Annotated in this window: 58 protein-coding genes, 1 tRNA gene and 1 pseudogene (2 of these 60 only partly in view); 16 read left to right on the plus strand and 44 right to left on the minus strand. The window is 53.9% G+C overall.

What is annotated here, in order from left to right; translation table 11 throughout:
* Positions 1-171, minus strand: partial view of a helix-turn-helix domain-containing protein gene (locus M8T91_RS18980; protein ID WP_367317724.1) — the 5' portion only. 129 nt of this gene lie to the left of the window's left edge; only the first 171 of its 300 coding nucleotides appear in the window; it begins with the start codon at positions 169-171; its stop codon lies beyond the left edge, outside the window.
* A gap of 192 nt (positions 172-363) precedes the next feature.
* Here M8T91_RS18980 and M8T91_RS14565 point away from each other — a divergent pair, with 192 nt between their 5' ends.
* The 3 genes from M8T91_RS14565 (at position 364) to M8T91_RS14575 (ending at position 1,683) form a co-directional block, all read left to right on the plus strand.
* Entirely contained in the window at positions 364-678 is a 315-nt protein-coding gene (locus M8T91_RS14565; protein ID WP_301414889.1) for a hypothetical protein, read from the plus strand.
* 360 nt (positions 679-1,038) lie between these two features.
* A complete protein-coding gene (locus M8T91_RS14570) occupies positions 1,039-1,161 on the plus strand; it encodes a hypothetical protein (RefSeq protein WP_301414890.1) in 123 nt (40 codons plus the stop codon).
* Positions 1,162-1,389: 228 nt separating this feature from the next.
* On the plus strand, positions 1,390-1,683 hold the full coding sequence (locus M8T91_RS14575; protein WP_301414891.1) for a pyocin activator PrtN family protein: 294 nt from the start codon (positions 1,390-1,392) through the stop codon (positions 1,681-1,683).
* Here M8T91_RS14575 and M8T91_RS14580 read toward each other — a convergent pair.
* A complete protein-coding gene (locus M8T91_RS14580; RefSeq protein ID WP_301414892.1) occupies positions 1,649-2,626 on the minus strand; it encodes a tyrosine-type recombinase/integrase in 978 nt (325 codons plus the stop codon). The genes M8T91_RS14575 and M8T91_RS14580 overlap by 35 nt on opposite strands.
* A 266-nt stretch (positions 2,627-2,892) precedes the next feature.
* Here M8T91_RS14580 and dusA point away from each other — a divergent pair, with 266 nt between their 5' ends.
* From dusA to M8T91_RS14595, 3 genes are read left to right on the plus strand one after another with little or no spacing between them, the layout of a single operon-like run.
* Positions 2,893-3,870, plus strand: a complete 978-nt coding sequence (dusA, locus tag M8T91_RS14585; protein WP_301414893.1) for a tRNA dihydrouridine(20/20a) synthase DusA — start codon at positions 2,893-2,895, stop codon at positions 3,868-3,870.
* A gap of 60 nt (positions 3,871-3,930) precedes the next feature.
* Positions 3,931-4,926, plus strand: coding sequence for a transaldolase (gene tal, locus M8T91_RS14590; RefSeq protein ID WP_301414894.1), 996 nt, complete (start codon positions 3,931-3,933; stop codon positions 4,924-4,926).
* Entirely contained in the window at positions 4,907-5,365 is a 459-nt protein-coding gene (locus M8T91_RS14595; RefSeq protein ID WP_301414895.1) for a tellurite resistance TerB family protein, read from the plus strand. Before tal ends, M8T91_RS14595 begins: the two co-directional genes overlap by 20 nt.
* 42 nt (positions 5,366-5,407) lie before the next feature.
* Here the strand turns inward: M8T91_RS14595 and M8T91_RS14600 are convergent, their stop codons facing one another.
* From M8T91_RS14600 to hrpA, 8 genes are all read right to left on the minus strand, one after another.
* Positions 5,408-5,926, minus strand: coding sequence for an STAS domain-containing protein (locus tag M8T91_RS14600; RefSeq protein WP_301414896.1), 519 nt, complete (start codon positions 5,924-5,926; stop codon positions 5,408-5,410).
* Between the two features lie 208 nt (positions 5,927-6,134).
* Positions 6,135-7,313, minus strand: coding sequence for a PP2C family protein-serine/threonine phosphatase (locus M8T91_RS14605; RefSeq protein WP_301414897.1), 1,179 nt, complete (start codon positions 7,311-7,313; stop codon positions 6,135-6,137).
* Between the two features lie 38 nt (positions 7,314-7,351).
* Positions 7,352-8,272, minus strand: a complete 921-nt coding sequence (locus M8T91_RS14610) for an MlaA family lipoprotein (RefSeq protein ID WP_301414898.1) — start codon at positions 8,270-8,272, stop codon at positions 7,352-7,354.
* Between the two features lie 123 nt (positions 8,273-8,395).
* Positions 8,396-9,166: an HvfC family RiPP maturation protein gene (locus M8T91_RS14615; protein ID WP_301414899.1), complete on the minus strand. Its 771-nt coding sequence runs from the start codon at positions 9,164-9,166 to the stop codon at positions 8,396-8,398.
* Entirely contained in the window at positions 9,147-9,992 is an 846-nt protein-coding gene (locus tag M8T91_RS14620) for an HvfB family MNIO-type RiPP peptide maturase (RefSeq protein WP_436970305.1), read from the minus strand. The genes M8T91_RS14615 and M8T91_RS14620 overlap by 20 nt, the downstream gene beginning before the upstream one ends.
* Before the next feature lie 30 nt (positions 9,993-10,022).
* Positions 10,023-10,154 carry a hypothetical protein gene (locus M8T91_RS14625; protein WP_301414900.1) on the minus strand — a complete coding sequence of 44 codons (132 nt, stop codon included), beginning with the start codon at positions 10,152-10,154 and terminating at the stop codon, positions 10,023-10,025.
* A gap of 90 nt (positions 10,155-10,244) precedes the next feature.
* Positions 10,245-10,589: an HvfA family oxazolone/thioamide-modified RiPP metallophore gene (locus tag M8T91_RS14630; protein WP_299947050.1), complete on the minus strand. Its 345-nt coding sequence runs from the start codon at positions 10,587-10,589 to the stop codon at positions 10,245-10,247.
* 236 nt (positions 10,590-10,825) lie between these two features.
* Positions 10,826-14,740, minus strand: a complete 3,915-nt coding sequence (gene hrpA, locus M8T91_RS14635; RefSeq protein ID WP_301414901.1) for an ATP-dependent RNA helicase HrpA — start codon at positions 14,738-14,740, stop codon at positions 10,826-10,828.
* A 150-nt stretch (positions 14,741-14,890) separates the two neighbouring features.
* On the opposite strand from hrpA, the gene M8T91_RS14640 reads away from it, so the two are divergent.
* Positions 14,891-16,378 carry a peptide MFS transporter gene (locus M8T91_RS14640; protein WP_301414902.1) on the plus strand — a complete coding sequence of 496 codons (1,488 nt, stop codon included), beginning with the start codon at positions 14,891-14,893 and terminating at the stop codon, positions 16,376-16,378.
* Between the two features lie 18 nt (positions 16,379-16,396).
* On the opposite strand, the gene M8T91_RS14645 is transcribed toward M8T91_RS14640, so the two are convergent.
* From M8T91_RS14645 to dnaX, 11 genes are all read right to left on the minus strand, one after another.
* On the minus strand, positions 16,397-17,578 hold the full coding sequence (locus M8T91_RS14645) for a vWA domain-containing protein (RefSeq protein ID WP_301414903.1): 1,182 nt from the start codon (positions 17,576-17,578) through the stop codon (positions 16,397-16,399).
* Between the two features lie 106 nt (positions 17,579-17,684).
* Entirely contained in the window at positions 17,685-18,530 is an 846-nt protein-coding gene (locus tag M8T91_RS14650; RefSeq protein ID WP_301414904.1) for an AAA family ATPase, read from the minus strand.
* A gap of 144 nt (positions 18,531-18,674) precedes the next feature.
* The gene (locus M8T91_RS14655) at positions 18,675-19,355 is read right to left on the minus strand and encodes a YEATS-associated helix-containing protein (RefSeq protein WP_301414905.1); all 681 of its coding nucleotides are present in this window, start codon (positions 19,353-19,355) and stop codon (positions 18,675-18,677) included.
* A 447-nt stretch (positions 19,356-19,802) separates the two neighbouring features.
* Positions 19,803-20,183, minus strand: coding sequence for a hypothetical protein (locus tag M8T91_RS14660; protein WP_301414906.1), 381 nt, complete (start codon positions 20,181-20,183; stop codon positions 19,803-19,805).
* A 49-nt stretch (positions 20,184-20,232) separates the two neighbouring features.
* Entirely contained in the window at positions 20,233-20,646 is a 414-nt protein-coding gene (locus tag M8T91_RS14665; protein ID WP_301414907.1) for a YcgN family cysteine cluster protein, read from the minus strand.
* 50 nt (positions 20,647-20,696) lie between these two features.
* Positions 20,697-20,984 (minus strand): YcgL domain-containing protein, encoded by a 288-nt coding sequence (locus tag M8T91_RS14670; protein WP_301414908.1) that lies wholly within the window; start codon positions 20,982-20,984, stop codon positions 20,697-20,699.
* On the minus strand, positions 20,981-22,117 hold the full coding sequence (gene rnd / locus M8T91_RS14675; RefSeq protein ID WP_301414909.1) for a ribonuclease D: 1,137 nt from the start codon (positions 22,115-22,117) through the stop codon (positions 20,981-20,983). The genes M8T91_RS14670 and rnd overlap by 4 nt, the downstream gene beginning before the upstream one ends.
* On the minus strand, positions 22,117-22,725 hold the full coding sequence (recR, locus tag M8T91_RS14680; RefSeq protein ID WP_301414910.1) for a recombination mediator RecR: 609 nt from the start codon (positions 22,723-22,725) through the stop codon (positions 22,117-22,119). Before recR ends, rnd begins: the two co-directional genes overlap by 1 nt.
* 29 nt (positions 22,726-22,754) lie before the next feature.
* On the minus strand, positions 22,755-23,099 hold the full coding sequence (locus tag M8T91_RS14685; protein WP_301414911.1) for a YbaB/EbfC family nucleoid-associated protein: 345 nt from the start codon (positions 23,097-23,099) through the stop codon (positions 22,755-22,757).
* A gap of 149 nt (positions 23,100-23,248) precedes the next feature.
* A complete protein-coding gene (locus M8T91_RS14690) occupies positions 23,249-23,608 on the minus strand; it encodes a DNA polymerase III subunit gamma/tau C-terminal domain-containing protein (RefSeq protein WP_301414912.1) in 360 nt (119 codons plus the stop codon).
* On the minus strand, positions 23,520-25,205 hold the full coding sequence (gene dnaX / locus M8T91_RS14695; RefSeq protein WP_301414913.1) for a DNA polymerase III subunit gamma/tau: 1,686 nt from the start codon (positions 25,203-25,205) through the stop codon (positions 23,520-23,522). Before dnaX ends, M8T91_RS14690 begins: the two co-directional genes overlap by 89 nt.
* 236 nt (positions 25,206-25,441) lie before the next feature.
* On the opposite strand from dnaX, the gene M8T91_RS14700 reads away from it, so the two are divergent.
* From M8T91_RS14700 to M8T91_RS14715, 4 genes are all read left to right on the plus strand, one after another.
* Complete coding sequence (locus M8T91_RS14700) at positions 25,442-25,972, plus strand: RNA polymerase sigma factor (RefSeq protein ID WP_301414914.1); 531 nt, start codon at positions 25,442-25,444, stop codon at positions 25,970-25,972.
* Positions 25,973-26,418: 446 nt separating this feature from the next.
* The gene (locus M8T91_RS14705) at positions 26,419-27,483 is read left to right on the plus strand and encodes a FecR family protein (protein WP_301414915.1); all 1,065 of its coding nucleotides are present in this window, start codon (positions 26,419-26,421) and stop codon (positions 27,481-27,483) included.
* A gap of 111 nt (positions 27,484-27,594) precedes the next feature.
* Positions 27,595-30,501 (plus strand): TonB-dependent receptor plug domain-containing protein, encoded by a 2,907-nt coding sequence (locus M8T91_RS14710; protein WP_301414916.1) that lies wholly within the window; start codon positions 27,595-27,597, stop codon positions 30,499-30,501.
* A gap of 459 nt (positions 30,502-30,960) precedes the next feature.
* A complete protein-coding gene (locus M8T91_RS14715; protein WP_301414917.1) occupies positions 30,961-31,434 on the plus strand; it encodes a CsgE family curli-type amyloid fiber assembly protein in 474 nt (157 codons plus the stop codon).
* 49 nt (positions 31,435-31,483) lie between these two features.
* Here the strand turns inward: M8T91_RS14715 and M8T91_RS14720 are convergent, their stop codons facing one another.
* The 6 genes from M8T91_RS14720 to M8T91_RS14745 form a co-directional block, all read right to left on the minus strand.
* Entirely contained in the window at positions 31,484-31,774 is a 291-nt protein-coding gene (locus M8T91_RS14720; RefSeq protein ID WP_301414918.1) for a hypothetical protein, read from the minus strand.
* A 388-nt stretch (positions 31,775-32,162) separates the two neighbouring features.
* Positions 32,163-32,432 (minus strand): hypothetical protein, encoded by a 270-nt coding sequence (locus tag M8T91_RS14725; RefSeq protein WP_301414919.1) that lies wholly within the window; start codon positions 32,430-32,432, stop codon positions 32,163-32,165.
* Positions 32,433-32,985: 553 nt separating this feature from the next.
* Positions 32,986-34,041, minus strand: a complete 1,056-nt coding sequence (gene nadA, locus M8T91_RS14730; protein WP_301414920.1) for a quinolinate synthase NadA — start codon at positions 34,039-34,041, stop codon at positions 32,986-32,988.
* A gap of 459 nt (positions 34,042-34,500) precedes the next feature.
* Positions 34,501-34,716, minus strand: a complete 216-nt coding sequence (locus M8T91_RS14735) for a hypothetical protein (protein WP_301414921.1) — start codon at positions 34,714-34,716, stop codon at positions 34,501-34,503.
* 922 nt (positions 34,717-35,638) lie between these two features.
* Positions 35,639-37,177: a lytic polysaccharide monooxygenase gene (locus tag M8T91_RS14740; protein ID WP_301414922.1), complete on the minus strand. Its 1,539-nt coding sequence runs from the start codon at positions 37,175-37,177 to the stop codon at positions 35,639-35,641.
* A gap of 649 nt (positions 37,178-37,826) precedes the next feature.
* Positions 37,827-38,705 (minus strand): LysR substrate-binding domain-containing protein, encoded by an 879-nt coding sequence (locus tag M8T91_RS14745; protein ID WP_301414923.1) that lies wholly within the window; start codon positions 38,703-38,705, stop codon positions 37,827-37,829.
* Between the two features lie 121 nt (positions 38,706-38,826).
* Between M8T91_RS14745 and M8T91_RS14750 the strand changes: the two genes are divergently transcribed.
* Positions 38,827-39,519, plus strand: coding sequence for an FMN-dependent NADH-azoreductase (locus M8T91_RS14750; protein ID WP_301414924.1), 693 nt, complete (start codon positions 38,827-38,829; stop codon positions 39,517-39,519).
* A gap of 218 nt (positions 39,520-39,737) precedes the next feature.
* Here M8T91_RS14750 and M8T91_RS14755 read toward each other — a convergent pair.
* Positions 39,738-40,796, minus strand: a pseudogene (locus tag M8T91_RS14755) (IS3 family transposase).
* 655 nt (positions 40,797-41,451) lie between these two features.
* Between M8T91_RS14755 and M8T91_RS14760 the strand changes: the two are divergent.
* Positions 41,452-42,870, plus strand: coding sequence for a hypothetical protein (locus tag M8T91_RS14760; protein WP_301414925.1), 1,419 nt, complete (start codon positions 41,452-41,454; stop codon positions 42,868-42,870).
* 420 nt (positions 42,871-43,290) lie between these two features.
* Positions 43,291-43,821 carry a hypothetical protein gene (locus tag M8T91_RS14765; RefSeq protein ID WP_301414926.1) on the plus strand — a complete coding sequence of 177 codons (531 nt, stop codon included), beginning with the start codon at positions 43,291-43,293 and terminating at the stop codon, positions 43,819-43,821.
* Positions 43,822-43,886: 65 nt separating this feature from the next.
* Here the strand turns inward: M8T91_RS14765 and M8T91_RS14770 are convergent.
* From M8T91_RS14770 to M8T91_RS14845, 16 genes are all read right to left on the minus strand, one after another.
* Positions 43,887-43,962, minus strand: a tRNA-Lys gene (locus M8T91_RS14770).
* Positions 43,963-44,091: 129 nt separating this feature from the next.
* The gene (queC, locus tag M8T91_RS14775) at positions 44,092-44,769 is read right to left on the minus strand and encodes a 7-cyano-7-deazaguanine synthase QueC (protein WP_301414927.1); all 678 of its coding nucleotides are present in this window, start codon (positions 44,767-44,769) and stop codon (positions 44,092-44,094) included.
* 52 nt (positions 44,770-44,821) lie between these two features.
* A complete protein-coding gene (gene queE / locus M8T91_RS14780) occupies positions 44,822-45,481 on the minus strand; it encodes a 7-carboxy-7-deazaguanine synthase QueE (RefSeq protein WP_301414928.1) in 660 nt (219 codons plus the stop codon).
* A 103-nt stretch (positions 45,482-45,584) separates the two neighbouring features.
* Complete coding sequence (gene ybgF / locus M8T91_RS14785) at positions 45,585-46,400, minus strand: tol-pal system protein YbgF (RefSeq protein ID WP_301414929.1); 816 nt, start codon at positions 46,398-46,400, stop codon at positions 45,585-45,587.
* Positions 46,401-46,418: 18 nt separating this feature from the next.
* Positions 46,419-46,910, minus strand: a complete 492-nt coding sequence (locus M8T91_RS14790) for an OmpA family protein (RefSeq protein WP_301414930.1) — start codon at positions 46,908-46,910, stop codon at positions 46,419-46,421.
* Positions 46,911-47,004: 94 nt separating this feature from the next.
* The gene (tolB, locus tag M8T91_RS14795; protein ID WP_301414931.1) at positions 47,005-48,300 is read right to left on the minus strand and encodes a Tol-Pal system beta propeller repeat protein TolB; all 1,296 of its coding nucleotides are present in this window, start codon (positions 48,298-48,300) and stop codon (positions 47,005-47,007) included.
* Positions 48,297-49,085, minus strand: a complete 789-nt coding sequence (gene tolA, locus M8T91_RS14800; protein ID WP_301414932.1) for a cell envelope integrity protein TolA — start codon at positions 49,083-49,085, stop codon at positions 48,297-48,299. Before tolA ends, tolB begins: the two co-directional genes overlap by 4 nt.
* Positions 49,086-49,091: 6 nt before the next feature.
* Complete coding sequence (tolR, locus tag M8T91_RS14805) at positions 49,092-49,523, minus strand: protein TolR (protein ID WP_301414933.1); 432 nt, start codon at positions 49,521-49,523, stop codon at positions 49,092-49,094.
* 20 nt (positions 49,524-49,543) lie between these two features.
* Positions 49,544-50,233 (minus strand): protein TolQ, encoded by a 690-nt coding sequence (tolQ, locus tag M8T91_RS14810; protein WP_301414934.1) that lies wholly within the window; start codon positions 50,231-50,233, stop codon positions 49,544-49,546.
* A 4-nt stretch (positions 50,234-50,237) separates the two neighbouring features.
* Complete coding sequence (gene ybgC, locus M8T91_RS14815; RefSeq protein WP_301414935.1) at positions 50,238-50,642, minus strand: tol-pal system-associated acyl-CoA thioesterase; 405 nt, start codon at positions 50,640-50,642, stop codon at positions 50,238-50,240.
* Positions 50,643-50,659: 17 nt separating this feature from the next.
* A complete protein-coding gene (gene ruvB, locus M8T91_RS14820; RefSeq protein ID WP_301414936.1) occupies positions 50,660-51,676 on the minus strand; it encodes a Holliday junction branch migration DNA helicase RuvB in 1,017 nt (338 codons plus the stop codon).
* A gap of 15 nt (positions 51,677-51,691) precedes the next feature.
* The gene (ruvA, locus tag M8T91_RS14825) at positions 51,692-52,303 is read right to left on the minus strand and encodes a Holliday junction branch migration protein RuvA (RefSeq protein WP_301414937.1); all 612 of its coding nucleotides are present in this window, start codon (positions 52,301-52,303) and stop codon (positions 51,692-51,694) included.
* A gap of 60 nt (positions 52,304-52,363) precedes the next feature.
* Positions 52,364-52,891, minus strand: coding sequence for a crossover junction endodeoxyribonuclease RuvC (gene ruvC / locus M8T91_RS14830; protein ID WP_301414938.1), 528 nt, complete (start codon positions 52,889-52,891; stop codon positions 52,364-52,366).
* 139 nt (positions 52,892-53,030) lie between these two features.
* The gene (locus tag M8T91_RS14835) at positions 53,031-53,774 is read right to left on the minus strand and encodes a YebC/PmpR family DNA-binding transcriptional regulator (RefSeq protein ID WP_301414939.1); all 744 of its coding nucleotides are present in this window, start codon (positions 53,772-53,774) and stop codon (positions 53,031-53,033) included.
* Between the two features lie 100 nt (positions 53,775-53,874).
* Positions 53,875-55,653 carry an aspartate--tRNA ligase gene (aspS, locus tag M8T91_RS14840; RefSeq protein WP_301414940.1) on the minus strand — a complete coding sequence of 593 codons (1,779 nt, stop codon included), beginning with the start codon at positions 55,651-55,653 and terminating at the stop codon, positions 53,875-53,877.
* Positions 55,654-55,710: 57 nt separating this feature from the next.
* Positions 55,711-55,968 carry an FmdB family zinc ribbon protein gene (locus M8T91_RS14845; protein ID WP_301414941.1) on the minus strand — a complete coding sequence of 86 codons (258 nt, stop codon included), beginning with the start codon at positions 55,966-55,968 and terminating at the stop codon, positions 55,711-55,713.
* Positions 55,969-56,255: 287 nt separating this feature from the next.
* Between M8T91_RS14845 and M8T91_RS14850 the strand changes: the two genes are divergently transcribed.
* Together M8T91_RS14850 and M8T91_RS14855 are read left to right on the plus strand one after the other, a co-directional pair.
* A complete protein-coding gene (locus M8T91_RS14850; protein ID WP_301414942.1) occupies positions 56,256-56,654 on the plus strand; it encodes an HU family DNA-binding protein in 399 nt (132 codons plus the stop codon).
* A gap of 207 nt (positions 56,655-56,861) precedes the next feature.
* On the plus strand, positions 56,862-57,671 hold the 5' end (the start) of the coding sequence (locus M8T91_RS14855) for a proline--tRNA ligase (RefSeq protein WP_301414943.1). Its footprint extends 918 nt past the window's final position; 810 of the gene's 1,728 nt are visible here — the first part of the coding sequence; it begins with the start codon at positions 56,862-56,864; its stop codon lies beyond the right edge, outside the window.

Below are 57,671 nucleotides of genomic sequence, written 5' to 3' on the forward strand. Positions count from 1 at the left end.
GACACGCAGTATCAGGCCAGAGGCTTCCAACTGATCCATCGCTGAAATAACCGTCTTTCGATTCAGTCCGGTCACCCCCACGATATACTTAATCGAAGGATTACATTGGCCACTCGCCTCGTTATGACAGCTGGCAAGCGATAGCAATACCAGCTTGTGTGTTGACTTCACATCCTGCTACCATTCCCAAAAGATTGCTTCTGCACTCACATATCACCTCTGCTTCTGCGGCTGCCTGGTGGTCTTAATGGTTCCGGTAGATCAAAAAGCTGCTGAACTCTCCCGGCTGTCACACCACTGGGCAGGTGTCGCCATTCCCGGTATGCCGAAAGCTCCCAAACCAACAGCTAACAAGGAAGAACTATGAAAGACATCAAGAGGATCGAATTTGACCTCCCAAAACTAACCCCCTCTGAAAATGTAAAACTTCAGGCTGCTCATGTCGCCCTGACCTCTTTAATCTTCAAACTCTGCAAAATCGAAACGCTGACTCAAGAAAATATCGACGAGAGTATTAGCCTGGCTATGAGTCGCGTGGATGAGCACAAGCACGACAAGCAAGTGCAAAGGTACCTTGAAGCCATCGACGCTTTTCTTTCCCCAGCAGAGGTAGCACCACAAAAAGCACCAAAAGGTGAGGTCATCAACTTCCCTAGTCCAGCTTCTAAGAATCCATGAAGCACTTCGGTGGCCAGATAGGCTTTCGGCCATCACCTCCCTCCCCTCCTCCGATTTGAGGAGTTCCGCGACCTCATCCTGTATGCTTTGCCTGTCCATCGTTTTCTCCTGTATGAATGACCATGGCTGGCTATTGATTAACCAGCTCTTGCCTTGCCTCCATACCGTTGTTGGTGGCAGATCTACGGCCTACCCCCAAAGGTGTGGATATTCAGAAGCAAGGTCCACCTGCGCACCACTCGCATAAGCAACAAGTCTTGCGAGATTCAGGTTTGGCAGCAGGTCATGGAGGAAGGGTCCTTTCCCGTTCATACGATTGCCGTGAGTCTTCGCTCAACTAACCCATACAAGGGTTCCTGTATGTCGCTCTACCCGGTTATGCGCGACCGTGCTGAACAACATGATGCAGAAAATGGCGAGCGCTCCATGGCCAAAACCGTTACCGCATTCAATGCCCTACACGGAATCGAGCTCACCGAATAACAGGGATGGCTGTTTATGGTGCTACTGAAGCAATCCCGTGCAAGCTGCGGAGTATTTGTAGCAGACGACTACGAAGACTGCGCAGCGTACTTTGCCCTGGCCGGTGAAGCCGCAGCAAAAAACAGGAGATAAAGAATTTCCACCGCGCCCATGGCGCATTCAGTCAGTTGTACCCCCACGATTTGTGCCGCAGGTACTGGACCCTTTTTTTAAAATCCGGAGAATCTAATGAAAAGATACGCATTTTTTTGCGGTGCATACAACTTACAAATGGGCGGAATAAAAAGCTGTCGCGAATCACTCGAAACAAGGGAGGCAGCAAAGGAATGCTGTGAGAAATATTTCGGAATGTTGCCACGCAAAGCAATGGAACGCGCACGTTTACACCAACTCCCCGTGCCCGCTTATCGTGGAGGATCGCAGAAAAGTGAATGGTTGATCAGTGCTAATGATTTAGCACAACATATTGATGGTTGCCGCAAGCGAGCTATGAATGACTGGCAGCGTTTAAACAATTCTTGAGAGTGGGCCGATATCTCCAGCCAGCGTACTTATCCACCTCCCCAAAATCGTAGAGGTGCGTATAACGCTGCAATGTAGACCAGGAACGATGGCCAGTGATCTGTGCCACCCGCTGGATCGGCCAGCCGCGTTCAAACCAGTAGCTCGCTGCCTCGTGACGCAAACCGTGAAAGCGCAAATCTTTGATTCCCAGCACTTTGTTAATTACCCCAAACCGACCGCCAATTGATTTCGATAGATAAGGGAATATATGTCTATCAACACGTGGTTGGCGCTGAATCACGGCCAGAGCTTCATCCGGCAAATGTGCCCAGAGTGACACCGGGCGCACAGGATCTTTGGCATCCCGCACCGGGATCTGCCGACGTTCATCATCCAGGTCATCCCAGAGCAGCTCAGTAATCTCTTCCATTCTTCGCGCAGAGAAAATAGCAAACAGTACCAGCTCATCTATGGGAATTGTTAATTTCCGGCTGGCAAGGCAGTAATCAATTATCGTCTCCAATTCTGCCAGCGTCGGCCTACGGTCGCGCTTCTCTGCGCGAGTCACCATGCGTGTACGCACAGCCACATCAAATGCAGTCGCTATCTCATCAGCAGCAATAGGCCACTCCCGACTTGCGACGATGGTGCGAAAAGCTACCGACAACCACATAATGTCATTTTTAACCGTTTGGGGTTTGGCCTCTTTTAATCGCCTGCGCAAATACTCCAAAACATCTTTACGACGTAAATGTATGGCATCCAGGTCGGCAATATCCGGGCGCCGTATCAGCATTTTTATCGTGGCCAATTTGCTGCGCCGGAAGCTACCAACATCAATAAAGTCATTCAGGTAGGCTTGCAGCACATGGCCTACTGTAATGCTGCGCTGCTGCTGTTTGTGCCACTGGTCCGGGTCGCTTAGCTCCAGTTCCCGCTTCTCAACCCACGCCTTCGCCAACGCCTTTTTGCCGAATGTCTCTGCCTCTGTGTAGACTACCTTGGAATTCTTGAAAATCCGGATTTGCGCCGTATAACGTACCTCTCCATTCGCATTCTTGCGTGCCCGAATCGTGGCCTTTGATTTCTCACTGGTACAAGCTTTTTCTTGTACCAGTTTGTACCGCAATGGGTGTAAAAACAGGTTAAAATGGGGTTTTTGGGCGCCTCTTGCAACCTTATTACACAGGCTTAGATTTTAAAGAAACCATTTAAAATCATGCAGTTATGACTGAATTCAACTCACACCGATTCTGTACTGCGCCACTTTTGGAGTGGAGTGACCGCCATTGCCGGTATCTGTGGCGCCTGCTCAGCAAACGCGCGCGTCTCTACACCGAAATGGTCACCACCGGCGCAATACTGCACGGTGACCGGGAGCGGCATCTACAGTTTGATATTGCTGAACAACCCCTGGCCCTGCAACTTGGCGGCAGCGACCCCCGAGAACTGGCGGAGTGTGCCCGTATCGCCGAGGGGTGGGGTTATTCCGAAATCAATCTCAATTGTGGCTGCCCCAGTGACCGGGTCCAGTCCGGCAGGTTTGGCGCCTGCCTCATGGCAGAGCCGGGTGCAGTGGCGACCGGGCTCGCCGCTATGCGCGCAGCCGTCTCTATTCCCGTGACAGTAAAGCACCGTATCGGGATAGACGATATGGAAGACTACGTTGGCCTGGCCCGCTTTGTGGAAGCCCAGGCGGTGGTGGGTATCAACACCTTTATCGTGCATGCCCGCAAAGCCTGGCTGCGTGGTCTGAGCCCCAAGGAGAACCGGGAGATACCCCCACTGAATTACGATTTAGTCTATCAACTGAAAAAGGACTACCCGGATTTGCAGGTTATCATCAACGGTGGTATCCAGTCCCTGGAAGCATGCCAGCACCATTTACAATACGTAGATGGTGTGATGCTGGGACGCGCCGCCTACCAAAATCCCACTTTATTGGCGCGAGTAGACATGCAACTGTTCGGGGAAAAAGCGGGGCCGGATGCAACCCAAGTCGTCGAGCAGATTCTGCCCTATATCGAGCGGGAACTGGGCCGCGGCCAGCGACTCAATTATATTACCCGCCATATGCTCGGACTCTTTCAGGGCCTGCCAGGCGCAAAACGTTTTCGGCGGCACCTCAGCGAAAATGCCCACAGGAAGGGAGCTGGAACGGAAATCGTGTCCGAGGCTTTGGCACTGGTCGCCCATGCCATATAGTCTTTGCGGCCAACAGTTGGCCCTGTTGCAAGAGGCTGATCAACAAACAAGGGAAATGCGATGAATAAACTGGAACAGCTCAAAAAACGCAGTCAGGTTGTGGCCGATACCGGCGACATTGAGGCCATTCGCCGATATCGGCCCCAAGATGCCACCACCAACCCTTCCCTGCTGTACAAGGCTGCCCAGCTTCCACAATACAAAGGGCTTATCGGTGATTCTCTGAACTGGGTGCAACGTCACCAGGGACACAAAAACCCGGCTGAAACCGCACGGCTGGCCGCCATTAAGCTGGCCGTGGATATCGGAGCAGAGATCTTACAGCTGGTTCCGGGCGTGATTTCCACAGAGGTGGATGCGCGCCTCTCCTTTGATACCCGTGCTACCATCGACTATGCGCGCCACCTGGCCACTCTCTACGAGCGTGTGGGGGTACCACGAGAGCGGGTTTTGATAAAAATCGCCGCCACCTGGGAAGGTATAGCTGCGGCGGAAATACTGGAACGCGAGGATATCCGCTGCAACCTGACTTTGCTGTTTAGTCTGTGCCAGGCTATCGCCTGCGCCGAGGCGAATACCAGTTTGATATCTCCCTTTGTGGGCCGCATACTGGACTGGCATCTGGCCAACGGGGAACGCAAGGCATACCCTGGGGAAGAGGACCCCGGAGTTGTCTCGGTGCGCAACATTTACCACTACTACAAGTCCCGCGACTACGATACCATCGTGATGGGCGCGAGCTTTCGCAACAGCGGAGAGATTGAAGCCCTGGCCGGTTGCGACCGCTTGACCATCAGTCCTCAATTGCTGCAGGCATTGGAGGAGAATACAGGGAAACTTGAAAGCGGACTGCCCACCAATATCCAGCCTCAGCCACGCCCCACCCGAAAACTGAGCGAGGCGGAATTCCGCTACCAGCTAAACAATGACGCCATGGCGACAGAAAAACTCGCCCAAGGTATCCGCAATTTTGCCAAAGATCAGCAGCGCCTTGAAATGCTGTTACAGAGCCAAGTAATAGGACACCAGAAAACCGATGCTGCAACAAATCCGTAAGTTGTTTAAACAGATTGGCAGCAGTGCCGATGTAGAAACGCACAGTGCAGTAGACATGCGCATGATCAGTGCCGCACTTCTGGTTGAGGTGGCCACTGTTGATCAGGAGCTGGAACAGCGCGAGCGCGACACCCTTACCCAGCTGTTGCGCCAGCATTACGCGCTGGATGCCGACAGTGCTAACGTCATTATCGATGAAGCCATAGCGAAGAGGGATCAGTCCACCTCGCTATTTGAATTTACCCAGGCGGTAAACGATCAGTTCAGCGAGCGGGACAAGTACCTGCTGGTGCTTCAGATGTGGCAGGTGGCCTTTTCCGACAATGTCATCGAAGCCTTCGAGGAGTACCTGATTCGCCGGGTTTCCGAGCTGATCTACCTGCCCCATGGGCTGTTTACCAAAGCGCGGGCCGAAGCGCGGGATATGAGGAAAGACTGACTGAATTGTGGGCCCGGCAGGATCCAGCCGGCTTTTGCAAGATCACTGCGGATGTGTGGAGGTGTTGTCGAGCTGTTCACACTCCTGCTCCAGGGTATGTACCAGGTCGTGAAATGTCTCCGCGTTACGTTCATTCATGCTCATCAATACGCGGTGGGCCTCCAATACCTTCTCCCGCGCCGCATGCTCACTCGGGATCCTGCACTCCAGAGGAGTGGTTTGCGCGGCGAGTTCATACTGCTCATCGCTGATTTCCACCAGCGCATCGAAACCCATTGCATCAAGCAGGTGCCGGATGCCCTGGTCCGAACAAAACACCAGGGGTTTTTGACACCCCCGTTCCAGAGTGCGGATTGCAATCTTGGCGATCAAACCCAGGGTGGTGCTGTCGATTCCGTGCGCTTCGTGTAAATCAAAAGCCACTCCGGCAAAATCATCCTGCCCGATCATATCTTCGGTAAAGCTATCGAAAGTGGTACAGAGGTCGAGCCGAACATCGCCGATCAGCTTGATAATGTAAACACCCTCGTGGGTTCCAACCATAATTTGCCCGGACTGCATAACAACCCCCGGCTCACCCGTAAGCACAGTAAAGTCGATGTGCTGGCGGATAGCAAAATTCACTGGCAGAGAACACAATCGCCCTCGGCGGTTCTGCCACTTCACACCAATTTGTGTAGAAAGTGAGCGGAGCTTACTCCCCACCGCCCGGACTGACAAGGGGGTCACGGCAAGAAATTTGACTTACTGGTCACATCAAATACTGTTCCTATTTGTGCCCCAGTGTGAGGATAGTAATATCGTCTGGGAGGGCGCCAAAAGTATCCACTTTCAGACTTTTGCGCAATTGTTCCAGTTCGCCCTCACTCTCTTCGATCAGCTGCAAGAGTTGCGCCTCTTTTTCCAGCAGATTTCCCTGAAGCAGCTCCAGCACTCCGTCGGAACAGGCCACCAGTTGCCAGCGGGACGGGAGTTCAACGCACATAACCTGCCAGTCACCCCGTTCGAAGATTCCCAAAGGCCGCCCCTTGCCAGCCAGCCATTCGGCATCACCGGCACTGACAAGAACTGGCATGGGGATTTGGCCTGCTACCGAATAGAGTAACTGATTCTCCGCTGTATCGATCACGCCGACAAACATGCTGGCATGCTTGCCCATGGGTGTGGATAAAAGCTCACGATTTATCAGCTCGAGCATTTCAAGCAAATCTGCGTTGAGGAATTCGGGATGGGTAAACAGCGGCCGCTCGCGCAGGCAATGCATAATGCTGTGCTTGACCAGCGAGGTGACCAGTGCCGAAGAAACACCATGCCCGGACACATCCACCAGATAGAAGGCCACAAAGCGCTCACCGAAAAGACCGTAATCAACAAAGTCGCCACTGAGATACAGAGAGGGGATCAGAAAATAGGCAGCCTCAACACCACCGGGGTAACGATAGGGCGTGCGCGGCAGCAGGTGTTGCTGCAACAGGCGGCCCGCTTCCTGGTCGCGTCTGAGCAACTCCAAATGATCAGATAACTCCCGATTGCGACACTCCAGCGCCTGTCGGTACTCACGGTTCTGCTGGGCGAGGTTTTCTGCCTCGGAAATGCGGCAGATAGCCCGGTCCATCAGGGTTTCCTGCTCAATGGGTTTGCGGAAGTAATCGCAGGCGCCCAGGCGAATGGTCTGCAGTACGTCGTCCATTTCTACGCTGTCGGAAATTATGATCACCGCCGTTTCCGGCGATAATCGCTTGACCTTACGCAAAACCTCCAGCCCGCTGATATCCGCCAACTGGAGATCCACCACGACCAGTTGAAAGAGGCCCGGGGAAAACTGCTCCATACCCCCTTGCCCGGTAGAGGCCAGGATCACCTGAAAACCATGCTTGGAGAGCACCCCGCGCAAAAAATCGCGGGCCTGCTCGTCTTCAGTCATTAACAGACTATTCGGGCTGGCCATCAGTGGCCCTGGGGGGATCGGGTGTAACTACGGGGTGATCAGTAGTCACTGGACTCCTCAACTTCAGCCTGGTCAATCGCTTCGGCAGCTTCGACCTCACTGTCCACGTCGACCTCGCCATCCACGATCAGGAAATCCCGGCGCTGTAGGTAGGCGTCGCGCAGCAAGACATAGCGATCGCCCTGTAACAGGGATTCCGCTTCCAGCAGACTGGCTCGGTCCTGGATGATATCAGTCGCCCTGAGTGTGTAACGGGTGGGGTCGTGGTCCACGTAGGTAATTGGGTTGGTATAGTAATCCACCACCTTTGCCGGTGTATCCCTCACCGTGGAGGGCCCCAGTAATGGCAAGACCAGGTAGGGTCCCGAGGGTACGCCCCACACTGCCAGTGTCTGGCCGAAGTCTTCACCATCGCCCTCTTCCAGCCCCATATACTGTGCTACGTCCAGAATACCAACAATACCCACCGTGCTGTTAATCAAGAAGCGACCGGCATCATTACCCGCCTGGCCCAACTTGCCCTGAAGCAAACTGTTAAAAGTATTGCTCACCTCTCTCAGATTACTGAAGAAATTGCTGATCCCGTGTTGCATAAATATCGGGGTTATCTGTCGATAACTTACCGCAGCGGGTTTCAACACATAGCGATCAGCCCCATCGTTAAAAACAAATATGGCACGGTTGAAGCCCTCCCAGGGATCGCGCAGGGAAAAGTCCGCACCGTCCGCATCACCATACTCGTCCGCGGGGTCAAAACCGTATTCTTCTTCCAGCGATCCACTGTTGTCGACGGCATTATTCGTCTGCCCGGTGGAATCCGGCTGTCCACTGATACCGGTTTCGATGGCAGTATCCGCCGACACAGCCCCGAATGGGTCATTTTGTGCCAAAACGGCCACTGGAAAAATCGACAGGATTGCAGCGATCAACCCGGGCGAAAATGCTGTACGTCCCAGCAAAACCTCGCTCCTCTTCTATCAAACACGCAGGCCAAGGATTCTAATGGCCCCGCGTAGCATAAGCCACCCCCCGCTGGCACAGCTGCTGGGATTCATCAACGATACCCCAGTTTCAGGCAAGCGCTAGGCTTTCAAGCCGGCGATAACGCCATTGTCCAGCAGTTTCTGCAATAGCGTGACACCAAATGTGCGCAGGGAACCACTGTCCACTTGGGGCAATTCCCCGGCAATCTGTGCCAGCAGTTGCGCGCCTGTGGCTTGCTCCTCGGAGGCCAGCTGCAACAGGCGAGCAGTGACAGCATTGATCTCCATAAAATGGACCTTGTCATCTCTCCCGCGGTACACCAGCAAAAAGGTGGGGGTTTCCGGGGGCTCCTGGGGCTTGAAGGCCGGCCCGATACGGTGCACGGGATATCGATAGCTGAGACTCCACACCAGCGGCGACACCACCGGCACAGATTCGAGCAGATCGCCCGCTTGGCGCAAGCCGGGCGGTATTTCTGCAACATTGATATCAAGTGCCAATTCCACCCATTCGTAGTGGGCCAGCTCCGACAAAAAAGGCGGATCTTCTTCCCGCTGGCCGCGCTCATGTTGCAGGTAGGAGAGGAATTCTTCACTAATCTGCAAAAAGTAAGGACTGGTTGACGCATGCTGGCGAATAAAATCGCGCACCATGTTGTGCCAGCGTTCCTCACTGTACAAACTGCGCAGTACCGGGAAACCACTTGCAATAAAGGATTCGATATTGTTGTAAATCAGGTCCCGGTAAATTGCCAGTCTGCGCGCCTCAATGTTCGCGGGCGGGGCATTGATATCCGGGGCGCGCAAATGAGCGGCAAAATCCCTCTGCAGGCTCTGAAATCCGCAGGGCTTATCGGCTACTGAGGACATAGTGTTCTTCTATCAGATGAGCGGCCTGAATCGTCTTGATCTGCCCCACTTCTTCAAGCAATTGCGGCAGGGGCGGAATATTGAAATCGCGCTCCAGCAGGGTCGGTAGCACACCGTGGATCTCATAGGCCTTGTCCAGCAGTTGCCACACGGGGTCAATCACCGGAGCGCCGTGCGTATCCACTTTCAGGTCATCCGCTTCATCATAGTGACCGGCAACATGGATATAACGCACTCTTTTTGTGGGAAGTTCCCGCAGAAATTCGAGGGGATCGTAACGGTGGTTGATGGCATTCACATAGATATTGTTCACGTCCAGCAAAAGATCGCAGTCTGCCTCCGCCAGTACCGCCTTGAGAAAAGCCAGTTCGCTCATCTCCTGACCCGGGGCTGCATAATAGGAAACGTTTTCCATTGCAATCCGCTCCCCCAGCACGTCCTGCACGATACGAATGCGCTCGGCGACGTGCATCACCGCTTCTGAGGTAAAGGGTATCGGCAACAGGTCGTAAAGGTGGCCCCGATCTGAACAGTAGCTGAGATGTTCGCTGTAACAACGGATACCGTGTTCACGAATAAATTGCTTGATGGATCCAACCAGCTCCATATCCAGAGGCTCAGCTGCACCAATCGACAGAGACAAGCCATGCAGCATAAATGGAAAGCGTTCGGTGTAATCGCGAAACCACCGCCCGTAGCGACCACCCACACCAATCCAGTTTTCCGGAGCCACTTCGAGGAAGTCCACTGCACCGGATTGCAATACCTCGCCCATCATCGAGCGACGCAATCCGAGCCCGGCTCCTTCAACTGGATACTTGCGCACCACTTCTTGCCTCGCACTGTTGTTTGCTTGTTAACCCAGCCACCAGATGTGCTGCCGGGTCAATAGGGCACAGCGTGGTGCCGCCATTGGCCTGGCAGCGGCGATGAACTCCTGAAACACACACAGCACCTGTATTTCAGGACCGGCAATGAAATAGGGCATAGGAGACCGCTTTGACTGCCGTATTAAGAGAGAATGAGTGCCGGGACAAAACACAAACGCGGTTCTACCCCGGACGAGCGGGCAGCCTAATTAGCCGCCACACTTACCCTCACCACATTTCCCTTCTTTCTTCTTTTTACCTTCGCCACACTTGCCTTCGCCGCACTTACCTTCTTTCTTTTTTCCCTCGCCGCACTTGCCTTCGCCGCACTTACCTTCCTTCTTTTTTCCCTCGCCGCACTTGCCTTCGCCGCACTTACCTTCCTTCTTTTTATCGCCGTGTTCATCGGCAAGTGCCAGGTTGTAACCGGAAGTCAGATCCTGGGCGGCAAACGGGTTGGCAGTACTGTTGGCAGCAGAGACACTCATCGCTGCCGAGGCAATAAACGCCGCGCCAACGGCAGCCGCTACCGGGGAAAGATGCTTCTTGTTCATAACGAATCTCCTAGCTAATACCATAAGTAATAAAAAAGCACTCAAGACTCTCTTTTCTCCCGCGTTAGTATAGTGCCGTGGAGAAAAAAGTTAGGTGACAAGACCAGCCCGAAAACGGCGAAATTGACCCCGCCCTGTCAGGCACTTAGCCTGTTTTCTATGTTTTTGTCGGGCTGGCGGACAGAATATTACACGATACGCCATTTTTTTTCGTGACCGCCTGCCGATAGTCGGCATCAACCAGGCAATTCTTTTCGTTCAATTTCCACCCAGACCCTGTGGAGACGCTTTACAGACACGGGCATCAACGTTTTCAGGCTCTGGGCAAACAGGGAAACCCGAAACTCCTCCAGCATCCAGCGGTATTCCACCAATGGGGCCACAGCTGCCAACGCCCTTCTCGAATACCTTTCCTCCTGACTGCTATAGGGCTCGGCAGCCGTGTGGTACTCCGCCTGCAATTTGCGGTCGCGATTGGGGTCCCGTTCGGCCTTCTCCAGGCGCAGAGACACCGCTTTCAGGTAGCGGCCATACTGGCGCAGCCAGGTCAGGGGGGTATCGAACAGGAAACCGCGATAGAACAGCCCCGCCAGTTGCTGCTGGATATCACCCACCGCCATGGCTACTGCCAGGTTTTTCTGTTGCTTGATCTGCTTGCGCAGCGGTATCAGCAGTGCCAGGGCCCTGACCAGCAGGTCCCCGATTTCCCGGGCCACCCCTACGAATTCGCTATCCTCCTGCAGGGCGGACAGGAATTCCGCTTCAGTACGCGGCCACTGCTCTTTGGGCCAAAAAACCTCGCGCACGGCAGCCATGAGGATATCGTCCGCCACTTCCTCGCGCCTGCCCAGGTCTGCGGCCGAAAGCCCCAACTCCTGGCCGCGCAGCAGCTCCTTACGCAGGTATTTCACCTTTTCGGGCAGGTGCAACAGGGCCAGACGGCAGATACCCGCGCGGCTCACCCGCTGTGCTTCATCGGGGTTATCCAGCAGCTTCAGGGACACACTGTCTCCCGCCTCCACCAGGGCCGGATAGGCCCGCACTTTAAGGCCACCCTGATTGAGGGTATGGGTTTCCGGCAGTTCGTCGAAATCCCAGCGGGTGATGCCGGTGCGTTCAAAACGATCACCTGCATTCGCCAGCCCCTGCTGTACCCGGTCGCGATAACGGGCCTGCAGCACCGGGAGATCGCGGCCCTGATCGAGCAGCTTGCCCGCCTCATCCAGAACCTGGATATTGAAGCGGTAATAGTCCTCCAGGGCGCGTTCGGCGGATTCCCAGGCACTCTCGGGCAGTTGCTGGGCGGTCTGCCGCTGCAGTGCCAGCGCCAGCGCCTGCCACAGGGGCGTGTTATCCGCACGCAGTGCCGGCAACGCCTTGTCTACCGCCGCCGGTACCGGCACAAAAGACTTGCGCCACTGTTTGGGCAGTGCCTTCACCAGGGCGATGCATTTGTCGCGCAGGATACCCGGCACCAGCCAGGACAGGCGCGCCGTTGGTACCTGGTGCAAAGCGGACACCGGCACCTGAATACTGACGCCGTCATCCACACTGCCCGGCTCAAAGTGATAGCTGAGCGGATAGACAATACCGCCAGCCTGCAACTCATCGGGGAATTGCGCCTCGCCCACATGGTCTGCACTCTGCTGCATCAAGAGATCACGGGGAATCAACAGCAACTGTGGATCACTGGATTCGGCCTTCTTGCGCCAGTGCTCAAATCCGGCCAGGTTGACAATAGCTGCTGGTATACGCTCGTCGAAAAAGTGGTAGATCACTGCATCATCCACCAAAATATCGCGGCGGCGGGACTTGGCTTCCAACCCCTCCAGTGTTTGCAACAGATCTGTGTAGTGCTTGTAGAAGCGGCCCTTGCCGCGATAGCGCTGCTCCACCAATGCCTGGCGAATGAATACTGCACGGGCAGTTTTTGGATCCAGCTTACCGTAGGGGATACGGCGCTTTTCCACCAGGACCAAACCGTACAGGGAGACCTTTTCAAAGGCCATCACCTGACCGGAGCGGACATCGTAGTGGGGTTCGAAATAGGTGCGCTTTACCAGGTGCTGGGCTGCGGCCAGCGCCCAATCCGGCTCTATTTTTGCCACCGTATGGGCAAACAGGCGACTGGTTTCCAGCAACTGGGCAGCCACTATCCACGGCGGTGGCTTTTTGAATTGTCCGGAGCCGGGGAAAATATGGTAGCGGCGATTGCGGCAACCATTGAATTCTTTGTTTTCATCCCGCGCGCCAATATTGCCGACGAGACCCGTCACTATGGCCCGGTGCACCGCCTCATACTCCGCCGGCTCTTTATTTTCTTTCACTTCCAGTTCTCGACAGGCCACCCGCAACTGATGGTGGATATCTCTCCATTCGCGCATGCGCAGCCAGGACAGAAAATTCCTCTGGCACCACTTGCGCAACTGATTCTGGCTGAGTGCCTGGCGCTGGGCCTCGAAGGTATCCCACAGTTGCACAAAAGAGAGAAAGTCTGATTGCGCGTGCTGCCACTGACGGTGCTTCTCATCCGCGGCCTGGCGCTTCTCCGCCGGGCGTTCGCGCGGGTCCTGCACGGCCAGGGCGGCGACAATAATCAGTACTTCACGCGCGCTGTCATTTTCCGCCCCAGCCAACAGTATGCGACCCAGGCGCGGGTCCAGTGGCAATTGCGACAGGGCGCGGCCCAGCTTGGTCACCCTGCCCTCGGCATCCACCGCCTGCAACTCCTGCAGCAACTTATAGCCATCATTGATCAGGCGTGGGTCCGGTGGATCGATAAAGGGAAATTCGCGGATATCCCCGATACGCAGCTGCAGCATCTGCAGGATTACCGCGGCCAGGTTGGTGCGCAGGATTTCCGCATCGGTAAATTGCGGGCGCTGCTCCAAATCGCACGCTTTATATAAACGCACGCAGACACCGGCGCTCACACGGCCACAGCGACCGGCGCGCTGGTTGGCACTGGCCTGGGAAACCGGCTCCACCGGCAGGCGCTGGATCTTACTGCGATAGCTATAGCGACTGATGCGGGCGGTACCCGGGTCGATCACATAGCGAATGCCCGGCACAGTAATGGACGTCTCCGCCACATTGGTGGCAAGCACTACCCGGCGACCTTTATGCCCGTGAAACACCCTGGCCTGCTCAGCCAAGCTCAGGCGGGCGTACAGGGGCAGAACCTCCAGCTGTGCGATCCGAGCATCCCGCAGGGCCTTGGCACACTCGCGGATTTCCCGCTCACCGCTCATAAAGACCAGAATGTCACCACCGCGCCGGAGGCTGGACTTCTCTTCGTGCAGCAGCGCCTCCACCGCAGCAACCACTTGCCCGTTAAGCTCCAGGTCACTGTCGGTCGCGGGGCGATAGTGAATGTCCACCGGATAGGTACGGCCGGAAACCTCAATGATCGGTGCACCACCAAAATGCCGGGAGAATTTTTCCAGATCGATGGTGGCGGAGGTGATAATCAGTTTGAGGTCGGGGCGTTTGGGCAGAATGGTTTTCAAATAACCCAGCAGGAAATCGATATTCAGACTGCGCTCATGGGCCTCATCAATAATCAACGTATCGTATTGGTTCAGCAAGGGGTCGCGCTGGATTTCCGCCAGTAAAATACCGTCGGTCATCAGCTTCACATGGGTATGCTCAGTGCTGTGATCGGTAAAACGCACCTGGTAGCCAACAGACTCCCCCAGTGGTTGCTGCAGTTCCTCGGCAATACGATGGGCAACGGTGCGCGCAGCAATCCTGCGCGGTTGGGTATGGCCAATCTGTCCGTAGATACCGCGCCCGAGGGACAGACAGATTTTTGGCAACTGGGTGGTTTTACCGGAACCTGTCTCACCGGCGACCACCACGACCGGATGCTTTTCGATCAACTCGGCAATTTCCTCGCGTCGCGCCACCACCGGCAATGTCTCCGGCCACTGCACCTCGGGCAGCTTGCGCCGGCGCGCCTCCACCAACACCTCAGATGCCTGCAACTGCTGCTCCAGTTGGAGCAGCATGCGGTCCACCGGCTTGCCCTCTCCCAGGCGCCGGCGCACATGCTTAACCGTCCGCCGCAGTGGGTAGCGGTCCCTCCCCATACAGGCGGAGATACGGGCCCGCAGTGCCCACAGTGTTTTTTCCGCTTCGCTGTGACTCATGATTCGTACTGCATTGGCAAACACGGGATTATACCCCCAGTAGGAAGCAGGGTTAAAAAACCCCCTGGTGACGCTTAACTATACTGGAGCGGATAGCGACATTTACAAAGCCACCATCGCACCTGCGGGTCACACCTTGCGAGCGGTAGTATGCAAGAGATCAAACCCAAGCCCCCCGCCGGTGCCGGCAAGCTGTTTGGCCATCCTAAAGGCCTGTTCCTGCTGTTTGGCACCGAAATGTGGGAACGACTCAGCTACTACGGCATGCGCGGTATTTTCGTCTTCTACCTGACCTCCACCGCCACCGCTGCAGTATTCGGCTGGGAGCAGCTCACAGAGACCGAACTGCAATCCAAGGCGCTCAGTTATCTGGGCTGGTATGCAATGCTGGTGTACCTGACGCCCGTTATCGGCGGTTGGATGGCGGACAACCGCTGGGGTCAGCGCCGCTGCATTATGTTTGGCGGCACTCTGATGATGCTGGGGCAATTTTCCCTAGGCTTTCCCCACGCCTGGCTGCCGGCAGGTAGCGAGATTTATATGCTGTGGCTGGGCCTGGTGCTGTTGATTATCGGCAATGGTTTCTTCAAGCCAAATATCTCCACCCTGGTCGGGGATCTCTACGAGGAGGGCGATCACCGCCGCGACACCGCTTTTACCATTTTCTATATGGGCATCAACCTGGGCTCCATTCTCGGTTATCTCGTCGTGGGCTGGATCGGGGAGAAAGTGGATTATCAACTGGCATTTTTCGTTGCGGGACTCGGCATGTTGGCAGGACTGATACTGCAATTGACCCAGGCCAAACGCTATCTTGGAGCAATCGGCCTCGAACCCTCCGCCCTTCTCGGCGTAAAAAAGGAGGAGAAAGTCGATCGGCACCGCCCTCTCAGCCATGAGGAGCGAGACCGTATCAAGGTGATTCTGGTGCTGGGGGTTTTTATCATTATTTTCTGGGCTGGCTTCGAACAGGCCGCCGGCTCCATGAACCTGTTTGCCAAATACCGCACCGACCTGAACGTGTTTGGCTGGGAAATCCCCGCCAGTTGGCTACAGATGGTCAACCCTGTGTTCATTATTATCCTGGCCCCATTGATGGCCAGTATCTGGGTAAGCATGGGTGATCGGGAGCCCGGATCACCGGCAAAATTCAGCCTGGGCCTGGTTTTCCTCGGCATTGGCTTTTTGTCCATGTGCGGCGCAGCGCTGCAGATCGGCGATTCCGAGACTGTCAAAGCCAGTATTTGGTGGCTGGTCTTTGCCTATATATTCCACACCATTGGCGAGTTGTGCCTGTCACCAATTGGACTTTCAGTGGTCACCAAACTGGCGCCGCTGCGCTATTTATCCCTGATGATGGGGCTCTGGTTTGCATTTATCGGCATTGCCAACAAAGGTGCTGCAGAAATCGGAAAGCTGGTCGGGGTTTCCGGTCCTCTGGCTACTTTTGGCGGCGTGGCCCTGGTTGCAATGGTTGCGGGGGTTATCCTGTATCTCATTCGCGAGAAACTGGTGGATTGGATGCACGGTGCAGAAGAGATCCGCGTCGCAGTGGGAGAAACCACCAAGGAAGAACTGCGTATCACCGCCGATCACGACGGTGTACCGCCAAGGCATTTTAGTGGCAATGACCACTAAAGAAAAATATCCGGAGGCTCAGCGCCCTTTCACCAGGCAGGCAATCGCCCTGTCCAGCCCCTCCAGGGTCATCGGGTACATATGCCCACCCACCAGGCGCTGGGTTATGCCGATGCTGGGCGTGTGCTGCCAGTGTGCTTCATCCACCGGGTTTAGCCAGATCAAACGACCGTAGGTACTGGTGACCCGCTCCATCCAGGCCGCACCGGGCTCGTCGTTCATATGTTCGACGCTGCCGTAGCGGCCGGTAATTTCGTAGGGAGCCATGGATGCATCCCCGACAAAAATAACCTTGTAGTCCTTGCCGTAGGTGCGCAGTATTTCCAGCAGGGAAGTGTTTTCTCTGAAGCGCCGCTGGTTGTTTCTCCACACATGTTCATAGACAAAGTTGTGGAAGTAAAAATATTCCAGGTGCTTGAACTCGGAACGACAGGCGGAGAACAGCGCTTCACACACCCTGACATAAGGGTCCATGGAGCCGCCCACATCGAAAAAGAGCAGCACTTTTATCGCGTTGTGCCGTTCGGGCACCATCTGGATATCCAGCAGACCCCCATTGCGAGCAGTAGAGGAGATGGTGTTGTCCAGATCCAACTCCTCAGCGGCACCGGTACGGGCAAATTTGCGCAGCTTGCGCAGAGCTACCTGAATATTGCGGGTACCCAGGCCAATGCTGTCATCCAGGTCCCTGAACTGTCGTTTCTCCCACACTTTGGATGCCGATCGGTGGCGCCCTTTGCCTCCGACCCGGATTCCACCGGGATGATAACCACTATTGCCGAAGGGGCTGGTACCGCCGGTGCCGATCCAGCGGTTACCACCACTGTGGCGCTTCTTCTGCTCCCCCAAGCGCTTTTTGAATTCCTCCAACAGTTTTTCCAATCCACCCAGACTGCGGACTTTCGCTTTTTCCTCTTCCGTGAGCTGCTTGAGGAATTCAGCCCTCAGCCACTCCTCGGGGATCACTCGCTCGACGAGAGCATCAAAGGTGTCCAGATTCTTGAAATAGGCAGCGAAAGCGCGATCAAACTTGTCGAAGTACTTTTCATCCTTCACCAGGCAGACGCGGGCGAGGCAATAAAAATCATCCATATCCGCGAACACCAGTCGCTGTTGCAATGCCTCGAGCAGTGTCAGCAACTCGGTGATAGACACGGGCAGCTTATAGCGGCGCAAATTCAGGAAAAAGCCAATCAGCATAATAATTCGCAATCATCACGGCCAAAATTTTGAACATGATTCGCCCCTTTGAGTGGGGTCGGTAATAATATACGCTTCTGCGGTTTCATGACATGACGTTGCACAATTACCGGTTTTCGCGACGCGCCATAAATGCCAGACGCTCGAGCATATGGACATCCTGCTCATTTTTTAGCAGAGCACCGTAGAGCGGGGGAATGGCATTGCTGCTGTCGCGGTTTTTCAATACTTCCTCGGGAATCTCATCTGCCATCAGCAACTTGAGCCAATCAATCAACTCTGAAGTTGAGGGCTTTTTCTTCAGGCCCGGCACATCGCGCAACTGGAAGAAAATATCCATGGCCTCTGTCACCAACTGGCCTTTCATTCCCGGGTAGTGCACATCGATAATTCTGTGCATGGTGTCGCGACTGGGAAAGCTGATGTAGTGGAAAAAACAACGACGCAGGAAAGCATCCGGCAGTTCTTTTTCATTGTTGGAAGTGATAATCACGATGGGTCGCTGCTCAGCCCGGATCGTTTCGCCAGTTTCATAGACAAAGAACTCCATGCGGTCCAGCTCCACCAACAGATCGTTGGGAAATTCAATATCCGCCTTGTCGATCTCATCAATCAGCAGTACCACGCGCTCTTTAGCGGCAAAGGCCTCCCACAACTTACCACGCTTGATGTAGTTGCCAATATCGTGCACCTTGTCCACCCCCAGTTGGGAATCGCGTAGGCGCGACACGGCATCGTATTCATACAGTCCCTGCTGCGCCTTGGTGGTGGACTTAATATGCCACTGGATCAGCTTCAGTCCGAGACTCTCTGCCACCTCCTCTGCCAGCAGTGTCTTGCCTGTGCCCGGCTCTCCCTTGATCAACAGGGGACGTTGAAGAGTGACTGCCGCATTGACTGCCATCTGCAAGTCTTCGGTAGCTATATAGCTGTCAGTACCGGTAAATTTCATTGCAATTCCAATCCTGTATTCGCCGCTGTCTGTCAAACTTAGCGAATGATAATTGATCAACAGGCCGGGAAGCGAGGCGGGAACGATCAAATTGAATGACCAGCCCGAGTAGGCGGGACTGGGAAAGGGGAGATAGGTAGGGGATCAGGCCGTCTGGGTACTGCGACGGTGTACCACCTGGCGCCCCTTGCCGGTGATATACCAGCGGATACCCAGGTGACTGTGTATCTTGCCCACCATTTCCAGAACCAACAGGCTGTTCAGGGCGCGAGCAATGGAATTGGTCTCCATACCGCTGTCCTTTACCATGCCGGATAGTGAGCGGAATACACACTCGCCTCCGTTGAGCTGACTGAGTACCTGCAGGGCATTATCGTCCAGCTTGCGGATCTGATTGAAGTCGAGTACCGGACCTCGCTCCGGGTCCCCTTCGATCTCATACTCCAGCAGCGGCATCATCTCCAGTTGCATGGTGCGCAACTCCTGCTCCAGATGTTCCACCCGTGCCCGCGCGATACTGGCATCACGCAATTGCCGGCGCGCAGCATTAAATACAAACATGCGCGAGGCAATAGCGGCCAGCAGGCAGTAGCCGGTAAAGAGCAATAAACGCGACGGGTCACCCTGAATCTCAATGAGCAGGTCACTCTGGGTAAACTTGAGAAAAATAGGCACCAAGAGCGCGCCACAGAGGCCCAAAATCAGGCAGCGGGCTAGGCCGGCGGGGTCCTCTTCGGTAAATAACATCTGATAGTAATTCACCAGTCCACCGAGAATGCCCGAAACCAGCATGACCGCGGTGAGAATAAGCAGGTGGTCGAGCATCAGAGTTCCTCAGCCATCTAGGGGATCACCGCTCATTTGCGGCAGCGGGAAATACACACGCCAAAGGCACCCCGCCGGCAGTTTTGCTGTGCATCCATCAGCTGAATATATCGACAAAAACTGACTGGGCTGCACCTAAAAGTACCCGCTAGTATTAAAGATAGCGATTCCCCGGGAATTACCCCAACATGCCTTACTCAATTGTGACACTTTGTCGGTACGTTTGGCCTCACGCCAAGCACGGAAGCAGCCTAATAGATATAGCAGCTGCTAACAGCGACAGCGGCCAACGAGAAAGGAAGGGACGCCTTTGATACAGATAGGAGGTCAGCTCATGTCCGGGGTTCCAGCAGCCTGGGAAAAGCTCAACACCTCATAACATCTGTTAGGAAAAGATATCCCCACAGCCTGCTGCCAATGCTGTTGGGACATCAACCTGGAACGCCGTCAATGCTCGTTGAAGTAGGGATCTTCATCAAAGCGACTGCGGCGCTCGCGGCGATACTTCAACAACAGAGTGACAACCCCCCAAACGACCATGACAGCCAGGGCCCCACCGGCAGCAAACACCAGATTAGCTGTGACTTCCGGCGCCGCACCATGCTCTTCAAACAGTGTCTGGTATACAAACAAGGGCAGTGCGGGCATAGCCACCAGTTCTGCACTCGGTGTCCTGGCCGGTACCAGCAATACTGCCGCAGCAACCAGCAGCAGGGTGCGACGCAACCAGCTCCAGTGCCAGCTGCGCATAAACCACCAACCTGCTAGCAGCACAACCACTGTTGCAACAGCATAAACCATCCAGGCGTATTGAAAATCTTCTGACATGTGTTATTCGCTCTGATTTTCGCTGCACTCCGAGACATTCCGCGGCAGCCTACCACTCACCGGTCTCCACCCAGGTAACAATATGCGCTTCCATATCCTCCGGGTGCACCAGCGCCTCACTGATCACACAATCCCGTACCGACACCCCAGCCCTGTGTACCGACTCCACATCCCCGGTAATCAGGGGATGCCAATCCGGCAGTCCACGCCCTTCCGCCAGGCAGCGATAGGCACAAGTAATCGGCAACCAGCGGAACGCTTTAATCTCCTGCGCCCTCAACTGGCTACACTCCGGTACAAGTGTCTTTCGGCGGCTGTAATACCTGCAGCGACACGCTCGGGTATCCAGCAGATGGCAGGCGACATTGGTGCTGTAAACCATCCCTGTCTCCTCATCCTCGAAACTGCGCAAGCAGCAGCGACCGCAACCATCACACAGTGCTTCCCATTCGGGCTCACTCATCTGTTCGAGCGATTTCCGCTGCCAGAAAGGTTTTTCTGTCACCGTTTTGCTCAATATTGCAGCCTGCTGTTTTTCAGTGCGATCCGATGCATCTCCGAGTCTGCAACAGGGGGCATCTGCAGGTAGTAGCCGCACTTGTGGAGTTCCCGCAAAACCTTGTCGGCATCTGCGCGCGCCAGGTTCCGGTCTGGCGTTATCAACAGAGTTGTCACATGTCGGGGGCTGCCAAACAGCTCCAGTAAATTTCCCGGTATCCGCTCAATCCCTGCGCGCTTGTCGACATACAGATACATTTCCTCTTTCTTTGGGCTGCGATAGATATCGCATAACACTTTCACTGTATTTCCTCTTCGCGCAGTTGTCGCAGCAGTTTCAGTAGTGGACAGCCAATGATTTCAGCCCGCCAGCCACGCAGTCGCCCCCGCAACTCGGGGCTGTTGGCCTGCACCAGCGCTTCCAGCTCCTTTTTACGTATCAGAATTTCAGAAGGCAAGGCTTCGCGCGCAGCAATGGCTGCAAGCTGCCGGCGCAGTTGTTTGAAAATCTCTCCCTGCTGCCGGTTGAGCGGCTGAGGCAGACATGGCGGTGTTTCCTGTCGCTGGATCGACCGGGAGGTGATTTGCAGTAATATATCACCGTGTTGACGCAGTACTCGCCCCTCCAAACCAAGCTGACTCAGTGCCCCCTTATGTCGCGGCATCTGCTGGGCCATGGCCATACAGAGACTTTCCTTGAGCAGGTGATTGCGCGGTATATCGAGCGCGCGCGCTTCGCGTTCGCGCCAGGCACACAGGTCCTGCAGCGCGGCAAGCTGTTTGCCGCGCAGACGCCAGGCTCCTTTCACCTTTTGGTAATAGAGCTCTGGAGGCTGCGGGTTGCGCGCTGCCGCAACCAGGGCAGCACAGTCCTCCTGCAGCCACTCCAGTCTACCCCGCTCCCGCAAGCGTTTGCTCAGCACAGCGTAAAGTACCGGCAACCAGGCCACATCCAGTGCCGCATACTTTTTCTGCGCATCACTCAAAGGGCGTTGCAACCAGTTGGAGCGCGTCTCGCTTTTTGGCAGCTCGACATTCAGCAGTGAACGCACAGCGGCAGCATATCCCAGGCTTGCCTGCATACCACTCATCGCCGCAGCTATCTGGGTATCGAAAATGGGCTCGGGAATCACGCCCAGCAGGCGCTCCAGTGTCTCCAAGTCCTCGCTGCAACTGTGCATGATCTTGGTAACAGCAGTATGCAGCAACAAGTCTCGCAGAGGTTGCAAGTCATCGATGGCCAGATTGTCAATGAGGTAACAGTGCTTTCCGTCCCCTATCTGCACCAGGGCAGGTTGGGGGTAGAAAGTACGGCTGCGCATAAATTCTGTATCCAGCGCCACGGCGCGCTGATGGCGCCAAACATCACACAAATCGGCTAACTGTGCCTTGGTATCCACCCAGCGCGGAGTGGCATCCATATCGATCATCGTCATTACTCAGCCGCCGGAAAGAAGGCCGTTCGGCTGTGAAAGGCGTGTGCCAAAGTGCCGCCATCGATATATTCGAGTTCCCCGCCAATAGGCACCCCATGGGCAATACGACTCACGGCAACACCGTGCGCCCTGGCGCACTCTGCAATATAGTGGGCTGTCGCCTCCCCCTCTACCGTGGGATTGGTGGCGACAATCAGTTCCTGCAGGGGCTCATTGGCGAGCCGCTGCTCCAGTAGGCTGATCCCCAGGTCCTCAGGGCCGATACCATCGATGGGGGAAAGATGCCCGTGCAACACAAAATAGCGACCGTGGTAATTGCCGGCCTGTTCTATCGCCAGCACATCTGCCGGGGTTTCCACCACACAGAGGAAAGCCTGCTCGCGGCGACTGTTATTGCATAGAGCACAAACCACTTCCTCCGTCAAAATGCGGCACTGGTTACAACGGCCGACCTTTTCCACGGCCTGGGTCAAGCTGCGTGCCAGCAGTACCGCAGCGTCGGGGTCTTTCTCCAGCAGGTACATGGCCATGCGCTGTGCCGATTTGGGCCCCACACTGGGCAGGCAGCGTAGTGCGCGAATCAACTCTTCGATCAGGGGACTAAACATAGTATTCCAAAACGGCGGGTATTCACCCCTTAAAACGGGAATTTGAAACCTTCCGGCAGATTGATGCCAGAGGCGAGATCACCCACTCGTTGCTTTTGCAGTTCCTGGGCTTTCTCCTCTGCCCGGCGCACTGCATCGTTGACTGCTGCAGCGAGCAGATCCTCTAGCATTTCCTTATCTTCAGTGAGCAGGGACGGGTCGATATGCACCGAGGTGACATCGTGGCGCCCATTCATTGTGACTGTGACCATACCGGCACCGGATTCGCCACACACCCGCAGTTCATTTAACTCCTGTTGCAGCTTTTGCATTTTTTCCTGCATATCGGCCTGCAGTTTCTGGGCCTGCTGCATCAAATCGCCCAAACCTTTCATAGATAACCTCTATCTCTGTGATGTGGCTGCCCGGGATATCACCGGACAGTCAAAACAAATCCCGTAAACCCGGCACGGAAATGTGCCGCCACAGGCCACAAGCAAATCCGAATTCGGGAAAACCACGCCCACCAGCATACCTTGCCGGGCTAACCCTCTGTCCCAACCAGAGATTCGATGGAATCCGGCAGCAGCTCCGCGCTCAATTCTGTCTGTAGTTCCCGGACCAGTGGGTCAGCATGCAGTGCCTCACGGGCTGCGGCCACACGGGTTTCCCGGGTAGCGGCTGCCAGGCGTGCGGGGGTATTGCCCCCTATCTGTCCCACCTGAATCTGCACTACAACCGGCTGCTGGAAAAAATCTCCGAGCAGATCCCCCAGGCGTCGCTGGTGCACCTCGTCGTAGAGACTGCTGTAGGATTCATCCAGGGTAAAAGAGAGTATATGGTCCCGCAGGCCCACAAGCTCGAGATGCTGGGCGATGGAGTGCAGTATGCCGCTGATTCCCAACTGCCGGTATAAGACCGGCCAACTGCCCGGTGTCAGAGCATCGAGATGGGCCTTGGGTGCATCTGCACTGGTCCCGGGTACCTGTTGCCGCTGTGGTGCAGGCGATGACTCCACCTCTGCTACCCTCTGGCGCAGTTCTGCCAAAACGGTTTCCTGCGGAGCCTGCGCCGCGGGCGTCGAGGCCTGCTCTCCCGGTGCGTCCTCCTGCCGCCCCCTTTTGTCCCCCGTTCCCCCCAACGACCCCAGACTGGGACCCACGCACCTCAACTTCAGGCCGGGAGAGGGGCCCCTGTACAGTTTCCGGCGCCAGGTGACGATTTGGATCGCCCTGTTCGCCCTTATCCGACAATTCGGGGTTGATAGTGGCCGCCACACCGGATTGCTGCGATACTACATCAGGCTTTTTTCCCCCAGGCACCCCCTGCTCATCAACCGGTGACTCACCTTGTACAATGTGGGCCTGCGTCCCCCCGGAAGCGTCGGGCAAAGCAACCCGGGGAATATCCGCCACGCCCTGTGGGCGGAATGCCAGCATACGCAGCAGAGCCATCTCAAAACCACTGCGCGGGTTCGGCGCAAAGGGCAAATCGCGCCGGGCGAGCAGAGCCATCTGGTAAAAGAGCTGTATATTTTCCGGCGCTAGACGCCTTGCAAGCGCTCTCAGCTGCTCTCCGTTCCCTTGGGCGTTACCCACCGACTGGGGCAATACCTGGGCAACCGCTAGGCGATGCAGTGTATCGGCAAGTTCAGCCAGAGCGGCACTGTAGTCCGGAGCCTGTTGGGCAAGCTCTCCTACAGTAGTAAACAACGCAGTGGCATCCTCGTCAGCCAGGGCGCTTAACAGCCGCCATACAAGCCCGGTATCAATACTACCGAGCATGTCCCGCACTTCCGCCTCACTGATCTTGCCGCCACCGAAGGCGATCGCCTGATCGGTAAGGCTCATGCCATCGCGCATACTGCCATCGGCAGCACGCCCCAGATGCCAGAGCGCTTCCATTTCAAAGGGCACCCTTTCCTGCTCCAGGACGAACCGCAGATGCTCGACAATCCGCTCCGGGCTCATATTCTTCAAGTTGAACTGCAGGCAGCGGGACAATACGGTTACCGGGAGCTTTTGCGGATCTGTTGTAGCCAATAGAAACTTAACATGGGGTGGCGGCTCTTCCAGGGTTTTCAACAGGGCGTTAAAGGAGCTGTTTGACAGCATGTGCACTTCGTCGATCAGATAGACCTTGTAGCGCCCTGTGGTCGGAGCGTACTGGACGTTTTCCAGTAGCTCACGAGTATCCTCCACCTTGGTGCGCGACGCAGCATCTACTTCGATCAGGTCGACAAAACGGCCATCAGCAATCTCTGTACAGGCATTGCAGTGTCCACAGGGCTCTGAGCTGACACCTTCTTCACAGTTCAGACACTTGGCTAAAATCCGCGCTATGGTGGTCTTACCCACCCCCCGGGTACCGGCAAACAGATAGGCATGATGCAACCGGCCGCTGTCCAGAGCATTGATCAGGGCCTGGAGCACATGCTTTTGCCCTACCATTTCCCGAAACAACCGCGGACGCCATTTGCGCGCCAATACTTGATAGCTCATCCAGTCTCCGGTGCTCGACTCTCTCTGAAAATCATCTCTCACGCGCCACCGGCGCGGGCGCCATTATACCGGCATAGACGGCGACGCATAGCGGATACCGGACACCAGTCCAATTAGGCCTATCGCGCCACTCGTCGCCAAGCCAAGGCTTATGATATAACTGTGCGCCAGCTGGCACTTATAACAATCAGATCATAACTATTACGGCAAGCTTGGTACGGGGAACGCAACAGGTAATGAATAAGGCCAGGAAGCTTCTTCTGGAAAGGCTATTTGCCGATCACGGCCAAGCTCTGCTGCGCTTTGTAGCACGTATCGTGAAAAGCCCTGAGGACGCCGAAGACATCACCCAGCACGCTTACCTGCGCCTGCAAAAGCTCAGTGACGAGAAGGAACTGGATAATCCCCGGGCCTATCTCTACCAGATTGCCAACAACCTCGCAGTCGATCAGCTGCGCCGGGGCAAACTGCACGTCGATTATATTAGCCAGCAGCTTCCCGTGGATGGCGGGTCCGACAGCGCTGAGCATATCGACCACCAGTCCCCGGAGCGAGTGCTCGCCGCTCGCCAGCAACTTCAGTCCATCTACGAAACCATGGACAAGCTGCCAGTCAAGTGCCGCCAGGCATTTCTTTTGCACAGAGCCCGCGGACTATCGTACAGTGAGATTGCCCGGGAAATGAACATTTCCGTGAGCAGTGTTGAAAAATATATCCTGCAGGCTCTCAAAGCCTGCCGGCGAAAGGTTGTTTGGAACCCCTATTGACACAGCAACCATAACGGGCTCTAACGACAGCCATTGCCACCCTTGTACAACTGACGCGATAGCTGGGACGGCTTGTATAAAAGGTCCCGTATCGACCTGAGGCCAGTGGCAGTGACGTCTCCGGAAGCCACCGTAACCGGATATCCCACCGGGTTGTAGGGCTGATCGCCAGTGTCTTCTTCAAATTTAGTTGAGGGAGGCATCTACTCGGCCGTCTTAGCATTCAGGGATGGCGCTCGTCATTGGAGGCCAGGGAAATAGATCAGTCTCAGCGCGAACGCGGTGAAAATTACCTGCTGTCAACTGTGATGAAAGTAGTAAAAAGTTTTACACAAGCAGCACATGTATTGTTAACGTCTCACAAATTGGGATAATTCGTGTAAGACACACTCAGTTTAACTGCCGACATCCCAGTTAAACAACAGACTCAAGGCACTGGAGTAAGCATGAATACCAACGCACGGCAGGTAACCTGCGAAGAGAGCCTGGATCAGGCTTGCGCTTGGGTTGCGCGTTTACGCTCTGACGCCATGAGCCCTAAAGAAAAGCGCGACTTTGCGGCATGGTTATCTATGTCTGAGAAAAACCGCTGCGCCTTCCAGGACATAACAGCGTTGTGGGGCGATCTCGGCGCTCTTTCCTATATGCCATTAGATCAGCTCCTCCCCGAAAGCGAACTCTCTGCAACCAGGCGCGAGTTCGCAAAAGTAAGTCCCTCCATGGAGACAACTGCCAACAAAGTGCCCAAACGTGGCGTTTGGGACTTGCCCCAGTGGATCCTGAGCGGAGGACTGGCAACCTGCACTGTATTATTTGCGGCCTGGATCGGTTTTCAGTGGATGGCCTCGGAGAAGCCCAATGCACTAATCTTTATCACCCAAACCGGTGAAATTCGCACCGTTAACCTTAGCGATGGCTCTGAAATAAAGCTGAATTCCAATAGCGAACTGCACGTAAACTACAGCCGTGAGGAAAGGCGCACCCAGCTGGTTCGCGGCGAGGCCTTCTTCGAAGTTGCCAGACAGACTGCCCGCCCATTTTCTGTTGCTGCCGGTAGTGCCAAAATCCGCGTACTTGGAACAGAGTTTAATGTTGAACTCAATCCGAAAAGCACCCGGGTATCTGTTACTGAGGGAACGGTTTCTGTGAGCGAGGCGGATAGCGCTCCAGGCCTCGCACCAGAATCCGTTAAATTGGGCAAAAACCAAAAGGTCAGCGTCTTCAAGCGCGGCTTGAGCGATGTCCGCCGCACCTCTTTAGAGGAGGCGAAAGATTGGACTCGTGGCCTCCTGGTTTTCGAAAAAACCCCACTAAAGGAGGCCCTGCTGGAACTGAATCGCTATCTCAAGGTACCAGCAGTTGCCACCCCACAAGTGGAAGGGCGACTGGTATCCGGCACCTTCGCCGTATCCGACCCGGACAACACCCTGGAAGCCATAGCAACTGTGTTACATCTGCAGCAGGATCGCAGTAATTCCAACCTGACTATCTTGTCTCCCAAGCACAAGTAGGTTATAACCACCCCCTGGCGGTTATTTATTGTGCGCGCTTCAATGTTCTGCTCATAAATCCACAATAGCAATAAAAGTATCCGGGGATATTTCGGCTCCGGACCTGTAAAAATGCGCATACTTTTGACAGTAAAGTACTGGGCCTTACTCACTTTAGCGCTCCTGTTGCCCTCTTTTGGGACAGCCGCCGCCCTGTGTCCCAGGCCCAGCATTCAACTGCCCGCGGGCACCCTGTCCCAAGCCCTTATATTCTTGGGACAGCAGTGTAATATTTCGGTGTTGGTGGAGGCTTCCGCTGCCTCTCATTATGTACTAGCGGAGCAGACCCTGCGCAGTGACAACGGTCAATTTGAGGCTGCCTTGCAGCAGTTGTTATTCGAATTACCGTTCAAATACGAGCGTATAAGCCCGACCTCTGTCGCTGTCATCACAGCCGATAAGAGAAAACACTCCGCAGTAAAACCCAGCATCCACTCGACTGAGGAGGTCACTGTTACTGGGCAGCGTCTCACCGGCAGTCATTTACATCACTCCCATCTGGATGGGTATCTGCCTGTCGACGCACTCACCAGCAAGCAATTGGAGATGACAGGGGCTCAAACAGTCGCCGACTTGCTAAAATTCCTGCCAGCAATCTCTGGCAACTTCACCAGCACCTCGGTCAGCCAAGAGGGAGACGGCACGGCAACTGTCTCCTTGCGCGGTCTACCCGCCAGTAATACGCTCGTCCTTTTAAACGGTCGACGTATTATCAGTGACGGATTTAAAGGGGAGGCCACGGATCTTAACTCCATACCTTTGCCTATGGTTAAACGGATAGAAATTCTGAAGGATGGGGCGTTTGCAATTTACGGCTCAGACGCAATTGCCGGCGTAGTAAACATTATCTTACAACGCGATTTTGAAGGTCTAAAAACGAGTAGTTACTACGGCCAGTCCCAAGAGAACGACCGGCAAACGAAATCCCATCACTTAACCTGGGGGTGGCAGGGGGACAGAAGTCACTTACTGTTAAGCTTGGCTCAATACCAGCAAGAGGCGGTGATGAGCCGCGATCGCAGTGTCTCCGATTCAGCCGATAGCCGCCCCAACGGTGGCCTGGATCAGCGCTCATCAGCAATTCCCGGAGGATTTATTGCACTGAGTGATAGCACTGTCATTACTAATACCATAACAGGGGACTACCAAGACTGGATTAGCGAAGATCGCTTTAACTACAGCGAGTTTACTTCAGCCATAGCGCCTTTGGATAACAACTCCCTGTACCTCACAGGAGATGTTGATATAGGAGATAATGCGTTTCTATTTGCTGAAATTATGGGAGTTCACACCCTGGCAGAGTCCATAATGGCACCCACCCCGGTATTCACCCGCTTCGATAACGACAACTTCACCATTACCTCTGAAAATATCTACAACGCCTTTAGCCAAGACATCACGGATTTACGAAGACGATTGGTAGAAATTGGGCCGCGCAAACAAACCAATCGGATTACTACCTGGCGATTCAATTCCGGACTCAAGGGGCTTTGGCAGGACTGGCAATGGGAATTGGGCGCGGCCTATCAATACACAGAAAAAACTGAGACACTCAGTAACCTGGTTGATCCATCGGCCCTTGCTCTGGGTCTAAAAGGGCCAGACCAGTGCAATCCGGATGTAGGCTGCATTGCTGTCAATCTCCTCGGCCCCAGCGGCAGCATTAGCACTGAGCAACAGGATTTTATACGCGGAGATAGTGTCAACAACAGCGACTCACAAATGACTTCGGTCACCCTCGTTGCCGATGGTACCCTTGCGCACTTGACATCCGGGAAAATAGGCGCAGCCGCAGGAATTGAACTTCGACGAGAAGCAATAGACTCCCTGTCAGATAGCAGCGAGGCGGTGTCTTTTATCGGAGGCCATGCTCCCGGCACTACAAAAGGCTCGCGCATTATTAGAGAGGCATTTACCGAAGTCTCTATTCCATTAACTGAACAACTTTGGCTGGATGGTGCTTTGCGCCTGTCGCACTACAATGACTTCGGCAGTACCAGCAATCCCAAACTGGCACTGCGCTGGAAACCGTTTTCCGCTCTGATGATACGGGGGAGCTTTGCAACTGGATTTAGAGCCCCAACCCTCACAGATGTTAAACAGCAAAGCTACCTAAGCCAGGTAACGATCATTGATCCCTGTTCATACAATCCCCCCGACTCCCTTCCAGGCTGCACAAAACAAGCCGACAGCTCACTGATTGAGCACCTGACCGAATTTGGAGGCAACCCGAATCTGAAGCCGGAAATATCGAAAAATCTATCTTTGGGTATTACATGGACCCCCGCCTCTCTCAAGGGGTTGAAGGCAACTTTCGATTTATACGATATCCAGCAAGAAAACGTCATTGGGTCCGACCCTAAGCTTCTTGTTGAACAAAATGCCCGCTCAGGCTTATTCGATGACAAGGTGATTAGAGATGAAAACGGCGATATCAGCAGGATCTTTGCCACCCGGCTAAATCAGGGAAACCGTGAGGTGCAGGGGTATGACATAGCTCTGCGCTATAATGCACAACCCGGGCATGCAGGCCATTTTCGCCTCGCATTTAATATCAGTCATATACTGCATCACCTCAAACAAGTCACACCCGAATCACAAAAAGAAGACCTTTCCGGCACCTTTGTCGGAGGTACGAGTGGCGAGGCTGGATCTCTCCCTAAATGGAAAGCAAATGCTGGTATCTACTGGAACAAAGGCCCCTGGGAAGCTGCCTATACCATGCACTATGTAGGTCCATTGGAAGAAACATTTACTCAAGGCAGGTCCCTCACCTCACGAGATATTGAGGACTGGTCCACCCACGATCTTCAATTTGCGGTCACCCCCCACAAAAAACTGCGACTTGCCATAGGGGTCAACAACCTGCTAAACCAGTCCCCCCCATTAGCGGCCACTGCCACTCACCATAATTACGATTATCGGACCTACGACATTACCGGCCGCTTCTGGTATGGCAGTTTCTCTCTCAAACTGTGATCTGAAAACCCATTTATTGTCCACTGCTGTCATCTCCATACCAATGCTCAATATGGCACCAATAAGCACTTTCACCGAACTGCTCAGTAAAGAACCAATCCCGTCACTGAGCTGAGGTAAGACCAGGACAGAGGTACAAAACACACATTCAGCGATTCCTGCAAGACATTGCCTGAGCATCTCTGAGTTACGCAATCGGTTTAGAGATACTTGTGTGTTGCCTATCAGATCACCCGGCCATTTTTTAAATCTGTGTCACCCTCAGCCTACACTCTAAATAACCCCCCAAGCTCCGTAGTTTATTTCAGGACAATCGGCTATTAGAGAGGCCAATACTTCAACCAGCAGGCTCCGTCCTGGGGATTAAAAATCACCTGCTCCGCTGATGCCGAACAAACCTGTAAGAGAACACTTCAAAACGGACAATCGGGCGACGATCCATTCACAGGAAGGAAAAATATGCGGCTAATCACACTGATATTGGCGCTCAGCACATCCTTTACATTTTGGCTGGAGGATACAAATGCTCTGTTAGCGGATACGGATTCAGGGATACTGGAAGATGCAATCCATGGATTCTACATAGACCGCACAGTAACGCAAACCGGACAGGACTTTGTTCGCTATATCAGCGAGTACAGAAATCTCAATTATCCAGATGCCACTTACATGCTGACGATCTACGAGCGCCCCTCATCTCTGTGGGGAAATCTCATCTGGGTAACCTATAACGGCAGAATTATATTCAGACGATTCATTATTCCAAGCACAAGCGGCATATACCCCCTGGCCATTGAGGCTGCTCAATATATCCACGAAACCATACTGCAGGAGCGTATCCGAAGCCCACTCATCCACAAAACATTGATTCCAGTGCACAGGGATACATTCATTCCCATCCCGGAAGAAAACCACCGCCTTCTTCATTCGTGAATCTACGTCCCTGCTTATTGTTTACCCGGCAATCGACTGGATCGTCAAGTTAATAGTGCGGTCTATAGCTGAGGACAAATGGAGAGTAGGGTCCCGCACACCATTCACCAGTATCCAATTGATAGCAATGCAATTGCGCACGACTACAGTTATCCAGCGCCCCCATGTAGGGATCTCCAGCCAGGCAAAATCGGGGAAAGGCCGTAATTTCATCCGGTGGCACCGGGCTGCGCTTGTAGGTGTAGTACATTGGGTCACCACACAGATCCTGCCAAAAGCCGTCGGCACAGCCGCCTAGCAGATGTGCCGCGATCAGCACCAGTACAACTCTACTCGTCATAGGAAATACAGCGCCTGCCGCCGGAAATATCATAGCAGCGAGCACTGGGGGGGCAAATCGAACCCGGTGCCAGCTCCTCGGAATCACCGGGGCAACCAGAAGGCTTGGTTTCGCGCACAGGCGGCGGCGCAGGTACATGAGAAGAGGGGTAGGGGCGGTATTCAGCATGTCGTGGTATTGGCGAGCTGTGAGGGTACACGACCTGATTGCGAGAATTGGGTGTCCCGCAGGCTGTCAATAACAGGCTCATAAAGAGCGCGAAAATAACTATCGGGGAGTTTTGCATGGGTATTTCTCCGTATCGGTACCTCGCGAAGCGGTCATCACGTACTTCGGTTAAAGATCGGGTTATGCTCCCATATTCAGGCGCACTGCATTTCCACAAACACTAATAAACCCTCATAATCGGAAAGAACCAGGTCACGGAGTTATACATGCTGTCGGCACACTCCGTTACGCATTGGAAACTGGCCGGTGAGGGTTGCAGATATTTGGAATCATAACTGCCCATTTCGGCAAAGCTGGTACTCTGTCCATCAGTGCCTGTCTCGAAATAAAATGGGTCTTCACCCTCCACATCTTCAGCAGGCACAAACAAGCAACCCTGCATCACCAACACCAACAGGAACGGTAAGGCGAACCTCCCTGAAAGTCTCATGATTCGACTCCCCCACAGTTTCAGTGTTGCGCTAATAGCTGTCTTTATAGAGTCTAGCTGCGGGAGATTCGCGAGTAATTGACGCCGAGGCATTTATACGCATAATTCATTTTTATGTTGCTTTTAGCGTCATTGGTTCACAGTGAAAACTGTGGACCAGGATGAAACCCAAATAAGTAAATGGCGCCAAGAGTCAATACTTACTCATTGGACCTCGACACTTTTCGATCTTGGTGAAAAACCTCCGAGTCAGGCTGATCTACAGTATCCGGCTTGTATTATCCCGTGGTCCTTCATCCTTTTCGAGATACTTTTCCTGGTCAAATCGCGATTGGTCTAAAAAAACCGGCAAGTCGCTCAAGGCCATTAACCGCCATGTTGAAAAATGCCCAGGCATATGTGCGGGTAACAGTGTTGAGGCCTCACCCAGCCCAGAGCGACAAAGATTCGAAAACAATCAACCTTCCCACCCACTGCGACGGTTACATCTCCCAGCAGCAGACTGTGAGCCGCCCTCTTTATCATCTGCTGGCACAGAGAGCGTTGGCCCCCATTATTCGGCCCTGCGGAAATCCAGCATTCTCTGCAGCGCAATCATCGCCTTGCGCCTCAATTCTTCGTCCACAAAGATTTCATTGGCGCCCAGCTCCAAAATCTCACACAGATTCTCCAGCGAGTTCATTGCCATCCATGGGCAGTTGGCACAGCTGCGACAGGTGGCGCCAGCACCGGCAGTTGGAGCAATTATCAGCTCTTTATCCGGACATTCTCGCTGCATTTTGTAAAAAATGCCCTGGTCAGTCGCTACAATAAAGCGCTTCTCTGCGCGGGTTTTAGCAGCATTGATGATCTGCGAAGTGGAACCCACAACATCAGCCAGCGCAACCACCGGTGCCGGTGATTCAGGATGTACCAGTACTGCCGCATCTGGATATAAAGCTTTAAGATCCCTCACCCCCTTTGCTTTGAATTCCTCATGCACGATACAGGCGCCATCCCACAGCAACACATCCGCGCCAGTCTCACGCCGCACATAGCTCCCCAAGTGTTTGTCCGGAGCCCACAGGATTTTCTCACCCTTGGCGTCCAGATAATCCACCACATCGAGAGCGATACTGGAAGTTACCACCCAGTCGGCACGGGCCTTCACCGCCGCAGATGTGTTGGCATAAACCACTACTGTGCGATCGGGGTGCTGATCGCAAAATGCCGAGAAGGCCTCTGAAGGGCAACCCAAGTCCAGGGAACAGGTAGCCTCCAAAGTGGGCATCAGTACACGTTTGCTAGGGGTTAGTATCTTGGCAGTCTCCCCCATAAACTTAACCCCGGCGACCACCAGCGTATCGGCCGAATGTCGGGCACCAAAACGAGCCATCTCCAGGGAGTCCGAGACACAGCCACCGGTCTCTTCGGCCAGTGCCTGAATCAAGGGGTCGGTATAATAATGCGCCACCAGCACAGCATTTTGCGCTTTCAGCAAGCATTTGATACGTTCACGCCAAATCCGCAATGCCTCTTCACCATACTGGGACACAACTGACCCCACCGAATGGGCCTCTACCAAGGAGGGGGCATCAAGCGTGCCTGCGACATCGGACTTATGAGTCATTGCTAGCCACCATCAGGGAAAAGGGCGCATTATAGCGCAATGGAAGGCCACCCAAATGGGTTGACTGCACCCTCAGGATCTGGCTGGAAACTGGCAACATAGTTCAGCTGCTCTATGCCCACAATACCAAAATGAGTTCCATAGGGTGATTCTGGTGTGAGAATACGCGAGGACCCGACCAGCCGCTGTTCTCAGCCTTCATCTTCTTGAACAGGCAACCTAGACTCTGGCTTGCGCAACTGGGCCGGACACTCATTGAGCATCAGCGGATAGGGTCCCGACATATTGCGTTTGGCGAAGGGGAACTACTGCAAGGGCGCTTTGACCAGTCCAGTTATATGGGGCGTAAACTGATCCAAGTAGAGCCCAGAATCTGTTGTTCTGGCCAGAAGAGTGACAACTGATGGGCAGGGTAGACTAGCAAATGACCTCCATCACCGACCAGGATGGCGGCAGACTTCACTGCAACGATTCCGGGATATCGATCCCGACCCGCACAACCAAGTGACTATTGTCGCGAACATCGCAATTGACGCTGCCGGCATAGAGTAGTGCAGCCAAGGCACAGGCTATTGAGCCCAATGTCGACACCATTACCACTACCTGCACGGATATCCCCGCTGTATCGGCGAGCACAAGCCTCTGATCACCGCTTTGGAGAAACGTTGTAATCACTACCTCACCGCCACGCACCAAGGAGTCTATACCTTGGCAGATGGCATTTTCCATCAGAGACGGCAGAGATTTGTTTTCGGGACCTGGTTATTTTCGATATCAGTGCGGTATTCCATCCGTCTCCACATACGAATCACCCGAATTTCGAAGTAACTGTACAGAGTTTCCATTTCCTTCAGCGGCACTTGTTCTGCGCAGGGCAGTGCCTAGTAGAATTGAAAAGTTGAGAAGGGCTTTGTCGACCACACTCAGACCGTCCGCTACCGGGCCTATCACAGTGGAAAGCAAGCAGAAAAGCAGTGAGATCTGATCAGGATCTGCAACCGCCTACGTTCAGTGAGCAGAATTCCTGTTGCTAGCACGACTGCAGACCTTTGACATGCCATCTGCAACTGATTGACACGCCTGATCCCCGTAATAGTTATTGGAGTAGTTGCAATCCACACAAGGGATTTGATGATATTTGGCCCCTCTGAAAAGCTTATCTATCAATGCGATAATAGTTTTCATATTTCCCTCCCGTGCTCTGATTAACCGACAGACTAACGCAGTAGAGGAAATGTAATAAAATAGTCTTTTTCACTAAGCTTCATAGCCTGGTCCTATGGAGTTACTTCTGCACTTATTCCGGCCGTAGTACCGCTGGATTTTTTAGCCAGGAAAAGGAAATAGAACTGTGAATACGGTACTGTGCCTGCTCAAAAATACCAACGCAAAGAGCTGCACTAATAGGCATGGTAACGTGGACAACAGCTCCCGAAATGTCTTGGTTTAAACTTCTGGTTTGTTAGTAGTTCATAGGCCCTACAAGATAAAAAAGCCCCGGGATTGCCAGGGCTTTCGTCAGTATACAGGTTCAACAACACTGAGGGTTAATTATTAACCGGCAAACGCCATCCTCAGTTATTGGAATTTTTCAAACTTAACGCCACACTCCCCACTGCCCGGTTGTGCCTGGCTCTTCACCTCTTGTCCACCACCCTGCTGTCCATGTTTTTCCATTGTGAGTCACCACATCACCGGCAGTATAGACCTGGCTCCTATCCCACTTTTGAACCGTGGGATCTGTGGGGTCTGTGGGGTCTGTGGGGTCTGTGGGGTCTGTGGGGTCTGTGGGGTCTGTGGGGTCTGTGGGGTCTGTTATAGTTGATGGTTCTACGACAAACGAATACACCTCTTCATCAATGGCAGCGTCGCTACTGATCGTCAATCTAAAGGTTAATTCCTGACGTATATTCGGCAGGCTTGACGTGTCGATGATTAAGGCATTATCAGGACCGGCCGAAGTTTGCACCTGGCTGCCACTGACTTGTGACCATTGTGCATGCGTGATATCACCTTTGCTTTCCCCTTGTGTAAGCACCATATAGTCCCCGTGCCTCACTTTTGCATTAACAGGGGGCGTTAACACTCTGGGGGTAATCACCGCCATTAATTCGCTCCCATTATCGATAATGGTGAATTGACCGGAAGCTCTCGGATCCTTTGAGTTAAAATAATTTCCATGCAAATCATTTCGGAAATACATGTAATGATTCATTTCTTCATGCCAGCGGCCAATAAAAACGTTTCCATTATGATTGGATTCATACCAGCCGGTAACTTGAGAAGCCAAGAGTCTGTCCCAATCATTTTTGTTGCCCTCTGTGATGGACAATGAAAATGAGGAGTGCTCTTCACCATTTTTATTGAACACCGTATACTTGACTGTATCGCCAACACTCACTGAGCTTAAATTAATTTCTTGCGGAATAAACGTATTACCCTGAACAAGGTACGGTTGCGTTGTACCTGGATCGGGTTCTTCGGGCGGATCAACATCATTATTTGTAATGGTAATATCGCTACAGTTATAGAAACCTTCACCAACTGGATCTACGCGCTGCCAGCGCACAAATAAAACAGCATTTCCCACCCTGTCTTCGGGAATTGTGACATTCATACGATATTTACCGTTAGCAACCGGCACATTGCCCACTTCTTGAATAAGATCAAGATCATTCCAAGCTAGTGGCTTTGATAAATTCGCATTGGGCTTGGTTAAGTAAAACTGCCAAAATGAAGGATTATGCGGCGCTGTTGCATTGAAAACGTACTCAAAGGTACCAGCCTTGATCTCGGCACGACTCCAGGCGTCCGTTCCCGCACCCATACCTCTTTTTTGGGGGTCATTGGCATAACATAAGGTGCCGTCAGGGACCGCTCTTCTTACAGAGGCAATGTTGTTATAGTCAGGGATATTAATGGAAAACTCATTGCGTTGTTGAAATGGATATGAGCCTGAAATGCTCTTAGCTAGAGCACACCCAGCATTTGGTGGCGTCCCGGACCAAATATTACCTTGTTCGTAGCAGATTTGTTGTCTGGCCTTGGGGTATTCGGACCAGCCATGGGCCTGTGTCTGCAGGCTATATGGCATCAACAATATTGATGCAATGGCAAACTTTGTTCTTAATAACATGAAATTACTCTTTATTAATCAATACTTTTTGGTGGGCCCACCGCCTGGGTCGCCACCTGAAAAATTTGAGACACGGCAACAGCTAAAATGTTCCCACATAAAGTTTTTGGCTGAAATATCCAGTAATCCAGAAACTCGTACAGCCTGATCAGCATTGTAAATTCAAGCTTCCAGCCGAATCTGTGAATTCGGTTGGTTTTTTGACATCTTTTCCTGAATTCATCACTAGAAGGTTCAGGAGGGCAACCTTTGGCAAATCAGAACACGGCTATGAACTGTAGATTGTTCCGCTCCCATTCCCTGTAATTTCAGACCTAAAGGTAAATGATACGTTCAAAATAATTTATGGCGGCATTCCATATCTTTCATCCACACCAATCAAAAGCCTCGGTTACCCCATTGGCGACTACCCCACTTTCGAAGCCGGATTAAGTCGCGTCTATCTCATTGATTTTCACGTGAATGATAAGATGAAGATTCTGAGCCATGGAAATTCATCCGATACCATTAAAAAAGGAATGCTGTAGGAGGAAAAGTCTTCCAAATCGGCGATTGTGTAAATGACATCAAACCCTAAAGGGCTACCTTAAGCGATTCCGGTAGATAATATTAATTTGGAAATTATAATAGAGGGTCACTGAAAAACAGGCTATCTCGACAGCTCCCCAATCAACCAATCAAGAAATATCCTAACATTTTTATTATTCCTATTTCGGTCTGGAATCACTGCATAATAAGTGAATCCATCAAAATGACACTTCACAGCAGAATTCTTGTAGGACACCAGCCAGTCGTTCTGGAGAGCATTCTGGACTAGTAAAGAGCTAACCAAAGCAATACCCTGGCCTGCAAGTGCTGCTTGTATTACATGATGCTCCTGGTCGAATTGACGAATGATGTTTTTTCGGCTGATATCCCCAAGCAGGCATTTCCAGCTAAATGAAGATAAAGACCGATTAATCCACTTGACCTCCAAAAGTTGCGCCTCATTTATCCCCGCAATCTTTGACAAATAATTCGGTGCAACATACATGCCTACAGATTCAGTAGTGAGCTTCGTTGAATTCTTTGTTGTTGGTTCATATTTTCCGTATCGAATCGCAATATCGATACGACGGTCACGCTCAATATCAACTACTTGTTCTCCTGTAATTATAGAAATGTCGATACCAGGGTTCTTTTGATAGAAGTGCTCTAGATTGGGAACCAGCCACGTGGCCGCAAAAGATGTGGTTGTACTAACAGTAAGTGTGCTTTTTGAACCAGAAATCTCATTGACTGTGGCCACAAGCTGCTCAAAGATTCGTGACGTCGTTGCCGCCAGCAGGCTTCCATCCGCCGTTAATAGCACAGCGCGAGTTTTACGTTCAAATAGCTGCGTGTTCAGCGCTTCCTCTAAGACTTTTATCTGGTGTGAAACCGCTGTAGGGGTAATGAAGAGCTCCTCAGCGGCTCTCTTAAAACTTCCCAGCTTTGCCGCTGCATCAAAGACTTTCAAAGAGTTGAGGGATGGGAGTTTCGGATACACAAATAGAGCCTTGCTATAGATGAATAATATTCATCTATAAGCAAAAAAAACTGAATTGTCAAGAGTGGTTGATAACTGCAACATAGAGCTATCTTCAGATGGTTGAAATGAGGTTTATCGAGTGAAAGCCCTGCTACATATTGATGCCAGTGCCCAGCAATTTGGCGGTAATCATGCTCCGAAAGCCCTTGAAAACATACCTCGGCATACCTCTATCTCAAAGGCAGTTGCCGCATCTTTTGTGAGACACTGGTCCCTGCAAAGACCCCAAGATAAAATCATCTATAGAGACATTGGCTTTAACCCACCCTGCCTTATCAGCCAAACGTGGATAACTGCCGCATTCACTCCAGAAGAGCAGCGCAGCGAGAATCAAAGGTCCTTACTGGCGCTGTCGGATACTTTGATTAACGAGCTTGATCGTGCGGATATCATTCTAATATCTTCCCCAATGTATAATTACGGCATGCCGGCGGCCCTTAAAGCCTGGTTTGACCAAGTGATACGTATAAACAAAACCTTCACCTTTGATTTGGCCCGTGGGGATCACCCCCTTGAGCCCATAATGTCGGGAAAGATTTTAGTTCTAATAACGTCCGCAGGAGAATTTGGCTTTGCAAAGGGTGGAATACGGGAAAAAATGAACCACTTGGGGCCTCATGTCAGAACATTGAGCCACTACCTGGGTGTTGAGCAAGTCTGTGAAATCAATGCGGAATTTCAGGAGTTTGGTGATGAACGACACCGCGATTCAGTTCGCCAAGCATTGTCTGAAAGTAAAACGCTTGCTTTAAAATTGGCTGGCAACCAGTAAACCACAATCACTTTCCGCAGGCTATGACTCCACTAAAAATTCATCTCATTGCGGTAGCCATCCGTCGACCGCACTGACCTGATATGCAGCCATTTGCCGAGCTGTATCGCCCGAACACCAACCTGGTCTGCCTCGGCACTATTCATATGCTGAACCACGGGAATATATGTGACCTTTCCCCTGCATTAGTACCATTCGCAGGATTAGATTCCGGTAAATTACGCCGCCTTTTGAGTAAACTCAACTGGCGGTATATAGCCGAGTGAGCTGTGCGGCCTCTCGCCACTGATCGATTTCCCAGCGAGCCTCTTCCAGTGTTCTGAGCCGGTGGCGATTCAAACACGCATTCCTAAACTTGCCGTTAAGACTTTCCACAAATGCATTCTGCGTTGGTTTTCCTGCCTGGATAAGGCCCAGACCAACACCAGATTTACGGCTCCAGAAGAATATCGCCTTGCTGGTAAACTCGGTGCCGTTGCCACACACAATCTTCGATGGTTTACCTCGCTGCTCGCAAAGCTGTTCCAGGAATCGGGCCACGCGCTGTCCACTAATGGATGTTGAGACCAGTTGACCCATCATCTCGCGAGAGAAGTCGTCAACGATGTTCAGTACACAAAAGCGACGGTCGCTGCTTAACTACTCCGATACAAAGTCCATGGACCATCGCTGATTCAGCTTCACGGGCACTTCCAGTGTCTGCCTTGGCCGTTGGAGCTTCTTCCGTTTCTTTGTGCGGACCTGAAGACCCTCTTCGGTGTAAATTCGATAGGTACGCTTCCTGTTGATTACCAGCCCTTCAGCTTTGAGCATGCCATGCAGCAGTAAATAGCCGTAGGCTGATTGCTCAACGACCAATTTCTTCAGTCGAGCCCGCAAGGCATGATCATTTGCAAATTTGGATTGGTATCGATAAGCGGTTCTGCTAATGCCTGCAAGCTGGCAGGCTAGTCGCTCACTAAGCTTATGCTCTGCAATCATGTGATGAGTAACCTGCTTTCTGCCAATGGACATCACCACTTTTTTGAGAGCATGTCCTTCATTGCTTCAACTTCGAGCAGCTTGTCAGCCAGAAGCCGCTTAAGCTGGCTGTTCTCGGCTTCTAGCTCCCGCAGCCGCTTAGCTTCATTGACCTCCAGGCCAGCGTAGTTGCTACATCATTTGTAGAAAGTACCCGTGGATATGCAGAGATTACGGCAGATATCATCAACTTTGGCACCCGCTTGGTGCTCCTTGATGGCGTTGATGACTTGTTCTTCTGTATAGCGCTTCTTCATTTGTGAGATCTCCATCCCGTTAGGTTGATTGGAAAACTCATCGAGGTCATGATGTTGATTTATGGGGAAAGGTCAAGTCCAGGGTGAAGAGGCTTAAAAAATTCTACGCCAACTTAACAGGAACTGGCTGGCAGGTGGCATCATTTATTCATTTTGCGACAGATGTCCCCAGTTTTTCCATGAAACATTAAACAGTTACGCGTCTGATTTTTGATTCCGTTAAACTGCTCGAATTTGAAGTCTGCTCAGCGGGGACCAAGCGCTCTCAGATCTTTCCTCCCTGTTTGGCGGCAATCAATATTTGTATATTCTAGTGCTGTCCCTTTATCGATTGCGTACGTGATTTCAATAACCTGGCGCAGTATATAACTTTTAGGTGATTCAATTTGTGGTTAGGCAATATTTCTATTGAGGGCTATGCAATATTTCAATCAATAAATTTTTATATCACTGCCATAAATTCTTCACCATCGCTGTCTATCTTCCAACGGCACACCCATCCATATCGATTCTAGTGGAATGTAATCTGTTTTAACTGGAAATGAGATTTTTGGCTGTCCATTGGTTTTCTGGTTTCACTACACGGTGTGCTCGATTGAACCAGCTGAATTATCAAATTCTAAAATCTCTCTAATTGACAGGAGAAGACCAGACTATGGGTTCTTCAACACATTCAAATTGGGGCCGGTTGGCAAGTTATGCACGCAAGACAGGTTTAGCTTTTCTCGCTGCCCAGATACTGGTTGCCAGCTCCGCGAGTGCTCTTGACGGTGGCACGCTGCAAGTTTCCACCTATAACGGTTGGCAAGCCTTTGAGGTGATCACTCAGGGTGACAATCCTTCAGGCGATGGTTTCGGCCATTCAATGCCGGGTATTTTCGATGGTGCAGGTGCCTTTCTGCTTAATTCCTCGACAATCCGGATTCAGGTGAATCATGAAACCGGTGATGCTTCCATTAGTGAAGTGGATGTCGACGTTGCCAATTTACAGACAGCGATCTACAACATGATTAACGCCGGAAATACCGGCGGTGTAAGTTTTGTAGTAGCTGCGCGGCAGGCCTATGACCGCTGGAGTAGCAATGGCGGGTCAAGCTGGACCAATACGTCCAGTGCCTCCAATACCAGCTTTTCCCGTTTCTGCTCAAGCCAGGCGTATGCACCAAATACGTTTGGGGAAAATCGTGGGTTTGTTGACCAGCTTTATATTACCGGTGAAGAAGTCAGTAGTGGGCGTCTGTTCGCTCTGGATAGCGCCAACCGCGATCTCTATCAGCTGAGTGGAGTCGTAGGTAGTGCTCCCGATGGTATCGGTGGTATGTCGTATGATTCCTGGGAAAACGCTGCGCTCATCGATACCGGCGAAACGCAGCATGTCGCAATAGTGCTATCTCCCGACGGCGGCTCCCGGGATATGAAGCTGTATATTGGCGTGAAGGGGCTGGATGTCAGCGGCAATGTATCCAACAGCGTTTTGGCACGGAACGGCCTGGCATATGGTAGCTGGTACTACCTGAATGCCTCCTATCCAAGCCTGGGTAATACCATTAGTGGCTTTTTTGATACCAGCGCTTCCGGAGCCTTGACCTCCAGCAAGCTGGAAGACATTGATACCAGCCCTGGGAGCCCTACTGAAGTCGTGCTTGCCGACCAGAATTCAGGCGTCTTTAATCTGAATTTCTCTCTGGTCTTCAACAGCGGATTCGATGCCGCTTCCTCCAGCTTCACCGTGACTAAAATATCCAATGAAAGCGGTTCAAACGGTAGTTTGGATAGTCCGGACAATATCGATTGGACCGCGGCAACCACCTTGAATGGCGTGGATTATCCGGATGGAATCATCTTCGTTAACGAAGACAATAGTTCTGGTGAGATCTGGCAGATGAATCCCAATGGCAGTAGCAAGTTGCGCATTGGACGGACGAATGTGGGCGCGGAATCAACCGGCATCTTCGACATCTCTGAATTGGTCGGCTATGCCCCCGGTAGCATTCTGGTGAGCAATAATCAGGGGTCACCATCTTCGATGACGGTCATGATCAACCCTAATGCGACATTGAGCGACAACTCCTGAAGTGGCCTGCCGTGTCATGAAGATGGTAGCTTGAAGATCAGTGATGTCGCGAAAAAAGGGCAGGTGTTGACCGCGAACGTATCAGGCGCGAATGGCTTTCTCTGACATCAGAGTAGGAGAGCCGGATACTTCCGGGGCGCTGAGGATACGTTCCAAGCTGGCTTTGAGGTCCACTCCCTGCCACTGTGCTGCTGAGGAAGTGCCTTTCCTCTCGCCTTGACACTGGGTTGAGCACTGATTAACCGTTTGAGGGAGTCCTTATTGCCGCAATCGATTGGCCAAGAGCCAGGCTGTCGGGGGGGTTCGAGTCCTCTCGGGGGCACCAAAATAGATTTGTAAGTCATGGAGTAATAAGCGCAAAAAGGCGATATCAACTTCCTGATATCGCCTTTTTTCATTTCACCCCGCAAGCCACACCGGTTGCTTGGGGTAAATGTCGGCGCGACCCAGAGCCGACTGGTAACTCATAGTGGCCAGACTTCTCTGGATACGTTGCCACTCGGCTATGGCATCCGCAAGTGCGACCTTTTGCGCCTGCGCCTTTCTGACCGGCGCCCGGAGGGCCTGCGCATGCTGCACAGCAAGACAGCCGAGTCCTCCGGCCGCGAGACGCTGTACCAGTGGACCGATGCCCGTTGGTGGGCCTGGGAGGCGGCCATCGCTGCCCGCCCCATCCAGGCACCGCCCAATGCCTATCTGTTCTGCACCCGTGCCGGGGAGCCCTATATCAATGAAGAGGGATTGTGCAGCGACTTTAACAGTATCTGGCGTCGCTGGCTTGATCGCGCCCTGGATGCGGGCGTCATTGAGGCCCGGTTTACCGAGCAGAACTTGCGCGCCAAGGTGGCTACGGATTCCGTGGATTTAGAGCAGGCCAGACGGCGTTTGGGACACACCGATACCACCACAACCCGGCGCCATTACTGGCTTCGCCCGGAAATTGCGGACTGAATTTGGGACAATCAGGGTTTTGTGGGACAGCTGTAAATTGCGAATGCTCTACAGGCCCCATGAAATGGTGGGTCGTGCTGGACTCGAACCAGCGACCAATTGGTTAAAAGCCAACTGCTCTACCAACTGAGCTAACGACCCTTTTCGCGGCTCCTTACAAGGAGACGCGTATCTTACGGATCTTCTGTGAAAAGACAATACCCAATTTAAAAAAAACCAACAAATTTAAGAAGTTAGGCATTTCATGTGAAAAATAGCGCCGAGTGATCATCACTGCGCATAGATTGTCGGGTCCTCAAGGCCTGCTCCGGCGAATCCCGCCGCGCGCAAGCGACAGCTGTCGCAGCGCCCACAGGCTGCACCATCGGTACGGGCCTGGTAACAGGATACTGTCAAGCTGTAATCCACCCCCAAACGTATACCTTCACGCACGATATCCGCCTTGCTCATACTCATCAATGGTGCCCGGATGGATAATCTGCGGCCCTCTACACCCGCACGTGTGGCCAGATTGGCCATCTTTTCATAGGCATCAATATAAGCAGGACGGCAGTCCGGATAACCGGAATAATCCACGGCGTTAACACCCACAAAAATATCCTGAGCCCCCAAAACCTCAGCCCAACCCAGAGCGATAGAAAGGAACACGGTATTGCGCGCAGGCACATAGGTAACCGGGATACCTGCAGTCTCCTCTTCGGGAACAGCAATAGCGTCATCGGTCAGGGCAGAACCACCGATGGCACGCAAATCCAACTCAACCAGTTTGTACGCTCGTGCGCCCAGGCTCTTTGCTACCCGCGAGGCCGCCAGTAGTTCAGATGCGTGGCGCTGACCATAGTTAAAACCCAAAGCGTAGCATTCATAGCCATCAGCGCGCGCCATCGCGAGCACAGTGGCGGAATCCAGGCCACCGGATAGCAAAATTACTGCTTTTTTTGCTGTCATCTGTTCTCCATTGACCAATACACAAGTAGTACCGCGCGATTCATCAGGCCAATCAAACCCCCGGAAGGTCTCCCCACAGTAACTTGTGCAGCTGTATCTGCAAACGCACCGGAAGGCCATCCTCCAGTATCCATTCCGCCAGTTGTCGCGCCCCCAGTTGCTTATAGCTGGGTGAGAAGAGCACCTCACCCACACGCTCTGACAAACGATACCGGTCAAGGGTAAACCTGGCCCAACCATAGTCTTCCCGGTTACAGATCACGAATTTAACCTGATCGTGTCGCGTGAGCACTTGTAGGTTTTCCATGCGATTGCGGTGCTGCTCACCAGATGCCGGAGTCTTCAAATCAACCACCCTGGAAACGCGGCTGTCCACACTGTCCACCGGCATGGCACCACTGGTTTCCAGAGTGACGGAATAGCCCTCATTGCACAGGGCTTCCAGTAGTGGCAAACAGTTTGGTTGGGCCAGGGGCTCACCGCCGGTCACGCAGATATGGTGTGCCGGGTGGCTTCGTACGCGCAGTAATACCTGTTGCAGGGCCATACGCTCGCCGCCATAAAAAGCGTATTCGGAGTCGCAGTAAGTGCAGCGCAACGGGCAACCGGTCAGGCGAACAAATACCGTCGGCAACCCACTATCACGGGCTTCCCCCTGGAGGGAGTAGAAAATTTCACTAACTCTGAGTGATTCTTTGGACAGACTGGTCATACACACCCAACACAAAAACGCCCGAAGGGGAGATGCCATCCGGGCGCGGGATCATAGGCTTTTTCTGTTCAAAAAACCAGCGGTGCTGGGTGCTTCAGCCCCATTATTGGAAGTTTTCCTTGAGATATTTCTGCGCCAGATTTGAAGCCCTGGCATCACTGGCTGCCACCTGCTCAAGCAGGGCACGGGCCTTCTGCTGATCACCCAACTGATGATACACAGTCCCCAGTTTGTAGCGACCATCCCAAACTTTGCTGGAATTGGGGTAGCCATCGAGCAGTGCCACAAACCATTCGCGGGCCTCTTCCAGGTCACCTTGAACCAGTGCTATCTCGCCCAGCCAGTAGTTGGCATTAGGGGCGTATTGGCCGTTGGGGTAGTCTTGCAGCAGTCGCTTGAATTCTGCACTGGCACCACCGTAATCACCATTGCGCGCCAAACCGAAACTGGCCTGATAGCGATCGCGCTCATTGCCACCGGTTTTGGCCTCCGGGGGCATTGAGGATACTGAAGAGTCATCCCGACCTGTAGTGCCGCCATCGGCTTCGGCCGACGGCGATGGCGTCGTGCCACCTAAGCGTGTGATACGCCTGTCCAGGTCCATGTAATCCTCGGTACGCTGCTGCTTGAGACGTTTAATCTCGTGAAGCATCTCTTCCACTGTGCCACGCAATGATTGCACTTCCTGCTGTAGCACCTGCATCTGGTAGTAGAGTTCAGCCTGGGGGTTGGTCTTGGTTCGGGAGCCTGTAGTGGTACTGCGGGCGAGCTTTGGCCCTTGGGTGCTGATGTCATCGGAGGATGAAGAACGCTCCTCCCTGCTGGCAGACAAGTCCACTACCGGAACCTGGGAGAATACCGGCGATGCCACCAATAATGCAGCTGCAGCAATCGCCAGTTTTCTAATCGTTAAAGCCATTGGCATCCATTTTTACGATTAGTTAATAACAACACGACGGTTCATCGCGCGGACAGCTTCGCTGGAACCTATCTCAGCGGGGCGCTCTTCACCATAGCTGATCACTTCCAGATTCGCCCCGTCTACACCCTGCAGCACCAAAAAGTCCCGCACGGCATTGGCGCGACGCTCACCCAGCGCCAGGTTGTACTCACGGGTGCCAAGCTCATCGGCGTGGCCCTCCAGGCGCACAGGGTTCGTAGTGCCACGCATACGGTCTGCGTGAAGAATCAGCAGCTCACGGGTTTCCGGCTTCAACAGGGACTGATCGAAATCAAAGTAAACCACATTTTCCAGAGGCGCCATCGGAACCTCTTCGATATCCACCACAGTCGTCGTTTCTTCCACTAGGTTGTTATCAACCTGGCCGGCCACCTGCTCGCTACTGCCTGTAGTGTCGGTATTGCTACAGCCAGCCATTACCGCCAAAACACAGGCCAGGCCAAGACCTGTTTTTACTGATTTCAACATAAGAAGCTACTCCACTTTTAATATTTTCAAAGATCCTGAAAAGTTTTAATGGTCTTTAAACACCCTGCACCACCAGCGCGCCCGACATCCCGTCTCAATCAACGTACGGCGACCATGCCGGTTCGCGGACATCGCCCCTATCAGAGGGCAGGTTGTATTTTACCCCGGCATCCAGCGACACCGCAGCCAAAATGCCCTTGTCGCCAAGTTTGGTCGCGTACATCAGCATAGCCCCATTTGGCGCGATGCTGGGTGATTCGTCCAATGTGGTCTCCGTGAGGACACGCATCCTGCCCGAATCGATATCCATCGTAGCGATGGTAAAGGTTCCCCGATTGCGATGCACCATGACCAGCGTCTTCCCATCAGGAGAAATACGTGGTCGCGCATTGTAGTCGCCATCAAAGGTTAAGCGGTCCACTTGACCAGTGGCAAGAGTCAATTGATAAATTTGTGGTTTTCCTCCCCTATCAGATGTGAAAACCAGCGATTTTCCATCGGGCATCCAGTTTGGCTCGGTATCAATGGAGAAGTGTCTGGTCATACGGGTGAATTGACCACTTGCCAAATCCAGTACGTAGATTTCCGGATTGCCATCTTTGGAGAGTACCATCGCCAATTTGGTTCCATCAGGGGACCAGGTCGGAGAGCTGTTTAGACCCTTGAAATTGGTTAACTGCTGGCGCTCGCCGGTGCGCAGGTTTTCGCGGAAGATCGCCGGGCGCCCGGTCTCAAAAGAGACATAAGCGAGCTCCTGACCGTTGGGGGCCCACATGGGGGACATCACCGGGGCATCGAAGCGGCGGATCGGCCGGGCACGGGCACCATCAATATCCGCACGCATCAGCACATAGCTGGGCTTGCCGCCACGGGTCTCTTCCCGCACGTACACCATTTCTGTGGAAAAGGCGCCGCGAATGCCGGTCACCGCCTCAAATATTTCATCGGCAGCGCGGTGCGCGATATCCCGAAGCTGAGTTTGTCCTCCTCGAACCTGGCGGGTAAACATCTTGTGCTGACCAAAGACATTCATCAGGTCGAAAGTCAGCAGATACCCGGAGGCCTGGGGTTCAATGCGACCGGTAACGATGTATTCAGTGCCCAAAATGCGCCAGTCCCGGAACACCACATCTTTCGGCGCCTTGGGGAAGGACAGCATATCCGCCTTGGGCACCGGGGCGAACAGCCCGCTGCGGCGCAGATCATCAGAGATAATACCGGACACATCCTCGGGCAAAACACCACTGCCGGACCAGCTGAACGGTGACACCGCAATGGGTGTAGGATCATCAATACCGCTGGTGATATCCACAACCAGTTGGGCACGTGCCTCCAGGCAGGCAGATGTGATAACAATAGCAATGAGGGTTTTTAGTAAGCTCTTGATCATTGGCGAAGATCTTCGACTATAAAGTTCAACATAGTTTTGCGTACTTCACGCTCGAATACGACCGGCTCTTCCCGGGCCAGTTCAGCCACTTCGGGAAAAACCTCCACCTTGCGAATGGCAGTGAGCACCGAGCGATCGAGTGCCGCGTTGCCACTGCCCTCCAAGATATTGGCGGCCACCACTCTTCCGGTGGGCACAAAATTGATTTGCACCAGAGTGCGCATACCGTTGCGAGCGCTCGGTGGACGGCTCCATACCGACTCTATACGCAGCTGAATCGCCTGGGCCACGGACATGACCGCCTGTTCACCTTCGTTTGCCTCCAGCAGCTCCTCTTCCTCCTGCAACGCTTCGTCAAAAGAACTCTGGCGCGCTTTCTCCAGCCGTTCTTTGCGCTCCTTTTCCTCTCTCTCTTTACGCTCTTTTTCCTGGCGCGCTTTCTCTTCCCGGGCCTTGCGCTCTGCCTCGATTCTCGCTTGGCGCTTCCTCTCAGCTGCCCGTTTCTTTTTGCGCTCCAGTGCGGCTCGGCGCTTGCGCTCAATCTCTGCCTGCTGCCTCTGCTGCGCTTCTCGCTGGGCACGCTGTTGTATCTTATCCACCTTTTTGGGTAACTTCTTCTTGGGCGTAACTGCCTCAACTGTCACCAGCCTGGCCTGTACAAACTGTGGCATGGGCTTGTGTTCAGTCCTGCGACTGGCCTCCCAGCCATAAGCGATGACCGCAATCAGGGTCCCGTGCAACAGGAGGCTGATCACAATTGCCAGTGGGTAAGCGCCTGTCTTCACTGGCACCTACCCTTGAGGTGGCTCGGTAACCAAACCGACACTGGGGGCTCCGGCCCGCTGCAATTCGGTCATGGCATTGACAATCAAACCGTAATCCGCATCGGTATCACCCCATACCAGAACCGGGGTTTTTGGCTTTTGACGCAACACCTTGGCCACCGTATCCTGGATTTCCGGAAGTGGCTTGGCCGTCTTCTCATCAGTACCCAGATTCAGGTAGTAGGTACCATCGGCGCGCACCGAGACAATCAGCGGTTCCTCGTCCGGCTCTTCCATCGGCGCCGAGGGCGCGTTGGGAAGATCCACTTTGACCCCCTGCATCAGCAGTGGTGCCGTGACCATAAACACGATCAGCAGTACCAGCATCACATCGATATAGGGCACCACATTGATTTCAGATACCAGCCTTTTCTTGCTGCCTTTGCGAAACACACTCATAGGATTCGCCTGCTCACCACTTAGCCGGAATGCACTTTACGGTGCAGAATCGAGGAAAATTCCTCGGCAAAAGTTTCGTAACTGGACAGCAGCCACTCCGCCTTGGCGGAATAGCGGTTATAGGCTATCACTGCCGGAATCGCCGCAAACAGACCCATGGCCGTAGCCACCAGGGCCTCACTGATGCCAGGCGCTACCGTGGCAATGGTAGCCTGGTGCATAGTGGCGAGACCGCGGAAAGAATTCATGATGCCCCAGACAGTACCGAACAGGCCGATATAGGGGCTGACCGAGCCCACGGTAGCGAGAAATGGCAGATTCATCTCCACTTTTTCCTGCTCCCGCGACATGGCCACACGCATGGCCCGTTCCGTTCCCTCCATCACCGCTTCGGGGCCACTACTGCCCTGTTGGCGCAGGCGGGTGAACTCGGTAAAACCGGCCCGAAACAGGGACTCCACCCCGTCTGTCTCACTCCGTTCGGCACGCTCATTGCCCTCGCGAAACAGCTTGTTCAAATCGGCACCGGACCAGAAGCGGCGTTCGAAACCATTGAGAGCCTGTTTGGCCCGGGACAGATAGAGGCCTCGCTGGATAATCATGACCCAGGAAACCACCGAGGCCAGCAACAACAGCAACATCACAAGCTGTACCAGCAGACTGGCGTTCTGAATGAGTCCCCACAGGGAAAGTTGTTCACCGGCATTCATCTTCTTAAATTACTGCCTTTAATGCTGAAAAAATGGGCCCCGGCAGGGCACAGGGTTTGTGGTTGTGGTCGGAGACACAGGCAACTTTGACCACACCTTCACAAATTAGCTCATTTTGGCGCCAGATTTTTTGCTCGAACGTCACTGCGGCACGCCCCAGTTTGCCAATCGCCGCAGTTGTGCGCAATGCATCATCGAGCCTGGCGGAACAGCGGTACCGGATCTCTGCAGAGTGCACCACCAACAGCAACCCCTGCTGCGGCATCGCCGGCTTATCATAGCCGAGCGAACGCAGCAGTTCTGTGCGCGCCCGCTCCATATACTTCAAATAATTCACGTAGTAGACGATACCGCCTGCATCCGTATCCTCTATATAGACCCGCACAGGAATACTGAAAGCCCCGTTCACCTCTCCCCCTTTGCGTTTTATTTGTCGGGTTTCGGCAAGCCGAAATGCTCATAGGCAAGCCCGGTCACCACCCGCCCCCGCGGTGTGCGGGCAATATAGCCCTGCTGGATAAGATATGGCTCCAGCACGTCCTCAAGCGTGTCCCGCTCCTCACTCACCGCAGCGGCAAGGCTGTCTACGCCGACCGGGCCACCATCGAATTTCTCAATCATGGCCAGCAACATGCGCCGGTCCAACTGGTCGAAGCCCCTGGCATCCACATTGAGCATATTCAGGGCAGCATCGGCGATCGCCGAATCCACCGAGCCATCACCCCGCACCTCCGCGTAATCGCGCACCCGGCGCAACAGGCGGTTGGCGATCCGCGGGGTGCCACGGGCACGCCGCGCTACCTCCAGGGCACCGCCCTCGTCCATGCCCACCCCCATCAGGCCCGCGGAACGGCGCACGATACGGGTCAAATCCTCAACACTGTAAAACTCCAGTCGCTGCACTATGCCGAAACGGTCCCGCAGGGGGGAGGTGAGAAGACCCGCCCGGGTAGTGGCACCCACCAGGGTAAAAGGCGGCACGTCCAGCTTGATGGAGCGGGCCGCCGGACCCTCACCAATCATGATATCCAACTGGTAGTCCTCCATGGCCGGGTACAGGACCTCTTCCACATGGGGGCTCAGGCGGTGTATCTCGTCGATAAACAGGACATCGCCCGGCTCCAGGTTGGTCATCAACGCCGCCAGGTCACCCGCCTTCTCCAGTACCGGGCCGGAGGTAGCCTTGATAGCACCCCCCATCTCCGTGGCGATGATATTGGCCAGGGTGGTTTTGCCCAGGCCCGGCGGACCGAATACCAAAGTATGGTCCAGGGCCTCTTTGCGCAGCTTGGCGGCCTGGATAAAGATCTCCATCTGCTCGCAGACCACGGGCTGGCCCACATAGTCCACCAGCGTTCTGGGGCGTACAGCGCGATCATACTGCTCTTCCTGGCCTGCGGGCCCCATAGACTGGGGCGCCACCAGACGGTCGGCTTCGATCATGAAAACAGCTCCAGATTAAGCGGGCACCATTCCCTTCAGTGCCAGGCGGATCAGGGTCGCGCTGTCGGCATCCGGCTGTTCCTTGCCGGCCCGAGCCACCATTTTGCTGGCTTCCGCGGGTTTATAGCCCAGTGCCGCCAGGGCACTTTCAGCCTCACTGACATGATTCACCTCAGGCGCCGCAGTGGCCGGAACCAGCGGGATATCATTGGTGTGATTAAAGTCCGGTGTCAACTTGTCACGCAGTTCAATAATCAGGCGTTCGGCGGTCTTCTTCCCCACACCGGGCACTTTCACCAGTGCCGCCACATTGTCTTCCGCCACACAGCGGGCCAGGGCAGCCCCATCCAGGCCCGACAAAATGGCCAAAGCCAACTTGGGACCCACACCACTGATCTTGATCAGGGTGCGAAACAGTTTGCGCTCGGCATCCCGGAGAAAACCATACAGTTGTTGCACTGTCTCGGACACCGCCAGATGGGTATGCAGCTGCACCGGCTGCCCCAGGGCGGGCAGCTCGAAAATAGTGGTCATAGGCGCGAGTACCTCGTAGCCCACCCCTTGCACGTCCACCAACAATAATGGCGGCCGCACCTCAGCCAGGGTTCCGCTCAATCTTCCGATCATATGTTATTCCAGTTTTTTGATTTTCCATCCGTGGGTGTGAGGCGCTCTCTATAAACACACCTAAACACTGAACCGGCCCCTGCGATAGCGGCTGGGCATAGCGCCACCCGCAAGCGCGGGGAGCTGCCCCGTATGCATATGACACAGAGCCACGGCAAGGGCATCAGCGGCATCCTCCTGCGGAGAAGCTGGCAGCGACAGCAGGGTTTTGACCATATGCTGCACTTGTAGTTTGTCTGCAGCACCATTGCCGACCACTGCCTGCTTGACCTTGCGCGCCTCGTATTCAGCCACCTCCAGGCCCCGGTGGGTACCGGCCACAATGGCGGCGCCACGGGCCTGCCCCAGTTTCAGGGCGGAACCGGCACTCTTTGACATAAATACATTTTCAATAGCCATTTGCACGGGCCGGTACTGCTCGGCAATCTGGCTCACTGCATCAAAAATCAATTTCAGACGCTGGGGCAAAGGGCCCTTTGGGATACGAATCACGCCGCTGGCCACATAGCGGGCACTGCTGCACTTCACATCGATAATGCCATAGCCTGTTTTTCTTGAGCCGGGGTCAACTCCCAGGATCCGGGTCAAAAGGCAGCTCCCTCAAGATCTGTATGTTTATATAGTAACGGGAGTGTCCCAAGGCGGGGGGAAAGCGTCAAGGGTGAACATCAGATGCGCCGAGAAACGTCGGGGCAGAATGGCGTCTGCCCCCTGGGGGAGCAAGTCTTCAGCCAAGTGCCTCCATCACCTCAACGGGAATATCCGCATTGGTGTAAACATTTTGCACATCATCCAGGTCTTCCAACATCTCGACCAGTGCCAGCACTTTTTCTGCACCCTCCTTATCCAGCGCTATGGTGGTAGAGGGTATCATGGCTATCTCGGCGCTATCCGGCATAAAGCCGGCTTCAGTCAGTGCATCCTTGACGGAGAGGTAGTCCTGGAATTCCGTGGTCACTTCGACGCTGCCGTCATCGTTAGTCTCAATATCCTCGGCACCCGCCTCCAGGGCCGCTTCCATCAGCGTCTCTTCATCGACTCCGGCCTCATAGTACAGCTGCCCCTTGCGCGAAAAAAGATAACTCACCGAACCATCAGTACCCAGGTTGCCACCGCGCTTGGAGAAGGCATGGCGTACCTCTGCCACAGTGCGATTGCGATTGTCGGTGAGGCATTCCACCAGTACCGCCACACCGCCGACACCGTAACCTTCATAAACCACCGCTTCATAGTGTTCGCCATCGGTATTGCCGGCGCCGCGGGCAATGGCCTTATCAATGGTGTCGCGTTTCATATTGGCACCGAGGGCCTTATCAATGGTGGCGCGCAGGGTCGGATTATCATCGGGGTTGGGACCCGCCTTGGCGGCCACGGTCAACTCTCGGATAATTTTGGTGAATACCTTGCCCCGTTTGGCATCCTGGGCCGCTTTGCGGTGCTTGATATTGGCCCATTTACTATGTCCGGCCATCCTCGTCTCTCTTCGTCTGTGCGCGGGGTGGGCAGTGGGCAACACACATTGTCCACAGCGTAAATTGGCGGGCTTGTTTCGCTGGGCCCACCGGGGAAAATCAGCGGATACTCTCTTCTTTCTGGCGCAGGCGGATATTCAACTCGCGCAACTGCCGGGCATCAACCGTACCCGGAGCATCCGTCATGACACAGGCGGCACTCTGGGTTTTCGGGAATGCGATCACATCGCGGATGGAATCACTGCCGGTCATCAGCATCACCAGACGATCCAGGCCAAAAGCGAGACCACCATGGGGAGGAGCGCCGTACTTGAGGGCATCGAGCAGGAAGCCGAACTTCTCGCGCTGCTCCGCCTCACTGATACCGAGGGTACGGAACACCACCTGCTGCATCACCTGATCGTGAATACGCAAGGAGCCGCCACCCAGCTCGGTGCCATTAAGCACCATATCATAGGCGCGGGACAGAGCACCCAATGGGTTCTGTTCCAGCTCTTCGGGGGTACAGGAAGGGGCGGTAAAGGGGTGATGCAGCGCGGTGAGGCTGCCGTCCTCATTTTCCTCGAACATCGGGAAAGCCACCACCCACAGGGGGGCCCACTCACTGGTATAGAGATTCAGGTCCTGGCCCAGTTTGCAGCGCAGTGCACCAAGGGCTTCCGACACTATCCTGGCCTTGTCCGCACCGAAGAAGATGAGATCCCCATCTTGCGCTTGCAGGCGGTCGAGAATAGCAGCGCGGGTTTCGACAGGCAGGAATTTGACAATCGGCGACTGCAGCCCGTTTTCCAGGTCGGCGCGCGCGTTGACCTTGATATAGGCGAGCCCCTTGGCGCCATAGATACCGACAAACTTGCCATAATCGTCAAGTTGCTTGCGGGTCAGCCGATCGCAACCGCCGGGCACCCTGATAGCGGCCACGCGCCCTTTCGGGTCCCTGGCAGGCCCTGAGAATACCTTGAATTCCACTTCGGTCATCAGGTCCTTGATTTCCACCATCTCCAGAGGAATACGCAGATCCGGCTTGTCGGAGCCATAGCGCAACATGGCCTGGTAATGAGTGATACGGGGGAAAGTCCCCAGTTCCACCCCCTTCAACGTCTTAAACAGCGTCCGCACCATGCCCTCGGTGATGGACATGATCTCCTCCTCTCCCAGGAAAGAGGTCTCGATATCAATCTGGGTGAACTCCGGCTGGCGATCGGCGCGCAGGTCCTCATCGCGAAAACACTTGGCAATCTGGTAATAGCGATCAAAACCGGACACCATCAACAGCTGCTTGAACAGCTGCGGGGACTGCGGCAGGGCGAAGAACTTGCCCTCGTGGGTGCGGCTGGGGACCAGATAATCCCGCGCGCCCTCCGGCGTGGCGCGCGTGAGGATCGGAGTCTCGATATCGAGAAATTCATGCGTATCCAGATAGTTGCGGATCGCTGTAGTGAGCCTGGAACGAAAGCGCAGATTGTGCTGCATCTCGTTGCGGCGCAGATCCAGGTAGCGGTATTTGAGGCGGACGTCCTCCCCCACCTCAATGTGCTCGTCCAGTTGAAAAGGGACGGTTTCGGCACTGTTGAGAATCTCCAGCTCGGTCCCATAGACCTCTACCTCGCCGGTAGCCATATTGGGATTCAAGGCCTCCGCAGCACGGGCGCGCACCCGGCCTGTAACCTTCAGCACATACTCGCTGCGCACGCGATCGGCCAACTCAAAATGCTCGGCGGCATCCGGGTCGAATACTACCTGAACGATACCCTCTCGATCGCGCAGATCAATGAAAATCACACCGCCATGGTCACGGCGGCGATCGACCCAACCACAGAGGGTCACTATACGGTCAATGTCCGCGGAACGAAGAACGCCACAGTAGTCGCTGCGCATGGATAAAATTCCCGTTATCGATGGTGAAATGGTTACCTGAGCGTACACATCGCGGGTCTAGGCCGTCTTCGCGGTTTTGTCGCCCTTGGCCTTGCCACTGTTGGCTGCATCCCCGGCCAGGTTTTTCTTGCTGCCCGTCTTGAAGTCGGTCTCGTACCAACCCCCCCCTTTCAGGCGAAACCCAGCCGCAGAGATTTTCTTGCTAAGCTCGGCTTTGCCACAAACTGGACAATCTTTGAGCGGGTTATCGCTTATGCGCTGCAGCGCCTCCATCTCGTGGCCGCAGGCAGTGCACTGGTATTCATAGATCGGCATTACTCAGTACCCGGTGCTTGAAAAAGGGAACAGAGTATACATGAGCCCTTCAGAGGGAAGAAGCCGCTCCGCCCTTTCGGCTAGCCAGGAGGCCCCCGAAGGCCGGTACAAGAGTTATAAAATGCAGAAAAACACTATTTTTCTAGTATTTTCCCGTACGGTCCTGCAAAAACTATATATACTTCCCGTTATCACCCGCTGAGACCACCGTTTTTTTGGACGCAGTGCAGCGGGAGTAGAAACACACTTACCAGACTTACACCGAACAACAAAGAAGGAAACCAGCCATGGCTACCAGGAAAGCTGCTACCAGAACAGCCGCTGCCAGAAAGGCTCCGGCTAAGAAAGCCGCACCGGCCAAGAAAGTAAAGGCTATCAAGGAGAAGTACACCAAGACCCAGATTCTGAACCAGATCGCCGAAAATACCGAACTGTCCCGCAAACAGGTCCAGTCCGTTATGGATGAATTAGGCGACATTATCGAAGGCCATATCAAGAAGCGTGCCGTTGGCGAATTCGCCCTGCCGGGCCTGCTGAAAATCACCACGGTGAAGAAGCCAGCTAAAAAGGCCCGCAAGGGCATCAATCCCTTCACTGGCGAAGAGACCATGTTCAAGGCCAAACCGGCGAGCATTCAGGTGAAGGTGCGTCCGTTGAAGAAACTGAAGGAGATGGCCGAGTCCTGATTCCCCGCCGATCCGAAAGCTGAAAACCCCGCATAAGCGGGGTTTTTTATTCCCGGACCATACAGCGGGATTGCCAATACCACCCAGTAACCATCGCGACCTATTGCAGGCAACATCCGTTAGTGCAAAACCGCCACAAGAATATTTATTGTCCGGCAAATAGCGTAAAATGCCCGGTCTACAGCCAATACAGTCCAGTTAATTCCTATGCGCGCATCCCGCTACCTCATTGCAACCCAAAAAGAAACGCCCAGCGATGCCGTGGTCATCAGCCATCAGCTGATGCTGCGCGCGGGCATGATCCGCCGTTTGGCGTCGGGCCTCTACACCTGGTTACCCACGGGGCTGCGTGTGTTACGCAAAGTCGAGCGTATCGTCCGCGAGGAAATGGAGCGCGCTGGTGCCCTGGAGGTGTTGATGCCGGTGGTACAGCCAGCCGAGTTGTGGGAGGAATCCGGGCGCTGGCAGCAGTACGGCCCCGAGCTGCTGCGTATCCGCGATCGCCACGGCAATGCTTTCTGTCTGGGACCAACCCACGAGGAAGTGATCACAGACCTGATCCGCAACGAGGTCAACAGTTACAAGCAGCTACCAGCCAATTTCTTCCAGATACAGACCAAATTTCGCGATGAGATTCGTCCCCGTTTTGGCGTGATGCGCGCGCGTGAATTCACCATGAAGGATGCCTACTCCTTCCACGACAGCGCGGACTCCCTGCAGGAAACCTACGATGTCATGTACAACGCCTACTGTCGCATCTTTGAGCGCATTGGCCTGGACTACCGCCCGGTGCTGGCGGATACCGGCGCCATCGGCGGCTCAAGCTCCCACGAGTTCCACGTCCTGGCGCAGAGCGGTGAGGACGATATCGCCTTCTCCACGGATTCCCGCTACGCCGCCAATGTGGAGTTGGCCGAGGCTGTCGCCCCGGGGGGGGCGCGGCCCGAGCCGAGCTGCGAGATGCAGGAGGTGTATACCCCGGGTCAAAAATCCATCCCGGCGGTAAATGACTTTCTC

The sequence above is a fragment of the Microbulbifer sp. MI-G genome, from assembly GCF_030440425.1.
GTDB lineage: Bacteria > Pseudomonadota > Gammaproteobacteria > Pseudomonadales > Cellvibrionaceae > Microbulbifer > Microbulbifer spongiae.

Bases quoted from the DNA above. Each gene is read 5' to 3' on its own strand.
- queE (WP_301414928.1), bottom strand. From the start codon at position 45,481: ATGACCAGTCTGTCCAAAGAATCACTCAGAGTTAGTGAAATTTTCTAC.
- M8T91_RS14640 (WP_301414902.1), top strand. From the start codon at position 14,891: ATGCAAGAGATCAAACCCAAGCCCCCCGCCGGTGCCGGCAAGCTGTTT.
- aspS (WP_301414940.1), bottom strand. From the start codon at position 55,653: ATGCGCAGCGACTACTGTGGCGTTCTTCGTTCCGCGGACATTGACCGT.
- M8T91_RS14605 (WP_301414897.1), bottom strand. From the start codon at position 7,313: ATGGCCAGCCCGAATAGTCTGTTAATGACTGAAGACGAGCAGGCCCGC.
- rnd (WP_301414909.1), bottom strand. From the start codon at position 22,117: ATGACGATGATCGATATGGATGCCACTCCGCGCTGGGTGGATACCAAG.
- M8T91_RS14625 (WP_301414900.1), bottom strand. From the start codon at position 10,154: ATGCCCTATTTCATTGCCGGTCCTGAAATACAGGTGCTGTGTGTGTTT.
- M8T91_RS14570 (WP_301414890.1), top strand. From the start codon at position 1,039: ATGTCGCTCTACCCGGTTATGCGCGACCGTGCTGAACAACATGATGCA.
- M8T91_RS14665 (WP_301414907.1), bottom strand. From the start codon at position 20,646: ATGAGTGAGCCCGAATGGGAAGCACTGTGTGATGGTTGCGGTCGCTGC.
- tolB (WP_301414931.1), bottom strand. From the start codon at position 48,300: ATGATCAAGAGCTTACTAAAAACCCTCATTGCTATTGTTATCACATCT.
- M8T91_RS14740 (WP_301414922.1), bottom strand. From the start codon at position 37,177: ATGTTATTAAGAACAAAGTTTGCCATTGCATCAATATTGTTGATGCCA.
- tal (WP_301414894.1), top strand. From the start codon at position 3,931: ATGAATAAACTGGAACAGCTCAAAAAACGCAGTCAGGTTGTGGCCGAT.
- M8T91_RS14565 (WP_301414889.1), top strand. From the start codon at position 364: ATGAAAGACATCAAGAGGATCGAATTTGACCTCCCAAAACTAACCCCC.
- dusA (WP_301414893.1), top strand. From the start codon at position 2,893: ATGACTGAATTCAACTCACACCGATTCTGTACTGCGCCACTTTTGGAG.
- M8T91_RS14720 (WP_301414918.1), bottom strand. From the start codon at position 31,774: ATGACGAGTAGAGTTGTACTGGTGCTGATCGCGGCACATCTGCTAGGC.
- M8T91_RS14645 (WP_301414903.1), bottom strand. From the start codon at position 17,578: ATGCTGATTGGCTTTTTCCTGAATTTGCGCCGCTATAAGCTGCCCGTG.
- M8T91_RS14660 (WP_301414906.1), bottom strand. From the start codon at position 20,183: ATGTCAGAAGATTTTCAATACGCCTGGATGGTTTATGCTGTTGCAACA.
- M8T91_RS14845 (WP_301414941.1), bottom strand. From the start codon at position 55,968: ATGCCGATCTATGAATACCAGTGCACTGCCTGCGGCCACGAGATGGAG.
- M8T91_RS14725 (WP_301414919.1), bottom strand. From the start codon at position 32,432: ATGAGACTTTCAGGGAGGTTCGCCTTACCGTTCCTGTTGGTGTTGGTG.
- tolQ (WP_301414934.1), bottom strand. From the start codon at position 50,233: ATGAATGCCGGTGAACAACTTTCCCTGTGGGGACTCATTCAGAACGCC.
- M8T91_RS14595 (WP_301414895.1), top strand. From the start codon at position 4,907: ATGCTGCAACAAATCCGTAAGTTGTTTAAACAGATTGGCAGCAGTGCC.
- M8T91_RS14700 (WP_301414914.1), top strand. From the start codon at position 25,442: ATGAATAAGGCCAGGAAGCTTCTTCTGGAAAGGCTATTTGCCGATCAC.
- M8T91_RS14575 (WP_301414891.1), top strand. From the start codon at position 1,390: ATGAAAAGATACGCATTTTTTTGCGGTGCATACAACTTACAAATGGGC.
- tolR (WP_301414933.1), bottom strand. From the start codon at position 49,523: ATGAGTGTGTTTCGCAAAGGCAGCAAGAAAAGGCTGGTATCTGAAATC.
- M8T91_RS14705 (WP_301414915.1), top strand. From the start codon at position 26,419: ATGAATACCAACGCACGGCAGGTAACCTGCGAAGAGAGCCTGGATCAG.
- M8T91_RS14630 (WP_299947050.1), bottom strand. From the start codon at position 10,589: ATGAACAAGAAGCATCTTTCCCCGGTAGCGGCTGCCGTTGGCGCGGCG.
- ruvA (WP_301414937.1), bottom strand. From the start codon at position 52,303: ATGATCGGAAGATTGAGCGGAACCCTGGCTGAGGTGCGGCCGCCATTA.
- queC (WP_301414927.1), bottom strand. From the start codon at position 44,769: ATGACAGCAAAAAAAGCAGTAATTTTGCTATCCGGTGGCCTGGATTCC.
- ruvB (WP_301414936.1), bottom strand. From the start codon at position 51,676: ATGATCGAAGCCGACCGTCTGGTGGCGCCCCAGTCTATGGGGCCCGCA.
- M8T91_RS14650 (WP_301414904.1), bottom strand. From the start codon at position 18,530: ATGAAATTTACCGGTACTGACAGCTATATAGCTACCGAAGACTTGCAG.
- M8T91_RS14710 (WP_301414916.1), top strand. From the start codon at position 27,595: ATGCGCATACTTTTGACAGTAAAGTACTGGGCCTTACTCACTTTAGCG.
- hrpA (WP_301414901.1), bottom strand. From the start codon at position 14,740: ATGAGTCACAGCGAAGCGGAAAAAACACTGTGGGCACTGCGGGCCCGT.
- M8T91_RS14615 (WP_301414899.1), bottom strand. From the start codon at position 9,166: ATGTCCTCAGTAGCCGATAAGCCCTGCGGATTTCAGAGCCTGCAGAGG.
- M8T91_RS14850 (WP_301414942.1), top strand. From the start codon at position 56,256: ATGGCTACCAGGAAAGCTGCTACCAGAACAGCCGCTGCCAGAAAGGCT.
- recR (WP_301414910.1), bottom strand. From the start codon at position 22,725: ATGTTTAGTCCCCTGATCGAAGAGTTGATTCGCGCACTACGCTGCCTG.
- nadA (WP_301414920.1), bottom strand. From the start codon at position 34,041: ATGACTCATAAGTCCGATGTCGCAGGCACGCTTGATGCCCCCTCCTTG.
- M8T91_RS14790 (WP_301414930.1), bottom strand. From the start codon at position 46,910: ATGTTGAAATCAGTAAAAACAGGTCTTGGCCTGGCCTGTGTTTTGGCG.
- M8T91_RS14685 (WP_301414911.1), bottom strand. From the start codon at position 23,099: ATGAAAGGTTTGGGCGATTTGATGCAGCAGGCCCAGAAACTGCAGGCC.
- dnaX (WP_301414913.1), bottom strand. From the start codon at position 25,205: ATGAGCTATCAAGTATTGGCGCGCAAATGGCGTCCGCGGTTGTTTCGG.
- M8T91_RS14835 (WP_301414939.1), bottom strand. From the start codon at position 53,774: ATGGCCGGACATAGTAAATGGGCCAATATCAAGCACCGCAAAGCGGCC.
- M8T91_RS14600 (WP_301414896.1), bottom strand. From the start codon at position 5,926: ATGCAGTCCGGGCAAATTATGGTTGGAACCCACGAGGGTGTTTACATT.
- M8T91_RS14715 (WP_301414917.1), top strand. From the start codon at position 30,961: ATGCGGCTAATCACACTGATATTGGCGCTCAGCACATCCTTTACATTT.
- M8T91_RS14760 (WP_301414925.1), top strand. From the start codon at position 41,452: ATGGGTTCTTCAACACATTCAAATTGGGGCCGGTTGGCAAGTTATGCA.
- ybgF (WP_301414929.1), bottom strand. From the start codon at position 46,400: ATGGCTTTAACGATTAGAAAACTGGCGATTGCTGCAGCTGCATTATTG.
- M8T91_RS14655 (WP_301414905.1), bottom strand. From the start codon at position 19,355: ATGCTCGACCACCTGCTTATTCTCACCGCGGTCATGCTGGTTTCGGGC.